The sequence below is a fragment of the Micromonospora sp. C51 genome (assembly GCF_018070435.1).
GTDB classification, from domain to species: Bacteria; Actinomycetota; Actinomycetes; order Mycobacteriales; family Micromonosporaceae; genus Micromonospora; species Micromonospora sediminimaris.
On record NZ_JAGPXQ010000006.1, the window covers coordinates 1 to 55,771 of the forward strand.

The following is a 55,771-nucleotide window of genomic DNA, read 5'->3' on the forward strand; positions in this document are numbered from 1 at the left end:
CGCGGGGGGGGGGGGGGGGGGGGGGCCATGGGGGGGGGGGGGTGGTGGCGGCGGGCGTCGGAGGAGGCGGTGGAGGGGCCGGGGGTCCTGGGGGCCACCCAGGGCAGGTCGGTGGGCGGGGTGATGACGCCGTCCTCCAGGGCGGCGTAGCGGCCGGCGAGGATCCGCTTCGCAGCCGTCACGTCGATCGAGTCGGTGTTCTCCCAGAGGGCGGTGAACAAGGCGTCTACCCGGACCCGGGCCTGCCGGCAGAACAGGTCGGCCAGTTCGACGTTCTCCGGCCGGGTGTCGCGCTCGGCGTGGGCACGCACGCAGACCGCGCTCATCGCGAACAGCTCCGCGCCGATGTCCACCACTCGGCCGAGGAACGCCTGCTTACGTTCCATCTTTCCCTGCCAGCGGGACATCGCGTAGAAGGTGGACCGGGCCAGCTTCCGACTGGCGCGTTCCACCTGACGCAGGTGTCCCGCGAGCGGACCGAACTCGCCGTACCCGGTGGGCTGCTGTCCCTTGCCGACCGCGAGGGTCGGCAGCCATCGCGCGTAGAACGCGCCCGCCCGGGCACCGGCCTTCGCCTTGCGGGCGAGCCCGGCCTCGGGGTCGATGATGTCGCCCGCCACCGACAGGTGCGCGTCCACCGCCTCCCGGGCGATGAGCAGGTGCATGATCTCCGTGGAGCCTTCGAAGATCCGGTTGATCCGCAGGTCGCGGAGCATCTGCTCGACCGCGGCCGGACGTTCGCCCCGGGCGGTGAGCGACTCGGCCGTCTCGTACCCCCGGCCGCCGCGGATCTGGACCAGTTCGTCGGCGACCCGCCACGCCATCTCGCTGGCGTACAGCTTGACCAGCGCCGCATCGATCCGGATGTCGTTGCGGTCGTCGTCGGCGAGCAGGCAGCAGAGGTCCAGCATGGTCTCCATGCCGTACGTGGTCGCGGCGATGAAGGAGAGCTTCTGGGCGACCGCCTCGTGCTCACCCACCGGCCGGCCCCACTGGACCCGCTCCGCCGACCACTCCCGGGCCACGTTCAACGCCCACTTGCCGGCACCGACGCACATCGCCGGCAGCGACAACCGGCCGGTGGTCAGCGTGCTCAGGGCGATCCGCAGCCCCTTGCCCTCGCCACCGATGACGTTCTCCTTCGGTACGAAGACATCGTGGAAGCGGGTGAGGCTGTTCTCCAGTCCACGCAGGCCGAGGAAGGCGTTGCGCCGCTCGACCGTGATGCCGTCGGCGTCGGCGTCGACCACGAAGGCGGTGATGCCGCCGCGACGTCCCTCGGCCTTCGGCACCCGGGCCATCACCACGAGTTGGGTGGCCACGGTGCCGTTGGTGGCCCACAGCTTGACGCCGTTGATCCGGTAGCCGGCTCCGTCGGGTGTCGGCTCGGCGGTGGTCGCCAGACGGGCCGGGTCGGAGCCCACATCCGGCTCGGTCAGCAGAAACGCGGAGACCTCCCCGGCGGCCAGCCGGGGCAGGAAGCGACGCCGCTGCTCCTCACTGCCGAACATCTTCAACGGCTGCGGCACGCCGATCGACTGGTGTGCCGACAGCAGCGCGCCGATCGCCGGGCTGACCGAGCCGGCCAGCATCAACGCCCGGCAGTAGTGCAGGTTGCTCAGGCCGAGCCCGCCGTACTCCCGGCCGATCTTCATCCCGAAGGCACCCAGCCGGGCCAGCCCCTGGAACACCTCGTCGGGGATCCGCGCGTCGCGTTCGATCGCCGCGCCGTCCACCTCGGCGGCGACGTAGTCGCGGAGCCGGCCGAGGAACTCCTCGGCGCGGGCCTGTTCCTCCGGATCCGGTCGCGGCCACGGATCAATCAGGTCGAGCCGCAGCCGGCCCAGGAAGAGCTCCTTGCCGAAGCTGGGCCGGTCCCAGGTGGTCTGGCGGGCCGCCTCGGCGACCTGACGGGCCTCCTTCTCGGACACCTGGCCCGCGGCGTCTGGCGCGGGCACCTGGCCCGCCGCGGCTGGCGCGAGGTCGGCGTTACGGCTGTCGGTGGCTGACGGACGGTGGTTCTCGGCGATGGCCACGGCAAACCCCCGGGGGTCGATCCGGACAGTCGGACTGTTCCGCCTGTTCAGCAGGCTACCCGCGTTTGTTACCCAAAGGTAGCCACGGATACCCGCCGCAGCGGTCGAATCAGCCCTGGTTCAGGCCGCTCGGGTCCTCGTCGTCGTCGATGTCGTCCTCACCCCAATTGCGGCGGGCGAACGGCAGGAACATCCAGAGGGCCAGGAACCACAGGCCGGCGATGCCACTGAGCAGGAAGGCGATCGGTCGGGCGAGCACGAAGTCGGTGATCAGCAGCACCGAACTCACCATCGCGACCAGCATGAAGCCGAGACCGCCGCTGGCCATCCGATGGGCGAAGCGCACCAGCTCCGGTTTGCGTCCCTGCCGGAACAGCGCCCGGTGGAACGCCACCGGCGAGATGATCATCGCGGTGGCGCCGGCTGCGGCCAGCAGCGCGACGATGTAGACGTCCCGCTGAAACTGGGTGGTGTCGTCGAAGCCGGCACTGAACGGCAGGGTCAGCAGGAAGGCAAAGAGGATCTGCACGCCGGTCTGCGCGACCCGCAATTCCTGTAGCAGGTCGGCGAAGTTGCGCTGCCACCGCTGCTTCTCGGTTTCCTTTGACACTGCGGACCTCCGGGGCTCCGCCGGCCCTCGCCGCCGGCGGTCACGCTGATGCCCCACCGGGTGCGACCCGAAACCTGCTCAGAATCCCCCGTGCCCGCTCTCCGCCCGCTCAAACCGCCGGGCGCACCCGGCCCAGAATCGCCTCGGCCAGCGGCGTCGGCGCCTCGTCCGGGATCCAGTGGGTGATCCCGGCCAGTTCGACGAACCGAAAATCCCCGGTCACGTGAGCGGCGCAGGCCTGCGCGGCGACCCGCCCGATGGCGACGTCACCGTCACTCCAGACGAAGGTGGTGGGCACCGTCACCGGGCCGATCGCCGCCAGATCCGCCTTCGACATCGCCCGGTACCAGTTCAACGCGGCGGTCAGCGCACCCGGCTCACGCATCGGATCGGCGTACGCGGCCACCCGGGCGCCGTCGCCGACGCCACGCAGCAGCCGCCGCAGCCCGGCCGCACCGAGCGCCAGCAACGTCTTCTCCGCCACCCCCGGCTTCCGGAACAGCACCATGTACGCCGAGCGCGCTTTCTGCTGCGCGTCGTGTGTCAACGCGTACGCCATGGCCGCCGGATGCGGCACGGAGACCGCGGTCAGGGTCCGTACCCGGTCCGGGTGGGTGGCGGCCAGCGCCCACCCGACGACCGCACCCCAGTCGTGCCCGACCACATGGGCGGTGGGCACCCCGAGAGCGTCCAGCACCGCAGCCGCGTCGGCGACCAGCTCACCGAGCCGGTACGCCTCGACCTGGGTGGGCCGGGCCTGCGGCGAGTAGCCCCGCTGGTTCAGCGCGTAGCTGCGCAGACCAGCGGCGTGCAGGGCCGGCAGTACGTCGTCCCACTCACCCGAGTGCTGCGGGAAACCGTGCAGCAGCAGCACCGGTTCGCCCTGCTCCGGACCACCGGTGGCGACGTCGAACCGCAGACCTCGGGCATCGATACGCATGCCGGCAGCCTACCGACGACCCGACGCCGGCTCAGAAAGGTGATCCAAACCGAAGATCAACAGGACGGCTCGGGCAGCCGCTCCATCCGGTTCCAACCGGTCCAGCCACGCTCACGCAACAACTCCTGCAGTCGTTGCATCCGGGGATCGGCCTCGACGGCGAGCGCGTCCAGCAGGTCATGCGGTAAATCGTGGTAGTCCTCATTGGCGGGGTCGAACGCGCCAGCGGCGTACGCCTGCTCGGCCAGGTAGGCGATGATGTCGGCGGCCTCCGCCAAGCGTGGGTCGTCGTCGGCGTCGCTGTCGAAGATCTCCGACAGCACGCGGTAGAGCCGGACGACCCGCGGGTCGTCGAGCTGCGCGAGTTTGCCGGGCATGAACTCGCGGACGCGGTCGGGCCAGCGGGCGGCGACCAGGATCCATCCGTCCCGTTCACCCGCCACCAGCCGCTCGGACGCACCGATCTCCCGAAGCCGATCGAGGTAGGCGATCACCTCCGGGGGGAGCGTCAGGCCCTCGCCGGCCGCGAGCTGCGCGATCTGCATACGGCTGGTCTGGAGCCGTTCGATCTCATCCCGCAGGTGACTGTCGATCCTGCGGATCGCTTCCGTGAAGGTCGCCGCGTCGGCTTCGAGCAGCTGATTGATCCGGGACAGCGGCACACCGGCGTTGGCGAGAGTGCGGATCTTGATGAGCGACACGGCCGCCGTCGCGCCGTACCGCCGGTAACCCGAGGCGTCCCGCTCCGGCTCGGGCAGCAGCCCGATCTGGTGGTAGTGCCGCACCGTCCGTACCGTGACACCGGCGTACGCGGCCAGTTGACCGATCGTCAGCATGCCCCGATCCTGCCTTCACCGCACCCGATCCGGCCGCTGCCGGCTCACGCGATCTTCCGCTGGTAGGAGATGGCGGCGAGCAGATACGCCACGACGAGGATGCCGAGACACCAGACGAGCGCGATCCAGATGTCGGAACCGATCGGCTGCTGGGCGAACAGGTCCCGGATCGTGTTGACGATGGCGGTCACCGGCTGGTGCTCGGCGAAGGCCCGCACCGGACCGGGCATGGTGTCGGTGGGCACGAAGGCCGAGCTGACGAACGGCAGGAAGATGAGCGGGTACGAGAACGCACTGGCCCCGTCCACCGACTTGGCGGTGAGGCCCGGGAGCACGGCGAGCCAGGTCAACGCCAGGGTGAGCAGTGCCAGGATGCCAGCCACGGCGAGCCAGCCCAGCACGTCCGTCCCGGTGCGGAAGCCCATGATCAGGGCGACGCCGACGACGACCGCGAGCGAGATCAGGTTGGCGACCATCGAGGTCAGCACGTGCGCCCACAACACGGCGGATCGTGCGATCGGCATGGACTGGAACCGCCCGACAATGCCGCCCCGCATGTCCAGGAAGAGCCGGAAGGCGGTGTAGGAGATGCCCGAGGCGATCGTGATGACCAGGATGCCGGGCAGCAGGTAGTTCACGTACGAGTCGGTCCCGGTCTCGATCGCACCACCGAAGACGTAGACGAACAGCAGCATGAAAGCGATCGGCATGATCGCGGTGGTGATGATGGTGTCCGGGCTGCGGAGGACGTGCCGCAGCGAACGCCCCAGGAGCACAGTGGTGTCGCCGAGGAGATGCTTGTTCATCACTGTTCCTTGTCTGTGCCGGCACCGACGAGGGTGAGGAAGATGTCTTCCAGGCTCGGCTGCTTCTCGACGTACTCGACCTCGGCGGGTGGCAGGATCTGCCTCAGCTCGTCGAGGGTGCCGTCCACGATGATCCGGCCCTCGTGGAGGATCGCGATCCGGTCGGCGAGGTTCTCCGCCTCGTCGAGATACTGGGTGGTGAGCAGCACGGTCGTGCCGCCCTGAGCGAGTTCGTTGACGGCGTGCCACACCTCGAGGCGCGCCTGCGGGTCCAGCCCGGTCGTCGGCTCGTCGAGGAAGACGACCGGCGGATTCCCGATCAGACTCATCGCGATGTCCAGCCGGCGGCGCATGCCCCCAGAGTACGTCGCCACCCTCCGGGCGCCCGCCTCGGTCAACGCGAAGCGGTTCAACAGCTCGTCCGCGATCGCGCCGGGTGCCTTGAGGTGCCGCAGCCTGGCGACGAGGACGAGGTTCTCGCGCCCGGTGAGGATCTCGTCGACCGCCGCGAACTGCCCGGTGAGGCTTATCGACTCGCGTACCTCGGCGGCCTGGGCCCTGACATCGAAGCCGTTGACGTGTGCGGTGCCCGCGTCGGCCTTGAGCAGCGTGGAGAGGATCTTCACCACCGTGGTCTTGCCCGCGCCGTTCGAGCCGAGCAGGGCGAAGATGCTCCCCCGGGCGACCTCGAAATCCACGCCACGCAGCACGTGCAGCTTCTGGTACGACTTCTCCAGGCCCCGCACCCGGATCGCAGGCCCCTGAAGCTCACTGGTTGTCGCCGGGATCGTCATGCCGGTCAGCATGGAGGGTTGACGCAGCGTCAGGGTCAAGCCCGCAGCGGCACCGATTCTCGCAGTGGGTGGCGCGACGTCAGTCGTACGGACGCTTGGGGACAGGCACCTGCCGCCAGGACTCGACCTCAAGGTAGGGGATCTCGGCGTCGTTCACCGGATCCCGGCCGAGCCGGTCGCTGTAGCGGCCGGTCACCTCGACCCAACTGTCGTCGGGCAGCCCGGCCGGTACGTCGCCGGTCAACCCGAGCTTGACCGGGCGGCCGTCGGCAGCACAGCAGGACAGCACCATCCGGGCCAGGATCGGCTGGCCGTCCGCGCCGGTGGCAATGAAGCCGGTGAGCTGCACCCGCCGATCGCCGATCGACGTGCCCCGGTCGAACAATGCCCGGGAGGCGTAGTCCAGGACGCTGACCTGCACCGGGTCACCGTCGGGCAGCGGTGGGTAGTCCGACTGCTGTTGGCTGCTCAACGCCGTGCCGGCCTGGCCCGCCGCGTACGACCCGAGGGCCGGCGGGGCGACCAGCAGCAGCCCGAGTACGGGCAGGATCAGCAGCCAACCGACCCGCGGCTCGTGGTGGGCGTGCTCGTGCCCGTCGGGCCCGTCGTGGCCGACGCCGGGACCGTCGGCCGGGGCCAGCGCGCGGTGGGCCGGCGGGCGCAGCTCGTACCAGAGCGTCATGATCGCGGCGGCGATCAGCAGCAGGCCGGCGGCGATCAGGAAGGGACGCAGACCCTCCTTGACGTAGCGCAGGTAGAGGTCGGTGACGCTGGCCCGGATCACCGCGCCGCCGAGCAGCAGCAGGATCACCGCCTGCGCCTGCCGGTTCACAGCAGCACCGCCCCGGCGCCGACGGCGACCAACAGGGCCACCACGAAGGTGGTCGGCGCGAACCGGAAGGCGAAGCGGCGGCCGAACACACCGGCCTGCATCGAGATCAGCTTGAGATCGACCATCGGCCCCACCACCAGGAAGACCAGTCGGGACGTGAGCGAGAACTGGGACAGCGAGGCAGCGACGAAGGCGTCAGCCTCCGAGCAGAGCGAGAGCAGGACGGCGAGCAGCGCCAGCGCCAGGATCGACAGCCACGCGTTGTCGGCGAGGGTCTGCAACCACCGCTCCGGCACCAGCACGTTGATGCTGGCGGCGGCCATCGCACCGAGCACCAGGAAACCACCGGCGTGGGTCACGTCGTGGCGGACGGCGGCCCAGAAGGCCCGGCCCCGGGACGCGTCGTCCAGCTCCGGCCGGCGCGGCATCCTGATCCACTCGGTGCGCCCGAGCCGCAGCCAGAGCCACCCCATGATCATGGCGACGATCAGGCTGGCGACGCCCCGGGCGAGGACCATCTCGGGGTTGTTCGGGAAGGCGACCGCCGTGGCGGTGAGCACGATCGGGTTGACCGCCGGGGCGGCGAGCAGAAACGCCAGCGCGGCGGCCGGGGTCACGCCCCGCCGGATCAGTGACCCGGCGATCGGCACCGAGCCGCACTCGCAGCCCGGCAGCACCACCCCGGCCGCGCTGGCTGCCGGCACCGCCAACGCCGGGTGCCGGGGCAACGCCTTCGCCCAGAAGGATCGGGGCACGAAGACCGCGATCACGGCGGAGAGCAGCACTCCGAAGGCCAGGAACGGCACTGCCTGCACCATGATCGAGACGAAGACGGTGGTCCAGGTCTGGATGCGGGGATCGTCCAGGGCGGCGGCGATCGGCTCCCGAAAGATGATCAGGATGATCAGCAGCGCCGCGAGAACCTCCACCGAGCCGATCCGGTCACCGAGCCAGCGCCGGGGTGGCTCGCCACCGGCAGGCTCCGGTGGGCGCGTGCCGATGTCGACGCCCCCGGCCGAGGATCGGGGCTCAGGTTCGCCCGGCACGGCCCGGTCAGTGTCTGTGGTCACCCGTCACCCTTCGGCCGTGGCGGATCGGCGGACTGAGATTACCGTCCGGCGCGGATGACGTCGATGGATGTCACAGATTCGCCAAACTTCCGGGAGCCCCCCGGCCACCGGACCAATCGGAGGCGAGTAACCGTCGTGACCTGGGGAGATCACATTGCCGGTGGATCTTCCGTGGTGTTAGCGTCGGCGGGACAGACAACACCTCCGACAGGGGAGCGCACAGCGCTGAGAGTGCGGGTCCGCCCGCAGACCCTCCGTACCTGATCTGGGTAATGCCAGCGCAGGGAGTTCGGTCCACCTCCAGCCCGCCACCGTTCGGCGCCGCCGGCCGGGGCGTGCGTCTTGCCTGGTTCGCATCTGGACTGGGAGCAAACATCGTGCAGACCACTGACAGCAACCGCTGGCGCACCATCGACATCGTGGTGGCGTCGGTCATCGCCGTCACCTTCGGCGTCATCTTCTGGGCCTGGGGCGTGGTGTGGAGCGCCACCGAGGGCGCCTTCAGCTTCTTCCCGCCGGCGCAGACCCTCATCTACGGTGTCTGGCTGGTGCCGGCGGTGCTCGGCGGCCTGGTCATCCGCAAGCCCGGCGCCGCGCTGTACTGCGAACTGCTGGCCGCGATCATCTCGGCCCTGCTGGGCAGCCAGTGGGGCACCATCGTGCTGTTGCAGGGCCTGATGCAGGGGCTCGGCGCCGAGTTGGCCTTCGCCGCCTTCCGGTACCGGTCCTACCGGCTGCCGGTCGCCCTGCTGGCCGGCGCGCTGACCGGCCTGAGCGCGGCGATCTTCGACTTCGTCTACTGGAACGCCGAACGCGACATCGCCACCTACCGCCTGCCCTACGCCGCGCTCACCATCGTCAGCGCCACCGTTATCGCCGGCGCCGGCGCGCACGCCCTGACCCGCGCCCTCACCCGCACCGGCGTCCTGGACCGCTTCCCCGCCGCCCGCGAACGCCCCCTGGTCTGACCTCCCCGGAACTCAACGCGTTGATCATGAGGTTGGCGGCATTTTCGATCTCCACAGCAACGGTCAACCTCATGATCAACGGCGAGAAAGGAGGGTGGGATGGGTGAGGGGGTGTGGGTAAGGGGGTTTGGGTGGCGGCACGCGGGGCGGCGTGACTGGGCGGTGCGCGGGGTTGAGCTGCGGGTGGAGCGCGGCGAGAAGGTGCTGCTGCTGGGGGCGTCCGGGGCCGGCAAGAGCACGTTGCTGGCGGCGCTGGCCGGCCTGCTGCCCGAGGACTCCGGGGAGCACGAGGGCAGCATCGAGATCGACGGCCGGCCGGTCGAGGAGGCCCGGGACCGGGTCGGCATCGTCTTCCAGGACCCGCAGTCCCAGCTCGTCATGGCCCGCAGCGGCGACGACGTGGCGTTCGGGCTGGAGAACCGGGGCGTGCCGGCCGGACAGATCTGGCCGCGGGTGGACGAGGCGCTGCACCGGGTGGGCTTCCCGTACCACCGGGACCGGCCCACCGCGGCGCTCTCCGGCGGCGAACAACAGCGACTCGCCCTGGCCGGCGTGCTGGCGCTGCGTCCCGGTCTGCTGCTGCTGGACGAACCCACCGCCAACCTCGACCCGGCGGGCGCCGCCCTGATCCGCGCGGCGCTCGCCGGGGCGGTGAACGCCGACACCACCCTGATCCTGGTCGAGCACCGGGTCGCCGAGGCGCTGCCGCTGGTCGACCGGGTGGTGGTGCTCGAACCCGGCGGCGGGGTCCGCGCCGACGGCCCACCGGAGGCGGTCTTCGCCGCGCACGGCGACGCCCTCGCCGCCGAGGGGGTCTGGGTGCCCGGCCGGGAGATCCCACCACGCCGGGCCGCCGGCCCGGCCGGCGAGGTGCTGCTCACCGCCGAACAGCTCGGCCAGCCACCCCGGCTGGCCGCCACCGACCTGACCGTACGCGCCGGCGAGGCCCTCGCGGTGCTCGGGCCGAACGGCGCCGGGAAGTCCACCCTGGCGCTGCTGCTCGGCGGACTCCTCCGGCCCGGCACCGGGCGGCTGACGGCCAGCTCGGAACTGGCCGGCAAGGACTCGCGCACCGCACCGCACCGCTGGCGGGCACCGGCGCTGACCCGCCGGATCGGCTCGGTGTTCCAGAATCCCGAGCACCAGTTCGTCACCGGCACGGTCTTCGACGAACTGGCCCTGGGACCGAGGCGGACCGGGGTCTCCGAATCGGCGGTGCACGACCGCGTGACGGAACTGTTGAGCCGGCTGCGGCTGGATCGGCTCGCCGCCGCCAACCCGTACACCCTCTCCGGTGGCGAGGCGCGGCGGCTGAGCGTGGCGACCGCCCTGGCCACCGCGCCCCGCCTGCTCATCTGCGACGAACCCACCTTCGGCCAGGACCGGCGCACCTGGCGCGAGCTGGTGGATCTCCTCGCCAACCTGCGCGACGCCGGACACGGCCTGGTCACCGTCACCCATGACGCCGACTTCGTGGCCGCGTTGGCCGACCGTACGCTGGCACTCGCTGCGCCCGACGCGGGACCGGTACGGCGATGATCACTCTGGAGCCGATCGCCCGGCCGGGCGCGCCGCTGGCCCGGCGCAATCCGGTGGCCAAACTGGCAGCGGCGATGTTGTTCGCGTTTCCGCTGATGGCCACGCTGGACCCGGTCACGCCGGCCATCGCGATCGCCGTGGAGCTGGCGGTGCTGCCGCTGTTCGGGGTGCACCCCGGGCTGCTGGCCCGACGGGCCTGGCCACTGCTGGCCGCCGGCGGCGGCATCCTGGTCACGCTGCTGCTCTTCGCCGCCGACCGGTCGGGTCGGGTGCTGCTCGACGCGGGGCCGGTCGTGGTGACTTCGGGGGTGCTGGTCACCGCGCTCGGCCTGGTGCTGCGGCTGTTCGCGGTGGCGCTGCCCGGCGTGATCGTCTTCGCCACCACCGACCCGACGGACCTGGCCGACGCGCTGGTGCAGAACGCCAAGGCACCCGCCCGGTTCGCGATCGGCGCGTTGGCGGCGTTCCGATTGGTGCCGCTGCTCGGCCAGGAGTGGCAGATGATCACCATGACGCGCCGGGCGCGCGGAGTCGAGGCTGGGCGCAACCCGGTGGCCCGGCTACGGCTGTTCGTCTCGACGGCGTTCACGCTGCTGGTCGGGGCGATCCGGCGGGGCACCCGGCTCGCGGTGGCGATGGACGCCCGAGGCTTCGACAGCGCCGGGCCGCGCACCTACGCCCGCCGGCAGCGTTTCGTCGCGGCCGACTGGCTGCTCGTCGGCGGCGCGACGGCGATCGCCGGGGCCGCGCTGGCCGTCAGCGTGCTGCTCGGCACCTTCCGTCCCCTGCTCGGCTGACGCCGCCGCCACCCGCCGCCCCGCGTCGAAGCGAACCGGGTCAGCGACGGACCCGATCGACACCACACATGGTCGGGATCGCATGTTCGCATGTTCGCCGCGAAGGTGACACGCCGCGTTCCCCCGCTGCGACGAGATTGGCCTGCGACGACTCCTCGATCAATTGGAGCAGCAGATGGGCCACGGCCACGCGCACCATCACGACCACGACGCCGCCAGCGGTACCGACGTACCCCCGGCGCTCGACCTGTCCATCCCCGACGGCGACCTGCCGCCGGCCGACCTGAACCGGCGCGGTTTCCTGCGTAACGCCGGCCTGCTCGGTGCCGGCGCGGCCACCACCGTGCTGGCGACCGGCACCCCGGCGGTGGCCGGTGTCCACGACCACGGTCACGGTCACGGGCCCGGCGGGGACCACGGCAGGACCGGCGGCTTCCACTGGCTCGCCGGCGACCACCACATCCACACGCAGTACAGCTCCGACGCCATGTACCGGGTGATCGACCAGGCCCGGCACGCGCGGGCGTACGGCCTGGACTGGATGGTCGTCACCGACCACGGCAGCGCGACGCACGCGAAGATCGGCGTGGAGAAGGTCAACCCGGACATCGTCGCCGCCCGCTCCCGGCTCAAGGATCTGCTGATCTACCAGGGCCTGGAGTGGAACATCCCGGCGGCCGAGCACGCCACCGTCTTCGTGCACCCCGGACGCCACGAGGTCGCCGTGCTCAAGGAGTTCGAGAACTCCTTCGACGGCAGCGTCCGCAGCGCCGGCGACAACACCCCGACGAACGAGGCGCTGGCCGTCGCCGGCATCAAGTTCCTCGGCGAGGCGGTACGCAAGCGCCGCGTCGAGGGTGCGCTCTTCCTGGCCAACCACCCGGCCCGTCGGGGCATCGACTCCCCGCACGAGATCCGGGCCTGGCGCGACGCCGACCCGAGCGTCGCCATCGGGATGGAAGGCGCACCGGGCCACCAGGCCGCCGGCCTGCCCCGGGACAGTGGCGGCCGGGCCCGCGGCTACTACGACAACAACCCGTCGGCCAACTCGTTCCCCGGCTACCCGCTGGAGAGCTACCGCACCTGGGGTGGGTTCGACTGGATGACCTCGACGGTCGGCGGGCTCTGGGACAGCCTGCTCGCCGAGGGTCGGGCCTGGTGGATCAGCGCCAACTCCGACTCGCACGTCAACTACCTGGACACCTCGCAGCGGGGCCCGGGCAGCGACTTCAACCTCAACGGCAGGTACCACGACCCGGTCCACGGACCGGTGATCACCGACGCCGGTGACTACTGGCCGGGGCAGTACAGCCGCACCCATGTCGGGGCGAGCAGCTTCACCTACCGGGCGGTCATGGACGGTCTGCGCGCCGGCCGGGTCTGGGTCGACCACGGCGGTCTGATCAAGGGGCTGGACGTCCGCGCCCGCGTCGCCGGTGACCGGCGGGCCAACGCCGGCACGCCGCTCGGCGGGGTGCTGCGGGTCCGGCGTGGCACCTCCGTCGAGGTGACCATCGACATCGACCTGGCCGACATCCCGAACTGGTCGCAGTTCATGCCCGTGCTCGCCCGCGTCGACGTGATCGCCGGCCGGGTGACCGGCCCGGTCGCCGACCAGGACAGCTTCATCGCCCCGAACACCCGGGTGGTGAAGTCCTTCGAGGTCACCGCCAAGACCGGCCGGGTCTCGTTCAGCTACTCCTTCGGCCGGGTGGACCAGCCGTTCTATCTGCGCATCCGGGGTACCGACGGCAAGCGCAGCCAGCCCGGTCTGATGGGCGCGGGGGTCGACCCGTTCGGTCCCGCGTTGGACGTCGCCGGTGCCGCCAACCCGTGGGAGGACCTGTGGTTCTACGCCAACCCGATCTGGGTCCTGCCGAAGTGATCGTCGGCCTCAGCCTGGGGCACCGCACCCTGCGTGAGGCCGACCACTGGCTCACCGAGCAGGTGACAGGGCTCGGGCCGGATCTGGTCGCCTGCACCCACCTGGTCGCCGGGCCGTACCCGCATGTGGCGCTCAGTGTGGCCGGCACGGCGGCCGAGCGGCTCGCGGAGCTGGCGGTCACCCCACCCGAGCTGCGGACCGCAGCGGCCCGGGCGGCCGGTGAGCACGCCGCCCGCCGCTCCGGGCGCGCGGTGCACTACCCGGGGGTGGACCGGATGACCGGCACTCTCACCGTCGGCGAACTGCTCGCCGCCGGGGCGATCGAGCGGGTGGTGGCGCTGGGTGGGACGCCGGTGACCCCGGACGAGCCGGTACACACCAGGGATTTCGTCCGGCCACAGTGGCAGGACGGCGAGCTGGTCCTGGTCACCATGCCGCACCACGCGGGCGGCCTGGCCCCGTTCGAGGTGCCCGACCCGACGCCCTGCTGCGCCGACCACTGAGGTGATCCTCCGACCGTGGCGCCCGGCACCGGCGCGACGCGGGAGGGCAGGGGGCCGGGTGCGCGTACCGACGGACACCCGGCCCCCGTGGACCGTCAGCTACGCCGGAAGGCGTAGCGGCGGACCTGGCCGGTCCGCTGGCCACGACCGACACCGGAAGTACCGGTGGCCCGTGGCCCCGCCTTGGGTGCTGCCGGCCGCCCGGCCGGCAGGGTGGGCACCGGCGCGATCGCGACGTCCAGGTTCGCCGGTGTGACGGCGGCGAGTTCCGCCGAGTGACGGTCGGGACGGGACTTTCGGGAGCTGCGTTTGGTGGGCATCTGTGCCTCCTCGCTCGGACGGCAACCGGTGGACGGTCGGCCGACCGCGTCGTGAGGACCGCCATCAGGGCGGTCGGGGACGGTACGGACTGCTGCCCGGGACCGGCCACGGAGGACGCCACCGCCGACGGCGGGTGGACACACGCGGACGCCCGGGAGCACACGGGGTCGCGGCACGACGGCGGCGAGCCCGGCTCGGAAAAGGGGGCGTCAGTAGCGCATGCCCGCACGTTATCGCCCCGGCGAGGTAGGCGCAGCCGAATTAAACGCCACCGGTCCGCGCGGGGCGTCGTGGTGCGTTACGCGACCACCTGATGACCAGCGGTGGGGGGACGGCGCGCGCCGAACCGATACCGCGATACCGTCGCAGCACTACAGGTAGACGGTGGAAGGTGGCGACGAGGATGGCGGATCGGGCTACGGCGCAGATCGGTGTGACGGGGCTGGCGGTGATGGGTCGCAACCTGGCCCGGAACCTGGCCCGCAACGGGTTCACCGTGGCGTTGCACAACCGCTCGCCGGAGCGGACCCGGTCGCTGGTGGCGGAGCACGGCGACGAGGGCACCTTCGTCCCGACGGAGTCCCTGGCGGACTTCGTCGCCGCGCTGGAGCGCCCCCGCGCGGTGATCATCATGGTCAAGGCGGGCGGTCCCACCGACGCGGTGATCGACGAGTTGGTGCCGTTGCTGGAAGCGGGCGACATCATCATCGACTGCGGCAACGCACACTTCGCCGACACCCGACGCCGGGAGGAGGCGCTGCGGGCCAAGGGCCTGCACTTCGTCGGCACCGGTGTCTCCGGCGGCGAGGAGGGGGCGCTGTGGGGGCCGAGCATCATGCCGGGCGGCTCGGCCGAGTCGTACCGCAAGCTCGGACCGATCTTCGAGAAGATCGCCGCGCAGGTGGAGGGCGTGCCCTGCTGCCAGCACGTCGGGCCGGACGGTGCCGGGCACTTCGTCAAGATGGTCCACAACGGCATCGAGTACGCCGACATGCAGCTCATCGCCGAGGCGTACGACCTGCTGCGGGCCGGGCTCGGCGCGGAACCGGCGGAGATCGCGCAGATCTTCCGGGAGTGGAACTCCGGCGAGTTGGAGTCCTTCCTGATCGAGATCACCGCCGATGTGCTGGCGCACACCGACGCCGCCACCGGGCGGGCGTTCGTGGACGTGGTGCAGGACCAGGCCGAGCAGAAGGGCACCGGACGGTGGACCGTCCAGATCGCCCTCGATCTGGGCATCCCGATCACCGGCATCGCCGAGGCCACCTTCGCCCGGTCGTTGTCCGGGCACGTCGGTCAGCGCGAGGCCGCGCTGCGGGCCTTCCCCGAGGCCGGCGAGAAGTGGCAGGTCAGTGACCGCGACGCATTCATCGAGGACGTACGCCGGGCGCTGCTGGCCTCGAAGATCGTCGCGTACGCCCAGGGCTTCGACCAGATCCGCGCCGGCAGCGCCGAATACGACTGGGGCATCGACCTGGGTGGTACGGCGACGATCTGGCGCGGTGGCTGCATCATCCGGGCCCGGTTCCTGGACCGCATCAAGCAGGCGTACGACGAGCAGCCGGAGCTGCCCACCCTGCTGGTGGCGCCGTGGTTCGCCGACACCGTGCGGGACGGCGTGCCCAGCTGGCGACGGGTGGTGGCCGAGGCCGCCCGGGCCGGCGTACCGGCGCCCGCCTTCGCCTCGTCGCTGGCGTACTTCGACGCGCTGCGGGCAGACCGGTTGCCGGCCGCACTGATCCAGGGGCTGCGCGACAACTTCGGCGCGCACACCTACCGCCGGGTCGACCGGGACGGCTCGTTCCACACCCTCTGGGCCACTCCCGACCGCGCCGAGGTCGAGGCCTGACCCCGCAGGTCGAGGCCGACACCGGCACCCCCCGACATACGGCATCTCGCGGTATCCCTCAGTGGGGATACCGCGAGATGCCGTATTGCCGAGCTACCGGTCGCGCCGGTCGCGTCAGAAGAAGCGGCGGCGCTTGGCCTGCCGGGGGCGGATCAGGTCGGCGCCCTTGTTGAGCAGTCGAGTGGCCCGGTTGGGGCCACGGCGGGCCTCCAGCGTGTGGCTCAGTTTCCGGGCTCCGGCGGCGGCGACCGGTACCGCGATGGCCATCACCGCCCACTGCCCGATGCGCTTGCGGATCATATGGGTTCACCTCCGTCAGTGGCTGCTGCCGGCGGTGATACCCAGTGTTGCCGCCGGGTATGCGCTCAGGTGTCCGGGACCACCGACGCTCAGGCCGGAACCGCCGACGCTCAGCCGGCCGGCACCACGGATGCCGAGGTGGTCGGGGCCACCGGATTGGGCAGCGCGCCACCGAACCGACGATCGCGCTGGGCGTACAACTCGCAGGCGTACCACAGGTGCCGGCGGTCGAAGTCCGGCCAGAGCGTGTCCAGGAAGATCAACTCGGCGTACGCGCTCTGCCAGAGCAGGAAGTTGGAGGTCCGCTGCTCGCCGGAGGGTCGCAGGAACAGGTCCACCTCGGGCACCTCAGGGTGGTAGAGGTACCGCTGGACCGTCTTCTCGGTGACCTTGGCCGGATCGAGCCGGCCGGCGGCCACGTCCCGGGCGATCGCGGCGGCCGCGTCGGCGATCTCCGCCTGCCCGCCGTAGTTCACGCAGAACTGCAGAGTCAGCGTCGAGTTGCCGCGGGACATCTCCTCGGCGGTCTGCAACTCGCTGATGACGCTCTTCCACAGCCGCCCGGCCCGACCGGACCAGACCACCCGCACCCCCAGGTCGACCAGTTGGTCCCGGCGGCGGCGGATGACGTCCCGGTTGAAGCCCATCAGGAACCGCACCTCATCGGGTGAACGGCGCCAGTTCTCGGTGGAGAAGGCGTACGCCGACAGGTACGGAATGCCCAGCTCGATGGCGCCCTCGACGGTGTCGAAGAGGGAGAACTCCCCCGCCTCGTGGCCCTTGGTGCGGGGCAGACCACGTTCCTTGGCCCACCGGCCGTTGCCGTCCATCACCACGGCGACGTGGCGGGGCACCGCCCCCGGTGGTAGCGCCGGCGGGCGGGCTCCCGACGGATGCGGTGTCGGCGGCACCGGTTCGCGCCGCCCGGCCCTGGACGATCGGATCACTCGGTTCTCTCCCTACTCACGTCCGGTGACGCCCGGTCGGGCGGCAGCGCTGCACCGGCCGAGGCCACGGTGCCGGCGTCGCCGGTCGGCCGCCGCGCGCCGGGTGCCGACGGCATCCCACCCCGGTCGACCAGCGGCAGCGAGCGTAGCGCGCGTTCCAGGTGCCACTGCAGGTGCGCCGCGACCAGGCCGCTGCATTCCCGGCGTACCCCGTTCTCGGTGGCGTCGGCGATCCGCCAGTCACCGACGGTGAGCGCCGACATCAGGTCGATGGTGGCCGGGGCCGGGTGGGCGGCCCCCGGTGGCCGGCAGTCCGGGCAGACCGCGCCCCCGGCCGGCACCGAGAACGCCCGGTGCCGGCCCGGCGTGCCGCAGACCGCGCAGGCGGTCAACGCCGGTGCCCAGCCCGCCAACGCCATCCCGCGCAGCAGATACGCGTCGAGCACCAGCGTGGTGGCATGCCCGCCGTCGGCGAGGGCGCGCAGCGCGCCCAGGGTGAGCTGGAACAGCCGCAACGACGGTTCCCGCTCGACCGGGGTGAGCCGCTCGGCGGTCTCGGCGATCGCGCTGGCGGCGGTGTAGCGGGGATAGTCACCGAGGAACCGCTTGCCGTAGAGGTCGATCCCCTCGACCTGGCTGACGCTGTGCAGCGAGCTGCCGTGCTCTCCCTTGGGGTCGCCGGCCAACTGCACATCGACGTGACCGAACGGCTCCAGCCGGGCACCGAACTTCGACATGGTCCGGCGTACCCCCCGGGCGACCGCGCGGAGCCGGCCGTGCCGCCGGGTGAGCAGGGTGATGATCCGGTCTGACTCGCCGAGTTTCTGCACACGCAGCACCACCGCGTCGTCGCGGTAGAGCTGTCGGCGGTATCCGGCCATCGCGCCATTCTCTCCTCCGGCCGGGAATCAGGTCCGACCCCGGGTCGGAATTCAGGGTCCGCTCGGGGTCGCCGTGCCGGCGAACCCGGATGCGCGCCCGGTCGTGCCGGTCGTAGCGTGCTCAGCATGGCTTCGCACCGGACCAGCACCGTCTCCCGGCCCACCGCCGCAGATCAGCCCGCCGCCGCGCGCCGAACCACCGCGCCGCGGGCGAGCACCACGCGCCGGACCGGCATGGCGGTCGCCGCGACCGCCGCCCTCATCGTCCTGGTCGGGTGCGACAACCTGTCGTACCGGCGGCTGGACTTCGACACCACCGAGTCTGCCCAGATCACCGCGATCCAGGTGCTGCCCGGCGCCGGCGACGTGGTGGTCCGGGCAGACGGCGGGGCGGACGAGGTACGCGTCAAGCGCATGGTGCGCTACCAGGGCGGCCAGCCGGACGCCACGTACGAGATCAAGGGCGCGGAGCTGGTGCTGGACACCTCCTGCGGCCCCCGGTGCAGCGTCTCCTACGAGGTGACCGTCGGCGAGGGGGTGAGCGTGCGGGGCGAGACCGGCTCCGGGAACGTCGACCTCAGCCGCGTCGGCCAGGTGGATCTCAAGGTCGGCTCCGGCGACGTGCGGGTGGCCGCGGCAACCGACGCGGTACGGGTGGAGACCGGCTCAGGCAACATCGAGGTGTACGACGTGACCGCAGCCGTCGTGATGCGGGCCTCCTCCGGCGACGTGACGGGCAGCCGCCTCGGCGGCAGGGTGGACGCGGAGGCCAAGTCCGGCAACGTCACCCTCGAACTGGACAAGCCCGCCTCCGCGCGGGCGCACGCGTCGAGCGGCAACGTCGAGCTGGCCGTGCCGGAGGGCGCGTACCAGGTCCGGTCGAGGGTCGGCTCCGGTGAGATCGAGCTGGGCGTGACGCACGATCCGTCCGCCGCAGCCGTGCTCGACCTGCGCACCGGCAGCGGAGACATCACCGTCACCTCGCGATGACTTCCCCGTCCCGGCCCCGCTGTTGCGGAACCGGTATCGCCGGCCCGGCACTCGGCTCGTGATCGTCGCCGGTGCGGGACTCCGCGTGCCGGCGGACGGGGCGCGACGCCGGACCACGGCCACCGGGCACCAGCTCTGGCCGACGCCTCGCCGCCACATCCTCGACCCAACCGACCATCGCGGTCACCAGGCCCACCAGCAGGAAGACCAGGGCCACCCGGATCGCCAGGCCGAGTAGATCCTGATGCGACCAGCCGACCACGTCGACCAGCGGGGTCAGCGCGACCACGAACGCCATGTGCCACAGGTAGACCGTCAACGCCCGCCGGTTCAGCACGGTGACCGCCCGACCGAACAGCGGACTACGGTCCACCCAGGCGGCGGTCGCCGGCGCCCGCCCCAGTGCCACCAGGATGAAGGCGGCCGACCAGAACGCGTTGCCGAGCGGAATGTCGTTGAGGTCGTAGCCACGCGGGCCCGCGTGAGTCAGCACCCAGGCACCACCCACCGCGGCGAGCGCGACCGCCGTCGGCACCAGAATCCAGGCGCTCAGGCGGCGCAGCATCCCGCTCTGGTGCGCGAAGCCCAGCAGCCACGCCCCGAAGTAGAGCCCGAAATGGCGCAGCACGACCGGCGGGTTCGGATAGATGCCCAACTCGATGACCAGCAGCAGGCAGTACGGGGCGAGCAGGGTGGGCAGTGGGAAGCGACGGAACAACCACAGCGCGGCCGGCGAGGCGAGAACGAACCAGAGGTAGTCGCGCAGGTACCAGATCGGGCTCAGCGCCAGCGCACCCCAGTAGTTGGCCGGCGGGTCGGCCACCGGAAAGAGCCAGAGCAGCACCGTCGGAGACAGCGGCAGCCCGGTGAGCAGCATCGCCGGCACGAAGATCGCGGCGACCACCCACAGCGACGGCAGCAACCGCCGCAGTCGCCGACCCACCGCCACCGGCCCGGACCGCAGCAGGGACGCGGCCATCAGCGAACCGGCCAGCGCGAACATCACCGACATCGCCGGGAACAGCAGCGTAAGCGATCCCCAGCCGGTGACGTGGTACACGACCACCCGCACGATGGCCAGGGCGCGCAGCAGGTCCAGGTATCTGTTTCGCATCAGCCTGCATCTGTGTCAGGGGGGTCGGAGGCTCTTGCCTCCCTACCCTCCGCTGCCCGCCGCCGAACCGGTCAGAGACCCACTGCGTTAGTGAAACTTCCCATATGCCTGACCGGCCCCGATCAGACGATCCGGTGCCGGTCGCCCGATTTCACCGGCCCGCCGGACCGGCTCAGAACCCGAGCTTGCGCAACTGTTTGGGGTCGCGCTGCCAGTCCTTGGCCACCCGTACGTGCAGATCGAGGTAGACCTTCGTGCCCAGCAGCTCCTCGATCTGCCGCCGGGCGGCGGTGCCGACACCCTTGAGCCGAGCGCCCCGATGCCCGATGACGATCGCCTTCTGGCTGGGCCGCTCCACGTACACGTCGGCGTAGATCTTCGTGAGCCGGCCCTCCGGAATCATCTCCTCCACCACCACGGCGATGGAGTGCGGCAACTCGTCCCGCACACCCTCCAGCGCGGCCTCCCGGATCAGCTCCGCCACCAGCACCTGCTCCGGGTCGTCGGTGAGCATGTCGTCCGGGTACAGCTGCGGCGACTCGGGGAGATAACGCGTCATCACCTCGACCAGGGTGTCCACCTGGTGCCCGGAGACCGCGCTGACCGGCACGACCTCCGCGAAATCCCCCAGCTCACTGACGGCGAGCAACTGCTCGGCCAGCCGCTTGCGATCGACCAGGTCGGTCTTGGTGACCACCGCCAGCACGGTCGCCTTCAGCTCGGCCAACTCCCCGGTGATGAACCGGTCGCCACGGCCGATCGGCTCGTCGGCCGGGATGCAGAGACCGATCACGTCGACCTCGCTCCAGGTCTGCCGCACCAGATCGTTGAGCCGCTCACCCAGCAGGGTGCGGGGGCGATGCAGGCCCGGAGTGTCGACCAGCACGAGCTGCGACTCCGGCCGGTGCAGCACCGCCCGGATGACGTGCCGGGTGGTCTGCGGCTTGTTCGACGTGATCGCGATCTTCTGCCCGACGATGGCATTGGTCAACGTGGACTTGCCGGCGTTCGGCCGCCCGACGAAACACGCGAAACCCGCCCGGTAGGAACGCTCGCTCCGTTCGCTCATGACGCCGCTCCGCTACGCCCGCTACGCTCGCTCATTCGGTCACCGTGCCGAGCACCGTGCCATCCGGCCCGGCCAGGTGCACCGGCGCGTCGGCGGCCAGGTCACGCACGGCCGCGTAACCGGCACCGTCCAGCGTGGACGCCTCGGTCACCACCACGGCGGCCTCCAACCGGGTGGCACCCGCGGCAGTCGCCGAGGCGACCGCCAGTTGCAGCGCGGTGATGGTCAGCGAGGGCAGCGACACGCTGGCCGCCGCGTACGTCCGGCCGTCCTGATCCCGCACCGCGGCACCCTCCACGGCACCCACCCGGCCTCGGGCACCCCGGGCGAGGATGACCAGCTTGCCGTCCTCGGCGCTCAATTCGGAGCCGGTGGACCGGACGGCCGGTACGGCGGGTGACTCAGGCATCGGCGGGCTGCCTCTCCTCGGATTGGTCGGTGTCGGAACGGGACGCGGTCGGCGGGCCGCCCGCAGCGTCCTTCGGGTCGGTCGGCTCGACCCGGCGCACCAGCACCGTGTCGATCCGGTTGCGTCGACCGGTGGTGCCCTCGGCGACCAGCCGCAGGCCAGCCACCTCGACCCGCGCGCCCGGAATCGGCACCCGACCCAGGGCCTGGGCGAGCAGACCACCCACGGTCTCCACCTCGTCGTGCGGCAGCTCGGTGTCGAACAGCTCGCCGAGATCCTCGACCGGCAGCCGGGCGGTGACCCGCACCGCGCCGTCGGGCAACTGCTCGACCGGTGGGCGCTCGACGTCGTACTCGTCGGTGATCTCTCCGACGATCTCCTCGAGAATGTCCTCGATGGTGACCAGGCCGCCGGTGCCACCGTACTCGTCCACCACGATGACCAGGTGGTTGCGGGCGGCCTGCATCTCCGACAGCAGATCGTCCACGGGCTTGGACTCGGGCACGAAGGTCGCCGGCCGCATCAGCTCGGCCACCGGTAGCTGACGGTCCTCGACGGCCCCACCCTGGGTACGCCGGATCAGGTCCTTGAGATAGAGGATGCCGAGCACGTCGTCGACGCTCTCACCGATCACCGGAATCCTGGAGAAGCCGGAGCGCAGAAACAGCGCGAGCGCCTGGGAGAGGTTCTTGCCCGACTCGATCCACACCATCTCGGTACGCGGCACCATCACCTCACGGGCGATGGTGTCACCGAGAGCGAAGACCGAATGGATCATCTGCCGCTCGCCGTGCTCAACCACGCCCCGCTGCTCGGCGAGGTCGACCAGCTCACGCAACTCGACCTGAGTGGCGAACGGCCCCTCCCGGAACCCACGACCCGGGGTCACCGCGTTACCGATCAGAATCAGCAGGGACGCCAACGGGTTGAGCACCCGGCCCAGCCAGCGCACCAGCGGCGCGGCCGAGCGGCCCACCGCGTACGCGTGCTGCCGGCCGAGGGTGCGCGGGCCCACGCCGACCACGACGAAACTGACCACGGTCATCGCCCCGGCGGTGACCAGCGCCGCCCGCCAGCCCGCGCCGAAGGTGTCCACCGCCACCAGCGCCACCAGCGTGGTGGCGGTCAGCTCGGCGAGCAGCCGGAGCAACAGCAGAAGATTGAGGTGCCGGACCACGTCACCGGCGACCGTCTGAAGGGTACGGGCACCTCGGATCCCCTCGCGGGCCAACTCGGCCGCGCGGGCCGGAGAGACCGCGGCAAGGGCCGCCTCGGTCATCGCGATCAGGCCGGCAAGCACCACCAGCCCGGCAGCGAACACGAGTAGTTGCAGGTCGGGTAGGCCGGTGGCGGCCGCGGCCAGCGGAGTGTCCATCACCGGGAGCGGGCCGACCGCCAGCTCGCCAGCAACCGGGCCTGGAGCCCGAACATCTCCCGCTCCTCCTCCGGCTCCGCGTGGTCGTAACCGAGCAGGTGCAGGACACCGTGCACGGTGAGCAGGTGCAACTCGTCGGCGGTGCGGTGCCCGGCGGTGGCCGCCTGCTTCGCCGCCACCTCCGGGCAGAGCACGATGTCGCCGAGCAGTGCGGGCTCACCACCGGCGGCGGCGGTCTCACCCGGCCCGTGGTCGACGCTGCCCTCGTCCATGGGAAAAGCCAGCACGTCGGTCGGACCGTCGCCGCCCATCCACCGATGGTTCAGCTCGGTCATGTAGTCGACGTCGACAAGCAACACGGACAGCTCGGCGAGTGGATTGACTCCCATCTCGTCGAGCGCGTGCCGGGCGACGGCGAGCACGGCGTCGGTGTCGACCTCGGCACCGGACTCGTTCGCGATCTCGATGGACAACTGTCTTCCCTCGGTCTAGCGGCGCCGGCCGCCGCGGTTGCCCTGGGCGCTGCGCCCGGACACCGCGTGCACGCCCTGCGCCTGCTGGTTCTCGGCGTCCCACCGCGCGTACGCGTCGACGATCTCTCCCACCAACCGGTGACGTACCACGTCGGCGCTGGACAACTGCGCGAAGTGCACGTCCTCGACCCCGGCCAGGATGTCCCGGACGACCCGCAGCCCGCTGGTCGTCCCACCGGGCAGGTCGACCTGGGTGACGTCGCCGGTCACCACGATCTTGGAGCCGAAGCCGAGCCGGGTGAGGAACATCTTCATCTGCTCGGGCGTGGTGTTCTGCGCCTCGTCGAGAATGATGAACGCGTCATTGAGCGTGTTGTGCGTGACCAGGAAGTCATCGGTGACATACAGCGAATCCTCCGCCGCCACCTGGATGCACATCGTCTCCTGGACACCGGCGGGGACGATCGAGTCGATGAAACGCATCGGCCGGCCGCCACCGCACTCCTCGTACCGCTGGCGCTTAGGCGCAAGCCGAAACGGCGGTACGCCCTCCGGCAGCCGGATCTCCACGACGTAGGCGTCCGACCGGTAGCCGACCGGACGACCGTTCGCCAGGCCAGGCGTACGGCCCTCAGCCACTCGAACGCGCCACGTTGCGACGCCGCCGAGCGACTGGACCAGGTACACGACATCGTCGCGGAGACGGGGAGAGGTCGTCGAGTACTGCACCCGGCAGGTACGTCCCGCCTCGACGACCGGTCCGCCGTCGGTGTCGAGCAGCCCCTGCAGGACGGCCAGTCGGACATCGACGCTGTTCTGGAGATATCCGGAAGGCACGAACCTGGTGCCCGACTTCGTCCCGGCCAGCCCCAACTCGCGGAGCGCGACCGTCACCGGGTTCGCGACGATCACCCCGCCGCGGTGACCCTTGGTGTGCCGGAGCACATAGTCGTATTCGCTCTTGCGGTGCAGCTCAACGTCGACCAGGTTGTCCTCGATCGCCCGGGCGAGCTCGGGGTCCGCGGTGGTGAATCCCGGCGTCGTCCGGCACGAGATCGACCCGTCACCGAGCAGCAGGCCGAGGACGTACGGATCGAGCGGAACGTCCTGCGGCTCCAACTGCACCGGAGCCACAACCGGCAGTTCGTAACGGCGGATGTAACCCCGCCGCTCCTGCCCGATCATCTCCTGGGTCTCCAGCGTGCGTCGGCGACCACGCCGCTTGTCCTCGGGGGTGGCCACGGTCCAGAGGTGCTCACCGCAGCACAGGGTGGAGGCCCCGTCCTGCGTGGTCACCCGGTAGACCTGCTTGGGCCCTTGCGGGTAGATCCCGATCACCGGGGTCGGCATGCCGTTCGAGCCGATCACCAGGTCGCCAACCTGGAGTGAGCCGAACCGCTTGAAGCCTTCCGGCGTCAGTACGCGGGCGTCGTACGGCTGCGCCCGACCCCTCATGTATGCCAGGGGGGCGACCTCGATCGTGCCGGCGGCCATCAGCTTCGGGATGGTCTCCGGGTCGAGCATGTCGTGCAGCGCGTCGTAGAGCGGGCGCAGGTAGGGGTCGATCTTCTCGTTGAGCGTGCCGGGCAGGAAACCGAGCCGCTCCCCCGCCTCGACCGCCGGCCGGGTCAGGATGATCCGGTTGATCTGCTTGGCCTGCAACGACTGCACCGCCTTGGCCATGGCGAGGTAGGTCTTGCCGGTACCCGCCGGGCCGATGCCGAAGACGATCGTGTGCCCGTCGATCGCGTCGACGTAGCGCTTCTGTCCCAGTGTCTTGGGACGGATGGTGCGCCCGCGCCGGGAGAGGATGTTGAGGGTCAGGACCTCGGCGGGCCGTTCCGTGCCACCCTGTTCGAGCATGCCGACGGTACGCCGGACGGCATCTGTGGTCAGGGTCTCGCCTTTCTCGATGAGTTCGAGCAGCTCGCTGAAGAGCCGCTCGGCGAGGGCGTTGTCGGCGGGAGCGCCGGTGATGGTGATCTCGTTGCCACGCACGTGCACGTCACTGTTCACCGAGCGCTCGACCAGTCGCAGGATCTCGTCGCCCGCGCCGAGCAGGTTGACCATGATCTTCGAGTCGGGGACCGTGATCCTGGTCTGGACCCGGGGCGGGCCGGGAGGTGGGGTGCCGGTCATAGGTCGGGCCCGAGGGCCCTGCGCCACCTGCTCTCGATCTCGGTGCCGGGCCCGTGGCACGGCGTGCGGACGTTACCACCATCGTATCGGTTCAACGGCGGGGACACGCTGCCCATTTCCGCCGCTGTGACGCTCCGGCACGACCGGACAGAGCAGGGCATTCCACCCCGATGAACCGCCCGGTCAGACACGGAAGTCGAAACCGTCGAAGGTCTCCTGGCGGCGGGTGAACCGGTAGGTCGCCCAGTGCATCCGGACCACCACGCCGGCGGAGTCCCGGGTCAGCCGGAGCAGCTCACCGTTCTCCCGGCCGGAGACGGTACGGAACACGTCCGGCTGCTCCGGTGCCGGAGCGAACACCGCCGGCGGCTTCCCCGGCGGGTCACCGGCGCCACGGGCCCGCAGGGCCCCCTCGTGCCACGAGAAGACGTACTCGAAGCCCTCGCCCCACCAGCGGCCGAGCAGTCCGCGCACGTCCGGCGGCGCCGGCTCACCGGGACGCCACGGGTCGATGTCTGCCGGATCGTGCTCGACCGCGGCGGCGAGCAGCCGGTGCGGCAACTCCAGCAGCTCGACGGCGGTGCCGGAGGAGCCCAGCACGGCGGCGCCGAACGCCCCCGGGGTGTCCTCGCCGCCCCGGCGGCCGTACGCCCCGGCGAGGAAGCCCGGCATCGCCCCGTCGTGCCCGACGTGCACCACCCGCTCCCCCTGAGGTACCAGGATCAGACCGAGACCGAAGCCGCCGGCCCAGACCGCCTCATCGGTGACCGTCACCGGCCAGCGCATCTCGTCCAGGGTGGCCGGGGCGAGCACCCGACCCGCCGCGTCCAACGCCGCCGGGTCGGCCAGGAAGGCGGCCCACCGGGCCATGTCGGTGGCCGTGCTCCACAGCTGCGCGGCGGGGCTCACCGCGCCGAAGTCGGTGGGCGGCTCCGGATGCGCCTCGTCGGAGTACGCGTCGACCAGGAACCCGGTCGCGGCGCGCGGGCCCGGGGTGGTTGTGGTGGCGGTCAGCCCGAGCGGGGTCAGCACCCGCTCGGTCAGCACCTCCGCCCAGGTGCCGCCGCGTACCTTCCCGACCAGGTGACCGAGCAGCGCCATGCCGAGATTCGAGTAGTGGTAGCGGCGGCCGGCCGGCAGCACCCGCTCGGCCCGGTCCAGCTCGGTGATCAGCTGGTCGGTGTCCGGTGCGCGCAGGGTGTCCCAGACGTCGCCGTACGGTTCCCGTTGCAGGCCGGCGGTGTGCGACAGCAGCCGGCGTACGGTCAGCTCACCGTGCGCCGGCAGGTCGAGGTGCCGCCGCAGCGGGTCGTCGAGGTCGAGCAGCCCGTCGTCGCGGCACTGCATGACCAGCACGGCGGTGAACGTCTTGGTCACCGAGCCGATCCGGAACCGGGTCTGCTCGTCCAGGGCCGTGTCGTTTCCGGTGCCGCCGGCGGTGCACGTCCACAGCGGCCGGTCGGCGCGGTGCACCGCTGCCGAGACCGCCGGCACCCGGGCCTGCGCCTGGACCTGGCGCACCATCCGGTCCAGGCGACCGGCGGCGGAGGTGGGGCCGGCGGCGGAGGTCATCCGAGTCTCCGTGCCAGCATCGGGCCGAGCGGGGCGCCGCCGAGCACGTGGGCGTGCACGTGGAAGACCTCCTGGCCGCCGTACGCCCCGGTGTTGAACATCAGCCGGAACCCGTCGCCGAGCAGGCCCTCGTCCTCGGCCACCGCGGCGGCGGTGGCCAGCACCTCGCCGGCCAGCGCCGGGTCACCCTGGCCGAGCGTGGCCACGTCGGCGTAGTGCTCCTTCGGTACGACCAGCACGTGCACCGGTGCCTTCGGGTCGATGTCGCGGAAGGCGAGCGTGGTGGGCGTCTCGCGGACCACGGTGGCCGGAATTTCTCCGGCGACGATGCGGCAGAACAGACAGTCGCTTCCCATCCGGGCAGTGTAAGGAAGGGTTCCTCGGCGACGCCCGCGCGACGCTCACCAGCGCAGCAGGCGGGTGGCGAGGACCGCCAGGGCGGCCACGCCCGCGGTGGAGGTGCGCAGCACCGAGGTACCGAGCCGTACCGGTCGGGCGCCGGCTTCCTGGAAGGCCGACAACTCGTCCGGGGTGATGCCGCCCTCCGGCCCCACCACCAGCACGATCTCGCCGTGTTCGGGCAGCTCGACGGTGGTCAGCCGGTCGGTCGCCGCCTCGTGCAGCACGTACCCGGCCGCCGCCCCGGCGATCCGGCGGGTCACCGATGCGGTGCTCTCGTCGGGCGCTCCCGCCACCACCGGCAGCCACGCCCGCCGGGCCTGCTTCGTCGCCTCCCGGGCGGTGGCGACCCACCGGCTGCGGGCCCGTACGCCCCGGTCGCCGCGCCACTGCACCACCGAGCGGCCCGCCGCCCACGGGACCAGCTCGTCCACGCCCGCCTCGGTCATCGCCTGCACGGCAAGCTCACCCCGGTCGCCCTTGGCGATGCCCTGGACCACCACCAGCCGCGGGTTCGCCGCGTCGACGTACCCCCGGTCGGTCACGTCGAGGTCGAGGGTGCCCCGGCCGACGGCGGTGACCACGGCGGTGGCTGTGCCGCCCCGCCCGTCGGCGAGCAGCACCTGCTCGCCGACGCGTAGCCGTTGCACGGTGGCCGCGTGGTGGCCCTCGGGCCCGTCCAGCACCATCGAGGCGGCGGTCGGCAGCGACTCGACGAGGAACAGCGGGGCGGACACGTCAGGCGTGGCCGTTGAAGGCGTCGCGCATCCGGGAGAAGAAGCCACCCTGCTTGGTCAGCTCGGCGACCTCCTCGCCGCGGGTCTTGGCGAAGTCGCGCAGCATCCGTTCCTGGTCGGCGTCGAGCTTGGTCGGGGTACGCACGTCCAGGTGGACGTAGAGGTCGCCCCGCCCGGCGCCGCGCAGGTGCGGTACGCCGCGGGCCCGCAGCCGCAGGGTGCTGCCCGGCTGGGTACCCGGCTTGACGTCGACCGGTTCCTCGCTGTCGAGCGCCTTGATGGTCAGCCGGGTGCCGAGTGCGGCGGCGGTCATCGGCACGGTGACCCGGCAGTGCAGGTCGTCGCCCTTACGGGAGAAGACGTCGTGTGGCCGTTCGTGGATCTCCACGTAGAGGTCCCCGGCGGTGCCGCCGCCCGGGCCGACCTCGCCCTGCTGGGCGAGGCGGATCCGCATACCGTCCTCCACCCCGGCGGGGATCTTGACGGTCAGCGATCGGCGGGTGCGTACCCGGCCGTCGCCGGCGCAGGTCGGGCAGGGGCTCGGGATGGTGGTGCCGTAGCCCTGGCAGACCGTGCACGGCCGAGCGGAGACCACCTGCCCGAGGAAGGTGCGCTGCACCGACTGCACCTCGCCCCGGCCACCGCACGCCTCGCAGGTGGCCAGGTGGGTGCCGGCGGCGGTGCCGGCACCGGAGCAGGTGGTGCAGAGCACGGCGGTGTCGACGGTGATCGGCGCCTCGACGCCGAAGGCGGTCTCCTGGAGGTCCAGCTCCAGGCGCAGGATCGCGTCGGCGCCGGGGCGGGTACGCGGACGCGGGCCTCGCCCGGCGCCCGTGGCGCCGCCGAAGAAGGCGTCCATGATGTCCTGGAAGCCGACGAAGGGGCCGGCCCCGCCGGGGCCACCCGGACCGCCGGGCCCGCCTCCGCCGGGTGCCAGCGGGTCCCCGCCCAGGTCGACGATCTGCCGTTTCCGATCGTCCGAGAGGACCTCGTACGCGGCGTTGATGTCCTTGAACTTCTCCTGTGCCTCCGGATCCGGATTCACGTCCGGATGGAATTGGCGCGCCAGCTTGCGGTAGGCGCGCTTGATCTCGTCATCGGAGGCACCCTTGCTCACGCCGAGAATGCCGTAGTAGTCCCTGGCCACTGCGTTCCGTGTCCTCGTGTTCGTCTCGAGTTACGCCGTTCGGCGGCGGCAGCCTGCCGTCGGCCCTGACTGGTCAGTTCTGGGCCAGCAGCTCGCCCACGTAGCGTGCCACGGCCCTCACCGTGGCGATGGTTCCGGGGTAGTCCATCCGGGTCGGTCCCAGCACGCCCATCCCCCCGACGATGGTCGCGCCCGGGCCGTACCCGGTGCTGACCACGGAAGCCGCCCGTAGGTTGTCGATCTCGTTCTCGTCGCCGATACGTACCCGCAGCGTGCTCGGCTCCACCTCGCCGATGAGCTTGAGTAGCACGACCTCCTCCTCAAGTGCTTCGAGGATGGGACGCAACGAGCCCTGGAAGTCGAGCAGACCGCCCCGGGCGAGGTTGGCGGTGCCGGCCAGGGCGAGCCGCTCCTCGTGCCGTTCGACGAGCGTCTCCAGCAGCACCGTGGACAGCGTGGTCATCGCCGGGCGCAGGTGCGGCACGGAGTCGTCGATGAGGGCCTGCACCAGCGGCGGGGTCTCCGACAGGCGGACACCTACCAGCTTCTCGTTGACCAGCCGGCGCAGATCCAGCACGTCGTCGGCGGGGACCGGTGCGGGCAGTTCGACCAGCCGCTGCTCGACCCGACCGGTGTCGGCGATCATCACCAGCATCAGCCGGGTGGTGGAGATCGGCACCAGTTCCAGGTGACGCACCCGGGACCGGGCCAGGCTCGGGTACTGCACGACGGCGACCTGCCGGGTCAGCTGTGCCAGCAGCCGAACCGTGCGGTGCACCACATCGTCGAGATCGACGGCGCCGGCCAGGAAGCGCTCGATCGCCCGGCGTTCGGCCGGGCTGAGCGGCTTGACCCGGCTCAATCGATCGACGAAGAGTCGGTAGCCACGGTCGGTGGGCACCCGCCCCGCGCTGGTGTGCGGTTGACGGATGTAGCCCTCGTCCTCAAGCACGGCCATGTCGTTGCGGACCGTGGCCGGCGAGACACCGAGTTGGTGCCGCTCGACAAGCGACTTGCTGCCGACCGGCTCCTGGGTGGCGACGTAGTCCTCGACGATCGCCCGGAGCACGGCGAGCTTCCGGTCGTCCAGACCCATCCTTGCCACCTCCTGTCGCAGGTCAGCCCCCAGCGTCACGGCCACCAGAGGAACACTCTGGCACTCGACTGTAGCGAGTGCCAGTCTACGTCGGCGTCCCCCTCGGCGCGATGATCAAGTCGGCCGGCCCGTCATCGAACCGATCGGCGGGTTGACACTCGCCGGTGTCGCTCTGGTGCGCCGTTGCCGCTGGCACCTACCGTGACCTCCATGACTGAACCACCTCGTCCCCCGGACTCCGGCGACGAACCCACGACACCACTGTCCGGTTCGCCAGGCCAGGGCGGCTATCCCCCGCCCGGCGGTTATCCCCCGCCCGGCGGCTATCCACCTCCCACCGGCGACCAGCCGCCCGGCGGTTACCCTCCCCCACCCGGAGCCCCCGGTGTCGGCTACCCGACCGGCGGTTACGGCGCTCCCGGCGGTGGCTACGCCAACAACGAGGACAAGACCTGGGTCCTGATCGCCCACTTCGGCGGCCCGCTCGGCGTGGTCGTCGGTGGCGGGCTCTTCGGCTGGGTGGCGCCGCTGATCGCGATGATGACCCGCGGGCAGCAGTCCCCGATCGCCCGGGCCCACTCCGTGGCCGCGCTGAACTTCCAGCTCACCTGGGCCATCGTCGGCGTGCTGAGCTGGGTGCTCGCCACGATCACCTGCGGCATCCTGTTCTTCGCGCCGATCATCGCCGGGATCGTGCCGGTGATCTTCGGCATCATCGGCGGGGTCAAGGCCAACGACGGGGTGCTCTACCAGTATCCGATGAGCTACGCGTTCGTGAAGCGCTGACCGCGCGGGCCGGCCGGATGACGGGGGTCAGGGCAACAGGTCGCGGACCACGGCGTCGGCGAGCAACCGGCCGCGCAGGGTGAGCACGGCGCGGCCGGCGGCGTGGGCCGGCTCGGCGAGCAGCCCCTCGGCCAGCGCCCGCGCCGCGCCCGCCCGTCCCGCGTCGGTCAGCACGTCCAGCGGCAGGCCGGAGGCCAGCCGCAACCGGAGCATGACGTCCTCCATGTGCGCCTCGTCGCCGGTGAGCACCTCCCGGGCCTGCCCGGGTGACGCCCCGGCGGCGAGGCGTTGCGCGTACGCGGCGGGATGCTTGACGTTCCACCAGCGCACCCCGCCGACGTGGCTGTGCGCCCCCGGCCCGAGGCCCCACCAGTTCCCGCCGGTCCAGTAGAGCAGGTTGTGCCGGCAGCGCGCGGCTGGCGTGCGGGCCCAGTTGGAGACCTCGTACCAGGAGAAACCGGCCGCGCCGAGGGCGGACTCCGCGGCCAGGTAACGGTCCGCGGCGACGTCCTCGTCCGGGTACGGCAGCTCGCCACGGCGCATCCGGGAGGCCAGCCGGGTGCCGTCCTCGACGATCAGGGCGTACGCGCTGACATGGTCCACGCCGGCGGCGACCACCTGGTCCAGCGAGGCGGCGAAGTCCTCGGCCCGCTCCCCCGGCGTTCCGTAGATCAGGTCGAGATTGACGTGGTCGAAGCCGGCGTCGCGCGCTTCCATCGCGGCGGCGGTGGCCCGGCCGGCGTGGTGCCGGCGGTCGAGCACGGCGAGCACCCCGGGCGCGGCCGACTGCATGCCCAGCGAGATCCGGGTGTACCCGGCCGCGCGCAACTCCTTCAGCGAGGTGGGCGTGACCGACTCGGGGTTGGCCTCGGTGGTCACCTCCGCGTCGGTGGCCAGCCCCCAGGTCCGGTCGATGGCGTCCAGGATGCGGGCCAGGTCGTCGGCGGGCAGCAGGGTGGGGGTGCCGCCGCCGACGAAGACCGTCTCCACCCGGGCCGGTGGGGTGTCGTCCAGCACCCGGGCGGCGAGCGCCAGTTCCGCCAGCACGGCGTCGGCGTAGCCCTCCCGGCTCGCGCCGCCGCCCAGTTCGTCGGCGGTGTACGTGTTGAAGTCGCAGTAACCGCAGCGACTCGCACAGAAAGGCACGTGCACGTAGACCCCGAAACCCCGGACGCCTACGGACGCACGGGCGGACGCGGGCAGCGACCCGTCGGCGGGGACGGGCTCGCCTGCTGGAAGGACGCCGGGCATGGCCACTAGTGTGCCCTGGCATGACCTCTCCCGACGCGTTCGTGCGGGTCGCCACGGCCCACGGGGTGACCACGCTCACCCTGGACAGTCCGCACAACCGCAACGCGCTCTCCACGCCGCTGATGACCGAACTGCTGGCCGGGCTGGCCGCCGCGGTCGCCGACGACGCGGTCCGGGTGATCGTGCTCGACCACACCGGGCCGGTCTTCTGCTCCGGCGCCGACCTGAAGGAGACCGCGGCGGCGTACGCCAGCGGCACGGTGCCCGCCGGGATGCTGAGTGACGTGCTCGCGGCGGTCTGGGAGTGCCCGAAGCCGGTGCTGGCGAGAGTCGCCGGCCCCGCCCGGGCCGGCGGCCTGGGCCTGATCGCGGCAGCCGACCTGGCGGTCTGCGCGGCCGAGGCCACGTTCGCCTTCACCGAGGTGCGGATCGGGGTGATCCCCGCGGTGATCTCCGCGACGGTGCTGCCCCGCCTGACCACCCGGGCGGCAGCCGAGCTGTACCTGACCGGCGACCCCTTCGACGGCCGGCGGGCCGCCGAGATCGGCCTGGTCACCGCCGCGGTGCCGGCCGCGGAGCTGGATGCCGTGGTGCGGCGGTACTGCGACTCGCTGGTACGCGGCGCCCCGGCGGCGTTGGCCGGCGCGAAGCGACTGCTGCGCCGCCCGGCCGCCGTCGACCTGCGCGCCGACCTGGCCGAGCTGGCCGAGCTGTCCACCGGCTACTTCCTGTCGGCCGACGGGGTCGAGGGGGTCACCGCGTTCCGGGAGAAGCGGCCGCCGCGCTGGGTGGCGGAACTCGGTGGGTGAGGTACGGCCGGGACGGGGAACCTCGCGTTGCGCGTAGGTGCCGCAGGAGGTGGGAACCGGTCGGACGACCCGAACAGGTCGATGAGGGACGTACGCTTGGCGGACCTTGACACAGGAGGTGCGGGTGCGGACTCGGGCTTTCGCGACGGGATTCGTGGTCCTCGTCCTGATCGCCGCGATCGGGACGATCGTGGTGCTGAGGCAGGCCGGTGAGGGGCTACGGCTGCCGCTGGCCGGCCGGGCCTGCACGGTGCAGGCCGACGGCGAGGTGACGCTCGACTCGCAGCAGATGGCGAACGCGGCGACCATCGCGGCGATCGGCGTGCAACGCGAGATGCCGGAGCGGGCGGTGGTGGTGGCGCTGGCCACCGCGTACCAGGAGTCCGGGTTGCGCAACCTGACCGGTGGCGACCGCGACTCCGTGGGGCTGTTCCAGCAGCGACCGAGCCAGGGTTGGGGCACACCGAAACAGATCCGCGACCCCCGGTACGCGGCGGGGAAGTTCTACGCGGCGTTGAAGAAGGTGCGCGGCTGGGAGGACATGCGGGTCACCGACGCCGCACAGAAGGTCCAGCGCTCGGCCTTCCCCGAGGCGTACGAGAAGTGGGCCGACGAGTCGCAGGTGCTCACCCGGGCGCTGCTCGGTCACGCCACCACGGCGGTCACCTGCGCGGTGGGCGGCGATCCGGTGATGCGCGGCGCCGCCGCCATCGCCGCGCTGACCGAGGGGCTGGCGCTCGACTGGGGCCTGCGGGCCTTCACCGGCAACGACGACCGGCAGGTGGGCAGGAGTTACTTCACCTCTGCCGTCGACAGCTCCGGCAACCCGACCCTGCTGAAGGTGGGGATCAACGAATCGCCCTCCGCCGAGGGCGTGCGGGCGGGCTGGCGGTACACGCACTGGCTGGTCTCCCACGCGAAGGAGCACGGGGTGAAGCGGGTGACCTACGACGGCCGGGAGTGGACCGCCAAGCGCGGCGACTGGAAGCGCCTGCCGGACAGCGACCGGGGTGACACGGAGGTCCTCGCCGAGGTCCACGCCGACGTCTGATCGGCCCCGATCTCCTTAGAGCGACCGCCCTTACCCGCAGTCACCGCAAGATCCGGCATTTCGGTATGTAAGGCCGCGTCTCGCCACGTTGCGTGACATGGGGTAGTCGTCCAACCGCCTTCAGTCGCCGTACCTGTGGAAAGGTCGCAGGGTGCCCCCCGAGTCGCCTGGACGCGCGTTACGATCGGCGGCCTGTGCCAGAAATGGTTTCACCTCTTGGGGAGGGGTACTACGTGGCGTTCGACTACGGCGACCGGACCGGCTACGAACCGATCAGTGACGTCGACCGCAAGGAGTTCCACGAGCAGGGCTTTCTCCTGCTGCGCAACGTCCTGACCGAGGATCACCGGGCCGCTCTCGAGGCCGCGGTCGACCGGGTGTACGAGGAGGAGAAGGCCAAGGGCAACACCACCAAGGACGGCACCCTGCACCTGCTGGGCTTCCTTGAGCGTGACGAGCTCTTCGGCGAGCTGCTCACCCACCCGATCGCGTTCCCCTACATGTGGGGCCTGGCCGGCTGGAACATCTACACCCACCACAACCACCTCGACGTCACGCCGCCGGCGTTGGAGCCCGAGAAGCCGTACTGGGGTTGGCACCAGGACGGGTACCGGCAGAACTCCGACCCGGAGACGATGGACCCGAACCTGCCCCGGCCGATGTTCTCGCTGAAGGTCGCCTACGTGCTCTCCGACCTGTCGGAGAAGGGACGGGGCGCGACGAAGGTGATCCCCGGCAGCCACCTGTGGAACTCGCTGCCGCGCCCGGCGGATCTGAGCGTGCACAACCCGGATCCCGAGGGCACCGTCGAGATCACCGCCAAGCCGGGTGACGCCTTCATCTTCGACCGCCGCCAGTGGCACTCCCGGTCGACGAACCTGTCGAACATCACCCGCAAGATGCTGTTCGTCGGTTACACCTACCGGTGGATCCGCCCGCTCGACGAGCTGCACCCCGACAAGGACGGCGAGTGGTACCGCAACCGCACGCCGGTGCAGCGTCAGCTGCTCGGGGAGGGCACCCACACGGCCAACTACTGGGGCATCAACTGGGACGGCTACATCGACGACGAGATCCCGCTGCGCAAGGAGCTCAAGCAGCGCGGTCTGCTCAACCGCAGCATCCCCTGGCTCCGCTGACCAAAGCGTGACGACAGGCCCCGTGGCCACGCCTGGACGTGGCCCACGGGGCCTGTTCGCGTCTGCTTGAGAGGACCTGCCGGCCCGTCAGCCGGCCGGCTCGCCCAGCCGGCGACGCGCCTTCTCGCGAATCGGCTCGGGCAGGTCGTCGGCGGCCAACAACCGGGGCAGCAGCGCCGGTTCCAGGGTGAGCGCCCGGAACACCTCGCCGAGGGTCACCCCGTGGGCCGGCCGGTGCACGATCTCGATCGGGTCGCCGACGCCCACCGCGCCCTCCCGCATCACCCGCAGGTACGCGCCGGGCGTCGCACGGGCGGTGAACCGCTTGATCAGATCCGGTACGCCCCAGAAGCCGGCAAAGGTGGTGCACGGGCTACGCGGCGTGGTCACCTGGAGCAACACCTCGCCGACGGCCCACTGCTCGCCGATCACGGCGCCGGTGACGTCGACCGCGTGCGTGGTGAGGTTCTCGCCGAAGCCGCCCGGGCGGATGGCGCGCCCGAGGTCCGCCTCCCACCAGGCCGCGTCCTCCCCCGCATACGCGTAGACGGCCTTGTCCGGACCACCGTGGTGGGACCGTTCGCCGATGAAGTCGCCAGCCACCCCGTCGATGCGGAAGAACACCGGAGCCTCCGCCGGCCGCTTGTCGATGCCGCTGCGCCCGCTCGCGTCACCGGCCCACTCCGCCTCGGTCACGATGCCGACGTTCACCGATGCCACCCTGCCCGTCATGATCACATCCTACGGGAGCGGCTACGGCCACCACCGCCCGCGCTGGTCAGGTCGGTCCCGGCCCGGGCACCACGTTGGGCGTACGCATGCGAAAGGCGCCCGACCTCGACGGTCGGGCGCCTTTCGACGGTTCAGCTGTTACCGATGGGTGACACCCCGGCGGTTGCGGCCCACACCGGCGACCAGCGCCACCGCCACGGCGGCCAGCAGCACCTGGAGCAGCAGCTCCCGCCAGTCGATACCGGCGGTCTCGGCGAAGCCGGACGCACGGGCGATCACGGTGCCGAGCAGCGCCGCACCGACACCGATGAGCATGTGCAGCCAGATCGGCATGTTCTGACGGCCCGGCACCACCAGTCGGCCAAGCGCACCGACGATCAGACCAACGATCAGGGCGGTGATGATGCCCCAGACGGTGAGCTCCATGGTCGCTCTCCTTCACAAAGACGTTCAACGTTTGTGGTGTTCCTGTCGTGACCGCCTAATGCCCGACGAGCGAAGATCCCAAACCGGCTTTTCTGGCCGAGAGGTCGCGACCATCCCGAAAGACCGCGTCACGCGGACGGGCGCCCGGCCGGGTGGCCGAGCGCCCGTCGGGACGGATGCGCTTACTTCTTTCCGCTTACTTCTTTCCGCTCGCCTTGCCGTCGGAGTCGGAGGAGAGCGCGGCGATGAACGCCTCCTGCGGGACCTCCACCCGGCCCACCATCTTCATCCGCTTCTTGCCCTCCTTCTGCTTCTCCAGCAGCTTGCGCTTACGGCTGATGTCACCGCCGTAGCACTTGGCGAGCACGTCCTTACGGATGGCGCGGATCGTCTCCCGGGCGATCACCCGGCTGCCGATGGCTGCCTGGATCGGCACCTCGAACTGCTGGCGCGGGATGAGGTTGCGCAGCTTCGCCGCGATGGTGGTGCCGTAGGCGTACGCCTTGTCCTTGTGCACGATGGCGCTGAACGCGTCCACCGGCTCGCCATGCAGCAGGATGTCGACCTTCACCAGATCGGACGCCTGCTCGTCGGTGGGCTCGTAGTCCAGCGAGGCGTAGCCCTTGGTACGGCTCTTGAGCTGGTCGAAGAAGTCGAAGATGATCTCAGCCAGGGGCAGCGTGTAGCGCAGTTCCACCCGGTCGGCGGAGAGGTAGTCCATGCCGAGCAGATTGCCCCGCCGGCCCTGGCACAGCTCCATCACCGCACCGACGTAGTCGTTGGGGGTCAGCACGGTGGCCCGCACCGTCGGCTCGTACACCTCGGCGATCTTGCCGGTCGGGTACTCGCTGGGGTTGGTGACCACGACCTCCTGGCCGTCCTCCTGGATGGCCCGGTAGACCACGTTCGGCGCGGTCGAGATCAGGTCCAGGTTGAACTCCCGCTCCAGCCGCTCCCCGATGATCTCCAGGTGCAGCAGGCCGAGGAAGCCGCAGCGGAACCCGAAGCCGAGGGCACCCGAGGTCTCCGGCTCGTAGGTCAGCGCCGCGTCGTTGAGCTTGAGCTTGTCCAGCGCGTCGCGCAGCGCCGGGTAGTCCGACCCGTCGATCGGGTAGAGGCCCGAGTACACCATCGGCTTCGGGTCCTTGTAGCCACCGAGAGCTTCGGTGGCCGGGCGGTTGTTGATGGTGACGGTGTCACCGACCCGGGACTGGCGGACATCCTTGACCCCGGTGATCAGATAGCCGACCTCGCCGACGCCGAGCGCCTCGGCCTTCACCATCTCCGGCGAGATGACCCCGATCTCCAGCAGCTCGTGCACCGCCCCGGTGGACATCATCTTGATCCGGTCCCGGGCGCTGATGTGGCCGTCGATCACCCGGACGTAGGTGACCACGCCCCGGTAGACGTCGTACACCGAGTCGAAGATCATGGCGCGCGCCGGGGCGTCGGCGTCGCCGACCGGCGGGGTGAACTGCCGGACGATCTCGTCGAGCAGGTACGGCACACCCTCACCGGTCTTGCCGGAGACCCTGATGCAGTCCGCCGGGTCGCCCCCGATCAGGTGAGCCAGTTCCTCGGCGTACTTCTCCGGCTGGGCCGCCGGCAGGTCGATCTTGTTGAGCACCGGGATGATGTGCAGGTCGTTCTCAAGCGCGAGGTAGAGGTTGGCCAGCGTCTGCGCCTCGATGCCCTGGGCCGCGTCGACCAGCAGGATCGCGCCCTCGCAGGCCGCCAACGACCGCGACACCTCGTAGGTGAAGTCGACGTGGCCAGGCGTGTCGATCATGTTGAGCACGGCCTGCTCACCGGCCCGCTCGCCCTCGGCGATGGTCCACGGCATCCGGACCGCCTGGCTCTTGATGGTGATGCCACGCTCGCGCTCGATGTCCATCCGGTCGAGGTACTGCGCGCGCATCTGCCGCGGGTCGACCACGCCGGTGAGCTGCAACATCCGGTCGGCCAGGGTCGACTTTCCGTGGTCGATGTGGGCGATGATGCAGAAGTTCCTGATCCGCCCCGGGTCGGTGGCACCAGGAGCGTTCGCGCCGGGATCGAGCGTCGGTGGCACAGCGGTCCGTTCTGGTCGGCTGACGTGAGCGGGCCGGCACGTGCCGGCCCCCTCTATGCTCCCATGTCCCCGGCGGGCATCGGCCGGGCGTCCGTCACTCCTGCGGCGGCTCGACGAAGAGGGTGGCGAGCCGGGGCAGTCGGCGACGGGCCTCCTCCTCGTCGTCGAAGTCCCAGAAGTCGTTCAGGTCGGGCTGCGGTGTCGCCGTACGCTCCCCCGGCAGGTCGGTCGCGGTGGCCCTGCGGTACGCGTCCCACGGCACCGCGAGCATGTCCGCGCACTCGAACTCCTCGCCGCTCAACGAGGCGGACCGGATCTGCGGCAGCTCGGCCAGCGAGTCCGGATCAGCGACCGCCCGGGCGAACACCTCCCGTCCCTGGGTCATCAGCCAACCCCGGAAGTACTCGAACCCGTCGTCAGAGGCGCCACCGTTGATCAGGTACGCGGCACCCCACAGGTCGACCCGGTAGGACGCGCCGAGGACCCGTTGCTGATGGTGGGCGTACCCGACGATCTCCTCGGGGGCGCGGGCGGCGAGCAGCGCGACGGCCCGGGCGGCGATGGCGTCCGGCTCTCCCCCGCCGGTGCGGGCGCGGTCGATCAACTGCCAGAAGTCGTCGGTCCTCATGGTCCGGCAGTCTGGCAGACGCCACCCCGGGTGCCCGGATCCGCGCCGGAGGTCGCCGCCCGACCGGCCACCGGGCAGCATGGTCGGGTGAGTTCCGCCTCCCCGCCCGAGTACCACGCGACCGCGCAGCGGCCCGAGTGGTCGGTCCTGCCGGCGCGGCTGCGGGCCGCAGTGGCCACCCGGCTGGGCGCCCCGGTGGTCCAGGCCACGACCGCCGGTGCCGGCTTCACCCGGGGTTTCGCCGCGCTGCTGCGCACCGCCGACGGGCATCGCGCGTTCGTCAAGGCCGCGCCCCAGGCCGAGCAGCCACACCTGGTCGACTGGTACGCCCGGGAGGCCGCGATCCTCAACCGGCTGCCGGCCGGATTGCCGGTGCCCCGCCCGCACTGGACGCTGTGGGAGGCGGGCTGGTATGTCCTGGGCCTCGACGCCATCGACGGTCACACCCCTCGGCTGCCCTGGGCGCAGGTCGAACTGAGCGCCACCCTCACCGCCTTCGCCGACGTCGCCGAGGCGCTCGCCGATCCACCGGCCGAGTTGACCGCCCTCGGCCTGCCCCGCCTCAGCGACCTGGCCCGCGACGACATCCTCTGGTGGGGCGAGGTCGCCGCCGGCCGGGAGCCGGTGCCACCGTTGCCCGCCCCGGCGCGGGGACGGCTGGCCGAACTGGTCGCGCTGGAGTCACGCCTGCCCGGGTACGCCGCCGCTTCGACCGGGCTGACCCACGGCGACCTGCGGGTCGACAACGTGCTGATCGACACCGCCGGTGCGGCCTGGTTCTGCGACTGGTCGTGGCTGTGCCAGGGGCCGGCCTGGTTCGACCTGGTCACCCTGCTGATCACCGGGTACGCCGACGGGCTGGACGTCGATTCCCTCTTCGCCGCCCACCCGGCTGCGGCCGGCGCGCCCGAGGACGCGTTGGACGTCACGCTGGCCGCCCTGGCCGGCTACCACCTCACCGCCTCGACGTCGGCGCCACCGACCGCCTCCACCCACCTGCCGACGCACCAACGGTGGACCGGCGAGCAGGCTCTCGCCTGGCTCTCCCACCGCCGCGCCTGGACCTGACCACGCCCCACCCGCCGCCCGCACCCACACCGTTGATCATGAGGTTGGCGGCAGTTTGAAGATCAACGATTGCCGCTAACCTCATGATCAACCAGGGCGGATGGCGGGTGGGGCGGGTGCCGTTTTGGCCCGCCCGAACCGGACCTGGTAACCTGGCTCTTCGCGCAGCGATGACGCATGCTCGTCGCGCGCACAAGCTGACCAACCCGAGCTATCAAGACGAGGCTGTCGCGTGGCGAACATCAAGTCCCAGATCAAGCGCAACCGGCAGAACGAGAAGCGCCGGCTGCGTAACAAGTCGGTCAAGTCGTCGCTGAAGACCGCCATCCGCAAGTTCCACGAGGCCGCTGAGGCCGGTGACGTCGAGAAGGCCGCCGCCCTCATGCAGGACGCCTCGCGCAAGCTGGACAAGGCGGTCAGCAAGGGCGTCATCCACGGCAACCAGGCCGCGAACCGCAAGTCCGCGATCGCCAAGCGCGTCGCGTCGCTCGCTTCCTGAGCCAGCGCCCAGACCTGACGGAAGCCCCGAGGCGGTGCCTCGGGGCTTCCGCACGTCCATCCGCCCGGCGTTGATCCATCCGGTCCGGCCGCGCGCCCTGATCAGGACCCGGGTTCGGTGGTTTCCGGCCGAGACCCGACATCCCGCTCCGCCGCCTCCCCGCCGCGCCCCGCCGCCGGGGCACCCGAGCCCGTACCGTCCAGGCCTCGGTCGGGCCGGCCGTCGGCGGCGAGCGGTGTCGGCCGCGCCGCGCCGGGGCCGGCCACCTCAGCCGGCTCGGACTGCACCACGACGCCGGGCACGCTGTGCCGCAGCCAGTCGACCCGGGCCCGCCCGACCACCGGCTCCATCTGCTGGCGGAACCGGTCACGCTCCTGCTCGGGTACGGCCGCGGCGGAGCGCACCACCGCGGCGGCCACCAGGTCGTTGAGCTTGACCATCACGGCCACCGTGGCGGGCAGCACGAGCACCGCCCACCAGGTCACCAACTCGGCGAGCGCGAGCAGCGCCGCCAGCGCGATCGCCCCCTCGAAGAAGATGAAGCAGAGCACCCCACCCGGATTGACGAACCGCAGGCCGAGCACCCGCGCGTAGAACGGCCGGTACCGCTCCTCGTCGGCCGGGATCGTGGCCCACGAGCCACGGAGGGCTCCGCTCACCTGGCGCCGCCCTGCCGGGCGGCCGCCACCGAGAAGACCGCCTTCTCCAGCGCGTACGCCCGGTCGTCGGAGCCGCCCTTGACCGCCGCGTTGCACTCGGCCGCCGCTCGCATCGCCAGGACCAGCCCGTCGGGGGTCCAGCCCCGGGCCTGCCGTTGGGCCCGTTCGACCTTCCACGGCGGCATGCCGAGGCTGCTGGCGAGTTGGTACGGGCTGCCCCGGCCGGCCGAGGCGACCCGGGCGACCGTACGGATGCCGTCGGCGAGGGCGTCGGCGATCGGCACCGGATCCACCCCCACGTGCAAGGCCCAGCGCAATGCTTCCAGGGCACCCGGGAGATCACCGACCATCGTGGCGTCAGCCACCGTGAACCCGCTGACCTCCACCCGGCCCCGGTAGTAGCGCGCCACCGTGTCGGCGCCGATCCGGCCGTCGGTGTCGGCGATCAGTTGGGAGCAGGCTGCCGCGAGTTCGCGCAGGTCGTTGCCGACCGCGGCGATCAGCGCCTCGGCGGCGTCGTCCGTGCACCGTCCGCCGGCCCGGCGGATCTCGTCGCGGACGAAGGACACCCGGTCGCGGTGCCCCTTGAGCTTCGCGGCGGTCACGACCCGGGCACCGGCCGACTTCAGGCCGTCGGCGAACGCCTTGCCCTTGGCGCCCCCGAGGTGCGCCACCACGAGCTGCACCTCCGGGTCGGGGTTCTTCGCGTACGCCAACAGGGCGGCGACCAGGTCCTTGCGGGCGTCCTGACCGGACCGGAGCACCAGCACGCGACGCCCGCCGAACAGCGACGGGCTGAGCATCTCGTCGATCTCACCGACGGTGAGCTGACTGGCCTGGTATTCGCGCACGTCAACGGCGGGGTCGACGGCGCGGGCGGCGGCAACGGTTTCGGACACCGCGCGCGTGGCGAGCAGCTCCTCGTCGCCGAGGACGAGCACAATAGGAGCGGCACTGGCGGCGGTCACGCCGCCCATATTCGCACGCGTGGCCGGTCGGTCCAGCCTGCTCGTCATTACTCTGCCGGCAGACCCCGCACTCAGCGCAAATCCAGACATACCCCTTATCTTTCGCTTTTGGCGCTAAATTGCCGTCGATTCATCACCGTGGACTGACCCGGTCGACGCCAGCGCTCACCACCGCCAGTCCCCGCGGCGACCGCACCACCGCCACGTCACCCCCGACGTCGGTACGCAGCACCCGCGCCCCACCCCGAGCCAGCCGGGCCAGCACCGCCGCGTTGGGATGGCCGTAGCTGTTCTCCGCGCCGACCGGCACCAGCGCCACCGCCGGCCGCACCGCGTCCAGAAAGGCCGGATCCTGGTACGCGCTGCCGTGGTGGGCGACCTTCAGCACATCCGCCCGCAGCCCGTCCGGTGGCAGCCGCTCCCGCAGCGCACGCTGCTCCTCGACCTCGGCGTCGCCGGTCAGCAGGATCCGCACCCGGTCGACCATGGCGAGCAGCACCAGGGAGTTGTTGTTCGGATCCGAGCGGGTGCCGCGCATCGGGTACGGCGGGCCGAGCACGGTCAGATCGACCGCGCCGGCCCGATAGCGCCAACCCGCCGGTGCGGCGACCACCGGCGTGCCATGCGCCGCAGCGGTGCTGCGCACCAGATCCCGGCCGGTCACTGGCTCCGGCCACTGCGGAACCAGGACCGTGTCCACAGACCTTCCCCGGAAGATCCCGGCCACCCCGCCGGTGTGGTCCACGTGGAAGTGGCTGACCACCAGCAGCGACACCCGACGTACGCCGAGCCGGCGCAGGCAGGCGTCCGCCGCCGCCGGATCCGGACCGGCGTCCACCACGACCGCCCGGCCCACCGCCACCGGCAGCAGCATCGTGTCGCCCTGACCTACCGCACAGGCGGTGACGACCCAGCCGTCCGGTGGCCATCCCGGCGCGATCACCCGCACCGGCAGGGCACCCAGCACGACCGCGACGGCGCAGACCGCCACCAGGCGACGTACCACCGGGCGGCGGGCAGCGACCAGCAACGCCACGGTCAGCGCCGTCAGCAGCAGCGCCCCGGAGATCCCGCCGGGCCAGGGCAGGTTGCCCGCCGGCAGCCGGGCGCCGTACCGGGCCACCAGCACCAGCCACCACGCCGGCCAGTGCGCCAGCCAGGCCACCGCCTCGGCACCGGCCGGCCAGATCGGCGAGACGACCGCCGCCGCCACGCCGAGCACCGTCGCCGGTGCTATCGCCGGCACCGCGAGCAGGTTCGCCGGCACCGCGACCAGGCTGACCGTGCCCGTCAGTCCGGCGATCACCGGCGAACAGGCCAGTTGTGCGGCGGCCGGCACCGCCAGCGCCTCGGCCGCCCCCGGCGGTACGCCCCGCCGACGCAGGCCGTCCCGCCAACTCGGTGCGAGTAGCAGCAACCCGCCGGTGGCCAGCACGGACAGCGCGAAGCCGGGGTCGCCGGCCAGGCCCGGATCGACAAGCACCAGCGCCGCCACGGCGGCGGCGAGCGCGGGCACTGCCGCCCGGGGCCGGCCGGCGGCCAGCGCGGCGAGCCCGATCGCGCCCATGGTGGCCGCGCGTACCACGCTCGGGGACGGCCGGACCAGGATGACGAAGCCCACCAGGGCAAGGCCGCAGAGGCACCCGGCCAGCGCGGGACCGGCACGGGCCCAGCGGGCCAGCAACAGCACGGCACCCACCACAATTGCCACATTCGACCCGGAAACAGCATTCAAGTGAGTCATTCCGGTGGCCTGGAAATCCTCCTCCACCCGGTCAGGCAGCCGGCTGGTGTCTCCGACGACCAGGCCGGGCAGCAGGCCACCGGGATCGTCCGGCAAAGGTGCGCACGCCTGCTGGAGGCCGGCGCGCAGCCGACCGGCCGCGCGTTGCAACGCCGAGGGAGAACCGAGCCGAATCGGTGCGCCGACGGCCATCAGGACCGCCCCGGTCAGGTCGCCGCCGCGTGGCTCGGCCAGGCGCCCGTCCGCAGTGAGCCGTTGCCCGGGCAGCAGACCCCGCCACGCCGGGTCGTCGGCGAGCACCAGCACCCGCGCCGGGAGGGCGATCCGTTGGCCCTGCGGCCCGGTCAGCGTCACCAGCCTGGCCGGCACCAGCAGGGTCGGTGGACGGCCCACGATGCCGCCGCGTACCGGCCGGGGATCGGCCCGGATCACCAGTTCGGCGGTGACCCGGGCCCGTTCGTCCACCAGGACGCGCAGTGGGCCCGCGTCCCGTACGGTCAGCCGCGCCGAGGTGGCCGCCCCGCCGCAGACCACGCCGATCAGGATCGCCACCGCGACCCAGCCGTGGCGGCGTACGGTCGGGCCGGGCCGCCCGACGAAGCCGAGCAGGTGCAGCGCCGCCACCCCGGCGAGACCGGCCGCGACCGCGGCCAGCAGCAACGTCCGTCGGGCATCGAGATGCAGCCCCGCCAACGCGGTGAGCCAGGCCGCCACCGCCAGCCCGGCCAGGCGGAGGTCGGGTGCGGGCCCGCCGGTCGCGACAACGGGGATTCCGGCCGACGGTGCGACCGGAGCGGCCGACGCCCTCACACCGTCACCAGGTCCTTGAGCTGCTCGTACCGGGCGTCGCCGATTCCGGTCACCTGACGCAGGTCGCCGATGGACCGGAAGCCGCCGCGCTGATCGCGATACTCGATGATCCGCTGGGCGAGCACCGGCCCCACCCCGGGCAGGGTTTCGAGCTGTGCCGACGTCGCGGTGTTCAGGTTGACCCGCCCGCCGGCGCCCGGTCCGCCGCCCGGCACCGGGCCGGCTCCGGAGACGGGATCCGCCGCCGCGCCCGGAGGTGCCGGCACGCCGACCAGGATCAGCTCGCCGTCGCTGATTCGGCGGGCCGGATTCAACATCGCCACGTCCACCCCTGGCAACGCCCCTCCGGCGGCGTGCAGGGCGTCGGCCACCCGCGCGCCGGCCGCCAGCCGCACCAAGCCGGGCCGTCGGACCTTGCCGGCGACGGCGACCACCAGCTCACCGGTCGCCTCCGTCTCGGGCTTCGCCGGCTCGCCACCGGCCTCGACGGACGGGTCCGGTGTCACGACGGTTCCGCTCTCGGCGACGACCGGTTCCACCTCAGGACGGGACTGCCAGGCCCAGGTGGCCGCAACCAGCACCACGAGGGTGGCGACGGCGGCGAGCGCCCGCACTCCCCGCCGGCCCGGATCGAAAGCGCTCGGCCCCGCAAGGGGCTTCGGCGACTCCTCGTCGACCGTCCGCCCTCGCTCGTCGTAGAGCGGTCCTTCGTCGCTGACCCGAACCGGACCACCCGGGCGGGCCGGCCCGCCGCTGCTGACCGGGCCACCGGCCCGGATCGGTCCGCCGCCCCGAACGGGACCGGTGCCACCGAGCCGGTCGGCAGTCTGGACCGGCAGCAACACGGTCGGCCACTCCGCGACCGACGTCGGTGGTACGGCAGCGCCGGCCGGCAGGTCCAGCGCGCTGGGCATCAGGTGCCACAGACGCCGCCGGACCACCATCTCCTCGTCCTCGTCCTTCGACACGGCGCGAGGTTAGGGCGGCGAGGCCCTGTCGAGCGCTCCGCGCCGGTCCGCCTGTGGACACCGCAAGGCTCTGTGGACAGCACCCTGATCATGCACCCGATCTGCTATGGCCTCCGCGCGTTGCCGGGCCGCCGCCGCCCGTCGTCACCGAGATTTCGCGCGGGCCGGACCGGGACCGACACGTACGATGCGGGTCCCCGAACCACCGGTTCAGTCGGTGCGCGCCTGCGGGTCCAGACCGAGGACGGCACGTCCGCCGTCGACCGGCAGGGTCACCCCGTTGACGAAGCCGGCCGCCGGCGAGAGCAGGTACGCCACCGCCTCCGCCACGTCCTGCGGCTGCCCGATCCGGCCCACCGGGTGCAGCCGGGCAAGCTCCGCCTCGATCCGCTGCGCCTGGTCCGGCTCGGTTTCGGCGAGGAACGCCTGGTGTCGTTCGGTGGCCACCGAGCCGAGGGCGATCGCGTTGGCGCGGATGCCGTGCCGGCCGTACTCGACGGCCAACGCCCGGGTCAGCCCCTCCACCGCCGCCTTGGCCGTGGCGTACGGCAGGCAGCCCGGCACCGGCCGGCTCGCCTGGTGCGACGAGACGTTGACCACGACGCCAGCGGTGCCGGCGGCGAGGAAGCGGCGTACCGCGGTCGCGGCGCCGACCACGGCGGGCCGCAGGTTACGGTTGATCAGATCGACGACCTCGCCGACCGGCGCGTCGTGCACCGAGGCGTCGCGGAACACGGCGGCGTTGTTCACCCATCCGGTCAGCGGGCCGAAGCGCTCCGCCAGGTCGGCGGCCCGCCCGGCGACGCCCTCGTCACCGGCGTCACCGACCACCGCCGCGAGCCGGTCGGCTCGGGCATGGTCCTCCAGCCAGGACAGTGCACCCGGATCGCGTTCGACCACCACGACCGTCCGGCCGTCGGCGAGCAACCGCTCCACGATGCCCCGCCCGACCCCGCGTCCCCCACCGGTCACCACACAGGACATCCGTCCCACCTCCCCAGGCCCGGCCACGCGATCAATCCTCGCCCACCCACGCCACCGGCGGCGAGCAGGTCAGCTGGCGGTGTCCGGCCTGCGGTGGATCACCACGCAGGCGAGGCCGGGCCCGACGTGCACCGCGACGGCGGCACCGGCCTCGGAGACGTACGCCGCACGCAGCCGGTCACCGAGCCGAACGGTCAGCGTGTCGAGGAGTTCCTCGGCCCGCTGCGGTGCGTCGAGATGGTGTACGGCCAGGTCCACCGGCCCGTCGCCGGCCGCCTCGACGGCCAGGTCCACCAGCCGCGCCATGCCCCGACTGGCGGTGCGGACCTTGTCCCGCAGCACGATGCGTCCCTCGGGCATGTGCAGGATGGGTTTGACCGACAGCGCGGTGCCGAGCAACGCCTCCGCCGCGTTGATCCGCCCGCCACGACGAAGGAACTCCAGCGTGTCCACGTAGAAGTGGATGCTGGTACGACCGACGGCGGCTTCTGCCGCAGCCCGTACGCCGGCCAGGTCCGCACCACGCGCGGCGGCCCGGGCCGCCGCGATCGCCGGGAAACCGAGACCCATCCCGCAGGAACGGCTGTCGACCACGCTGACCCGGTCGCCCAACTCGGCGGCGGCCAGCTCGGCGGCCTCGACCGTGCCGGAGAGTCCGGCCGACAGGTGCACCGAGACGATGCCCTCCGCCCCGGCCGCCAGTAGTTCCCGGTACGTCCGGCCGAACTGCTCGGGCGACGGGCGGGAGGTGCTCACCGACACCCGCCGCGCGCGCAGCGCCCGGGTGGCGTCCGCCGGGAAGGTCTCGACGCCCTCCAGCCCTTCGACACCGGCCAGCACGACGGTCAGCGGTACCACGGTCAGCGCGTGCTCCCGCAGCAGCTCGGGTGGAAGGTAGGCGGTGGAGTCGGTGACGACCGCGACTGGCATGCGGGCACCGTAGCGGATCAAGCTGGGCGGTTGCCTGACCGCGTCCGCTCAGACCGGCTCGGCGGAGACCGGAATGCCGGTCGCGGCGGTGCCGGTCGCGGCGGCGGGAATCTCCATCGGGCCGACGTTGTGGGCGCGCAGGTGCCACCCACGCTCGACGTCGTGGCGCAGTTCCGTCCAGTGGCAGTTGCGCAGCGACCCGACGGCACGCAGCACGGCGTGCTCCCAGCCGAGCAGGTGGCCGCAGCCCTGACGGGCGGCGCCGCCGTGGGTGGCGATCACCACAGTGCCACCGGGCAGTTGGTCGGCGGCCTCCTGCAACGCGGTGCCGATGCGTTTGCCCAACTCGTCAAGCGGTTCGATGTCCGCTCCCGGGTCGGGATCCCCGGCCCGCCAGCGGGCGTACTCCCCGGGGAACCGCTCCGCCACCTCGGTCAGCAGCAGCCCCTGCCAGCTGCCGAAATGCCGCTCCCGCAGGCGGGCGTCGGAGCGTACCGGCAGGCCGGTCAGCGCGGAGAGCGCAGCGGCGGTGTCCGCGGCGCGGCTCAGGTCGCTGGCGACCAGGGCGTCCGGGCGCAGCGCGGCCAGCAGCGGCGCGGCCCTACGTGCCTGTTCCCGGCCGACATCGTTCAGCGGTACGTCGGTCTGTCCCTGCACCCTGCTGGCGGCGTTCCAGTCGGTGTTGCCGTGCCGCCAGATGATCAGCCTGGTCACTCGCCCGATCCGGCGGCGGCCTCTGCGGTGGCGAGGTCCCGGTCGACGAACGGAATGGTCGGGCAGTCCTTCCAGAGCCGGTCGAGGGCGTAGAACTCGCGTTCCTCGGTGTGCTGCACGTGCACCACGACGTCGACGTAGTCGAGCAGCACCCAACGGCCGCCGCGTTCGCCCTCCCGCCGCACCGGCTTCGCCTTCTCCGGCAGGTCGAGCAGGGCCTCCTCGATGGCGTCGACGATAGCCAGCACCTGGCGCTCGTTCGGGGCCGCGGCGAGCAGGAACGCGTCGGTGATGGCGAGTTGGTCACCCACGTCGATGATGACGATGTCCTGAGCCTTCTTGTCGGCCGCGGCCTGGGCGGCGACGATCGCCAGCTCGTGAGCGCGTTCGGAAACTGTCACCGTTCTCCTTCGATCAACCGTGCGATGCTTCCAGCCTCTCACACGGCCCGGATTCTCGACTCGCCAGTTTCAGCCGGAAAACGGCATGAAACGGTCGAATCACTCCCGATACAGGCACCGTTTCGCGATGTACTGCACCACACCGTCCGGCACCAGATACCAGACCGGCTCGCCCCGGGCGACCCGCGCCCGGCAGTCGGTGGACGAGATCGCCATCGCCGGCACCTGCACCAGGCTGACCGCGTCGGCAGGCAGGTGCGCGGCGGTCAGCGCGAAACCCGGCCGGGTGACCCCGATGAAGTGAGCCAGCTCGAAGATCTCGTCGAGGTCCTTCCAGCTCAGGATCTTCTCCAGGGCGTCCGCGCCGGTGATGAAGAACAGCTGCGTCTTCGCACCGTACTGGGCACGCAGGTCGCGCAGTGTGTCGACGGTGTAAGTGGGGCCGCCCCGGTCGATGTCGACGCGGCTGACCTGGAAACGGGGGTTGGACGCGGTGGCGATCACGGTCATCAGGTAACGATCCTCCGCCGAGCTGACCGGGACGTCGGCCTTCTGCCACGGCTGCCCGGTCGGCACGAAGATCACTTCGTCGAGGCCGAACCGGTCCGCCACCTCGCTCGCGGCCACGAGGTGACCGTGATGGATCGGGTCGAACGTTCCGCCCATGATGCCGATCCGCCGGATGTCTTCCTCCACCCCATGATCCTAGGGCGTGCACGACCGGAGGCGGGCCGGGCCGTCACCCTTCCGGCCCGGCCCGACCACGGTCGTCACGCGGCGGTGGCGGCCACCGCCGTGCGCGCCACCAGGGCCCGACGCAGGTCGTCGTCGGCGTCGGTGACCACCCGACGTAGCCCCGGTGTCAGGTCGTCGCGGGCCAGCAGCGCCGCGGCCGCCTCCCGGGTGGGCTGCGACACCGCGTGGCGGGGGAAGGCCAGCTTCGCGACCTCATCGGCCACCCAGGGCGTACGCAGCCGCGCGGCGGCCGGCATGTCGGCGAAGTAGCTGGCCACGTAGGCGCTGGTCAGGTCGGTCTGCTCGGGCTGCCAGAAGCCCTCCGCCGTCGCCTCGACCAGCCGATTCGACAGGTCCGTGTTCGACGCGATGATCTCCCAGGCGGCCTGCTTGGCAGCGGGATCGGGCAGGGCGGCCCGGCACCGGGCGGCCCGCTCGGCACCGGTGGCGCTCGGGTCGGCTGCCGCCTCGGCCTCGATCTCGGCCACACCGGCGGCACCGAGAACCACCAACCGGCCGAGCAGCGCCCACCGCAGTTCGGTGTCCACGGCCAACCCGGTGGGCACGGCCCGGCCGGCCAGCCACCCGGTGAGCAACTCGGCGTCGGTGCTCGCAGCGATCAGCCCCCGGGCGGCGGCCAGTTGCAGCGACTCCCCCGGCGCGGCGCCATCGAGCAGTCGCCGGCAGGATTCGGCGACCCGGGCCAGGGCGGACTGTCGGGCCAGCGGGTCGAGATAGCGGTCGACAAGCGCGCGACTCATCGTCAGGACGTCCTCGACGATGATCACTTCCGTCTCGGCGGGCAGTGCCGCGACGATGAGGTCGACCAGACCGGTGACCGGCCGTTCTCCGTCAGTCGCCGCGTCCAGCGCCTCGCCCCAGAGCAGGGCGCGGGCCAGCGGGTCGGTCAGGCGGGGCAGCAGCAGTGGCACCGCATCTGCCGACGCGGCGTCGAGGCGGATCTTGGCGAAGGTGAGGTCGCCGTCGTTGGGCAGCAGAACCGCTGCCGCCGGCTCCCCGGCCAACCCGACGAGCCGGGTACGGCCGTCGTCGGTCTTGGGATCGAGGTCGACCTCGAACCGCTCGGCGGTGCCGTCCACGGCGTACCGGCCCACGCCGATGCGGTGCGGGCGCAGCACCGGATGCGTCGGCGGGGCGGTCTGGGCGATCACGACCTCGTCGTACCGGCCGTCGGCGTCCACCGCCACCTCGGCCCGCAGCGTGTTGACCTGCGCGGTCCGCAGCCAGGCCGCCGCCCAGTCGGTCAGCTCCCGCCCACTGCTGGCGGCCAGGCTCTGGAGCAGGTCGGCGAGGGTGGCGTTGCCGAAGCGGTGCCGGGCGAAGTGGTCGTTGAGACCGGCCAGGAACGCCTCGTCACCGAGCCACGCCACCAGCTGCCGCAGCACGCTGGCCCCCTTGGCGTACGAGATGCCGTCGAAGTTGAGCAGCCCCTCGGCGGCGTCGGTGACCCGGTCCGGCGCCACCGGATGGGTGGAGGGGCGCTGGTCGGCGGCGTATCCCCACGCCTTGCGGCGCAGCGCGAACGTCGTCCACGCCCGGTCGAACCGGGTCGCTTCGGCGGTGACCCGGGTGCCCAGGTATTCCGCGAACGACTCGTTCAACCACAGATCGTCCCACCAACGCATGGTGACCAGGTCACCGAACCACATGTGCGCCATCTCGTGGGCGATCGTGGTGGCACGCAGCTCGCGCTGGCTGTCGGTGACCGCCGAGCGGAACACGTAGTCGTCGCGGAAGGTGACCAGGCCCGGATTCTCCATGGCACCGGCGTTGAACTCGGGCACGAACGCCTGGTCGTACTTGCCGAACGGGTAGCGCTCGTCGAACAGCTGGTGGAACCGGTCGAGACACTGCTTCGTGACGGTGAAAATCTCCGCCGCGTCGGTGTCGAGGTGCTCGGCGAGTGAACGTCGGCAGTACACACCCAGCGGAATCCCGTCGTGGGTGTCCCGGCGTACGTGCCAGGGGCCGGCGATGAGGGTGAAGAAGTACGTCGCGATCGGCAGGGTGGGAGCGAACTCCCAGCGACCCGGCGTCGGGTTGGCCGCCACTGCCGCGTTGGCCGCCACCGTCCAGTGCTCCGGCGCGGTCACCGACAGCGTGACCGGCGCCTTCAGATCCGGTTGGTCGAAGGCGGCGAAGACCCGCTGCACATCGTCCAGGAACGACATGACGTACAGGTAGGTCTCACCGTCCGCGGGGTCGACGAAGCGGTGCATCCCCTCGCCGGTGTTCGTGTACGCCATCTCGGCGGCGACGGTCAGCGTGTTCTGCGCCGCCAGGCCGGTCAGCGGCAGCCGGTTGTCATCGAGCGTGGCGGGATCGAGATCGGTGTCGTTGAGGCGTACGGCCAGCAGTTCCGCCGGCTTGACCTCGGCGAAGGTCTCGGTGCCGGTGGCCCGGAACCGGATCGTGACGTGGGATCGGAACCGTTCACCGCCCCCGGTCAGGTCGAGGTCCACCTGGTAGGACTCGACGGTGATCGACGCGCCACGCGCGGTCGCCTCTGCACGGCTCAGGCTCGGCATCCGCTTATCCTGCCCGATGAGGGAACGAACCGGCTTCCCCATTTCCCCTGGTACTGGAGGACGGGATCATGACAGCGCACCCCAAGGGTGACTTCGACCTCTCCCGGGCAGTCTGGCAACGGGCCGAGGGCGACACCTCGGAGGCCGCGGTGGAGGTCGCCTTCGTCGACGATCTCATCGGCATGCGCAACTCCGCCGAGCCGGACGGCCCGGTGCTGGTGTTCACCCAGGCCGAGTGGGACGCCTTCGTCGCGGGCGCCCAGGACGGCGAGTTCGATCTGGACTGAGCGGGGATGCGGCGTCCCTGGCCTAGTCACCGTCGCCCCAGCCGAGGCCACCGGGACCGGACGCGTGATGGAAACCGGCGTGGCCGGCGACATCGACACAACGTTCGGCGTCCGGCCCGAGGGCACCGCAGAACAGCCGCTCCGCACGGTGCCAGGCGTCGGCCGGCGACAAGGCGGAGGCACCGATCGCCAGCTCGGGCCGGAGCACGCTCAACGCCTCGGCGTACCCGACGGCCACCTCACGGGCGGCGACAAGATCGGCAGCGGTGAAGCCGAGATGCGCGGTGAAATGACGGTCGGTCCGGGACGGCCGGCGCGGAGGCCCCACCAGCGGTAGCCGATCCCCGCCGGCCGTCCCGGCCCTCCACCAGCGCCAGTACGCCGCGCGGTTGTCCCACATCCGTCCTCCCCGTGGCACGCCGAACCTCTGTCCGGCGGCGTACCCACCAGGCCGGCGGCCGGTTCACCGCCGGGCAGGTCAACGCCGCCGGATTCAGCAAACCAGGCTTCCCCGGTCCTGGGAGGGGCCAGCAGCTCACCTACCTGACCGGCTCGGCTGCACTGCCACCCGTTGGCGCGGTTGCGCCGCCCTGACCTGGGTAGATACCACCCGCGACGGTTGAGTGGCCGGTCGGTGACGACCGCGCCCCGGCAGCAGGGAACCCGATGGCGACCATCCCGACGGACCGCAGCCCAGACAGCACCCTGGCCTTCCTGCGGGCCGGCTACCGGTTCGTCGGTCAACGGTGCGAGCGGTACGGCACCGACATCTTCCAGACCCGCCTGCTGCTGGAACCGACGATCTGCCTGCGCGGCCGGGCCGCCGCCGAACTCTTCTACGACGCCGACCGGTTCGTGCGGGAAGGTGCCATGCCGGCTCGTGGTCAACGGACGCTTACCGGCCGGGGCGGCGTCCAGGGTCTCGACGGCGACGCCCACCACTACCGCAAGGCCATCTTCATGTCGCTGATGACCCCGACGGCGGTGCAGCGGCTCGGGCAGCTCTTCGCCGACGAGTGGCAGGCCCGGCTACCCGCCTGGGAACTGGCCGGGACGGTGACCCTGCACACCGAGGTCGCATCGATGCTGACCCGAGCGGTCTGCGCCTGGGCAGGGGTGCCGCTTGGCGAAGGCGAACTGGACCGGCGTACCGCCGACCTACAGGCCATGATCGACAGTGCCGCCGCGCTCGGTCCCCGGCACTGGCGTGGTCGGCTGGGCCGGCTACGGGGCGAGCGCTGGGCCGGCGACCTCGTCGAGCGGGTACGCGGCGGATCCCTGTCCCCGCCCGACGGCACCGCCCTACGCGTGATCGCCCAGCACCGCGACGGCGCGGGGCATCGGCTGCCCCGCCGCGTCGCCGCGGTGGAGCTGCTCAACGTGCTCCGCCCGACCGTCGCGGTGGCCCGCTTCGTGGTCTTCGCCGCGCTGGCCCTGCACGACCATCCCGCCTGGCGGCAACGGGTACGCCACGACGAGGAGGCCGCCGGGCAGTTCGTGCAGGAGGTGCGCCGCTACTACCCGTTCTTCCCGGTGACCGTGGCCCGGGTCCGGCGGGACTTCGACTGGCAGGGTTACCACTTTCCGCAGGGCCGCCGGGTGCTGTTGGATCTCTACGGCACCGATCATCACCCTGAGGTGTGGCCGGAGCCGGAGCGGTTCCGGCCGGAGCGCTTCGCCGGCTGGCCGGGCGACCCGTTCACGTTCATACCGCAGGGCGGCGGAGGCCATCTCACCGGACATCGCTGCGCCGGAGAGTGGATCACCATCGAGTTGATGAAGCGGGCGGTGGCGCTGCTGACCGAGGTCATCCGCTACGACGTACCGCCGCAGGATCTCGCGGTGGATCTGAGCCGGATGCCGGCGCTGCCGGGCAGCGGCTTCGTGGTCACCGCCGTGCGGCGCGTCGGCTGAACCCGGCGGCCGGGCCCGCCGCTGTCGCCCGATTGGCCTACCCTGCGATCGGCCACCCATGCTCGATCGGGAATTTCCCTGCGGATCGGCCGGGACGAGCGACAGGATGAAGGATCGGCGGGACGACCTCACTCACGAAGCGTGACGTCCAGCTGTCAGGAGTTCCGGTCTCGCGGATCCACGGAGGTGACATCGATGGCGCGTCGGGCAGTGGGCGGCGGGGCCACGCGCACCCGGGTCCAACTCGCCGCCCTGGTCGTGGCGGCAGTGTTCCTGCTCCTCGGGGTGCTCGGGTTCGTGCCCGGCATCACCACCGGCTACGGCGACATGACCTTCGCCGGACACCACTCCGGTGCCCGGCTCCTCGGTCTGTTCCAGGTCTCGGTCCTGCACAACCTGCTGCATCTCGGCTTCGCCGTGGCCGGGCTCGCGCTGGCCCGCAGGGTGGCCGGTGCCCGTCTCTATCTCGTCGCGGGCGGTGCGCTCTACCTCGGATTGTGGATCTACGGGCTGGCCGTCGGCGAGGAGAGCGGCGCGAACTTCATCCCGCTCAACGACGCGGACAACTGGCTGCACCTGGGACTCGGCCTCGGGATGCTCTTGCTCGGGCTGCTGCTGTCGGCGAGGGCCGGCGGCAGCGACGGCCGCCTCGACCGCCCGTTCGACCGCCCCTGATCGGGCTCAGGCCGGTACCGGCAGCCGCTTGGCGAAGCACCTCCGATACAGCCCGCCCCCGGGCCCACCGTCTCCGGCAACCGGCTCGTACCCGCAGGCCCGGAAGAACGTCACCGCCACCGACAGGTACGGCCCGGTCTCCACCCGGACGAGCGAGTGCCCCCGCTGGTACGCCAACTCCTCCAACGCGGCAAGCAGTTGCCGGCCGACACCGCGACGCCGGTAGGCGGGACGCACGTACAGATGCTCCAACTCGCCGGTGTCGTCGTCGCGGACCTGGATCCCGCCGTACGCCACCGCCCGGCCGGCGAGTACGACCGTCAGCCAGCAGGTGTCACGGTGCGTACCGATGTCCCGCCCGGCGGCGCCGCCCGTGAACTCACGCAGCTCGCGCTGCTCGGCCGCGGCGAGGGCGGCGACCTCCGGATCCGCCAGCGGGCGGGACTGGATCAGCATCACTCCACGCTAGGGCGACGAAATTTCGCGAGGGTTTCCAACAGTCGTCCCCATTTCGGAGCGCATCAAGCTATTCGGCGTCA

At 71.6% G+C, this 55,771-nt stretch carries 56 protein-coding genes, 3 pseudogenes and 1 riboswitch (1 of these 60 cut by a window edge); of the genes and pseudogenes, 16 read left to right on the forward strand and 43 right to left on the reverse strand.

Annotation, left to right across the window (positions count from 1 at the left end; translation table 11 throughout):
• From KBX50_RS09495 to KBX50_RS09530, 8 genes are all read right to left on the reverse strand, one after another.
• The coding region (locus tag KBX50_RS09495) for an acyl-CoA dehydrogenase family protein (protein WP_374224591.1) at positions 1 to 2,036 on the reverse strand (2,036 nt) is incomplete at its 3' end.
• 109 nt (positions 2,037 to 2,145) lie between these two features.
• A complete protein-coding gene (locus KBX50_RS09500; RefSeq protein ID WP_210936381.1) occupies positions 2,146 to 2,646 on the reverse strand; it encodes a DUF6328 family protein in 501 nt (166 codons plus the stop codon).
• A gap of 109 nt (positions 2,647 to 2,755) precedes the next feature.
• On the reverse strand, positions 2,756 to 3,586 hold the full coding sequence (locus KBX50_RS09505) for an alpha/beta fold hydrolase (protein WP_210936383.1): 831 nt from the start codon (positions 3,584 to 3,586) through the stop codon (positions 2,756 to 2,758).
• Between the two features lie 56 nt (positions 3,587 to 3,642).
• Entirely contained in the window at positions 3,643 to 4,422 is a 780-nt protein-coding gene (locus KBX50_RS09510) for a MerR family transcriptional regulator (protein WP_210936385.1), read from the reverse strand.
• A 44-nt stretch (positions 4,423 to 4,466) separates the two neighbouring features.
• A complete protein-coding gene (locus KBX50_RS09515) occupies positions 4,467 to 5,228 on the reverse strand; it encodes an ABC transporter permease (RefSeq protein ID WP_210936387.1) in 762 nt (253 codons plus the stop codon).
• Positions 5,228 to 6,022, reverse strand: coding sequence for an ABC transporter ATP-binding protein (locus KBX50_RS09520; RefSeq protein WP_210936389.1), 795 nt, complete (start codon positions 6,020 to 6,022; stop codon positions 5,228 to 5,230). The genes KBX50_RS09515 and KBX50_RS09520 overlap by 1 nt, the downstream gene beginning before the upstream one ends.
• A 79-nt stretch (positions 6,023 to 6,101) precedes the next feature.
• The gene (locus KBX50_RS09525; protein WP_210936392.1) at positions 6,102 to 6,854 is read right to left on the reverse strand and encodes a TIGR03943 family protein; all 753 of its coding nucleotides are present in this window, start codon (positions 6,852 to 6,854) and stop codon (positions 6,102 to 6,104) included.
• Entirely contained in the window at positions 6,851 to 7,855 is a 1,005-nt protein-coding gene (locus tag KBX50_RS09530; protein ID WP_374224598.1) for a permease, read from the reverse strand. The genes KBX50_RS09525 and KBX50_RS09530 overlap by 4 nt, the downstream gene beginning before the upstream one ends.
• Before the next feature lie 268 nt (positions 7,856 to 8,123).
• Positions 8,124 to 8,229, forward strand: a riboswitch (TPP riboswitch).
• A gap of 72 nt (positions 8,230 to 8,301) precedes the next feature.
• On the opposite strand from KBX50_RS09530, the gene KBX50_RS09535 reads away from it, so the two are divergent.
• The 5 genes from KBX50_RS09535 to KBX50_RS09555 all read left to right on the forward strand — a co-directional run bounded on the left by KBX50_RS09535 (position 8,302) and on the right by KBX50_RS09555 (position 13,616).
• Positions 8,302 to 8,892 (forward strand): ECF transporter S component, encoded by a 591-nt coding sequence (locus KBX50_RS09535; RefSeq protein ID WP_210936396.1) that lies wholly within the window; start codon positions 8,302 to 8,304, stop codon positions 8,890 to 8,892.
• 99 nt (positions 8,893 to 8,991) lie between these two features.
• Positions 8,992 to 10,431 carry an ABC transporter ATP-binding protein gene (locus KBX50_RS09540; protein ID WP_210936398.1) on the forward strand — a complete coding sequence of 480 codons (1,440 nt, stop codon included), beginning with the start codon at positions 8,992 to 8,994 and terminating at the stop codon, positions 10,429 to 10,431.
• On the forward strand, positions 10,428 to 11,228 hold the full coding sequence (locus KBX50_RS09545; RefSeq protein ID WP_210936401.1) for an energy-coupling factor transporter transmembrane protein EcfT: 801 nt from the start codon (positions 10,428 to 10,430) through the stop codon (positions 11,226 to 11,228). Before KBX50_RS09540 ends, KBX50_RS09545 begins: the two co-directional genes overlap by 4 nt.
• Before the next feature lie 175 nt (positions 11,229 to 11,403).
• A complete protein-coding gene (locus KBX50_RS09550) occupies positions 11,404 to 13,113 on the forward strand; it encodes a PHP domain-containing protein (RefSeq protein ID WP_210936403.1) in 1,710 nt (569 codons plus the stop codon).
• The gene (locus KBX50_RS09555; RefSeq protein WP_307870898.1) at positions 13,110 to 13,616 is read left to right on the forward strand and encodes a hypothetical protein; all 507 of its coding nucleotides are present in this window, start codon (positions 13,110 to 13,112) and stop codon (positions 13,614 to 13,616) included. Before KBX50_RS09550 ends, KBX50_RS09555 begins: the two co-directional genes overlap by 4 nt.
• A gap of 95 nt (positions 13,617 to 13,711) precedes the next feature.
• Here KBX50_RS09555 and KBX50_RS09560 read toward each other — a convergent pair whose 3' ends face one another.
• Positions 13,712 to 13,936, reverse strand: a complete 225-nt coding sequence (locus KBX50_RS09560) for a hypothetical protein (RefSeq protein WP_210936407.1) — start codon at positions 13,934 to 13,936, stop codon at positions 13,712 to 13,714.
• A 404-nt stretch (positions 13,937 to 14,340) separates the two neighbouring features.
• On the opposite strand from KBX50_RS09560, the gene gndA reads away from it, so the two are divergent.
• The gene (gene gndA, locus KBX50_RS09565) at positions 14,341 to 15,786 is read left to right on the forward strand and encodes an NADP-dependent phosphogluconate dehydrogenase (RefSeq protein ID WP_210936409.1); all 1,446 of its coding nucleotides are present in this window, start codon (positions 14,341 to 14,343) and stop codon (positions 15,784 to 15,786) included.
• 114 nt (positions 15,787 to 15,900) lie between these two features.
• Here the strand turns inward: gndA and KBX50_RS09570 are convergent, their stop codons facing one another.
• From KBX50_RS09570 to recO, 3 genes are all read right to left on the reverse strand, one after another.
• Positions 15,901 to 16,086: a hypothetical protein gene (locus tag KBX50_RS09570; RefSeq protein WP_210936411.1), complete on the reverse strand. Its 186-nt coding sequence runs from the start codon at positions 16,084 to 16,086 to the stop codon at positions 15,901 to 15,903.
• A gap of 110 nt (positions 16,087 to 16,196) precedes the next feature.
• A complete protein-coding gene (locus tag KBX50_RS09575) occupies positions 16,197 to 16,997 on the reverse strand; it encodes an isoprenyl transferase (RefSeq protein WP_170863518.1) in 801 nt (266 codons plus the stop codon).
• A 32-nt stretch (positions 16,998 to 17,029) separates the two neighbouring features.
• Positions 17,030 to 17,914 carry a DNA repair protein RecO gene (gene recO, locus KBX50_RS09580; protein ID WP_247673420.1) on the reverse strand — a complete coding sequence of 295 codons (885 nt, stop codon included), beginning with the start codon at positions 17,912 to 17,914 and terminating at the stop codon, positions 17,030 to 17,032.
• Between the two features lie 126 nt (positions 17,915 to 18,040).
• Here recO and KBX50_RS09585 point away from each other — a divergent pair, with 126 nt between their 5' ends.
• Complete coding sequence (locus tag KBX50_RS09585; protein ID WP_247673421.1) at positions 18,041 to 18,904, forward strand: DUF4097 family beta strand repeat-containing protein; 864 nt, start codon at positions 18,041 to 18,043, stop codon at positions 18,902 to 18,904.
• Here KBX50_RS09585 and KBX50_RS09590 read toward each other — a convergent pair.
• The 13 genes and pseudogenes from KBX50_RS09590 to hrcA all read right to left on the reverse strand — a co-directional run bounded on the left by KBX50_RS09590 (position 18,891) and on the right by hrcA (position 30,434).
• Positions 18,891 to 20,018 (reverse strand): acyltransferase, encoded by a 1,128-nt coding sequence (locus tag KBX50_RS09590; RefSeq protein ID WP_210936413.1) that lies wholly within the window; start codon positions 20,016 to 20,018, stop codon positions 18,891 to 18,893. The two genes, KBX50_RS09585 and KBX50_RS09590, sit on opposite strands and share 14 nt — an antisense overlap.
• 172 nt (positions 20,019 to 20,190) lie before the next feature.
• On the reverse strand, positions 20,191 to 21,087 hold the full coding sequence (gene era, locus KBX50_RS09595) for a GTPase Era (protein WP_210936415.1): 897 nt from the start codon (positions 21,085 to 21,087) through the stop codon (positions 20,191 to 20,193).
• 31 nt (positions 21,088 to 21,118) lie between these two features.
• Complete coding sequence (locus KBX50_RS09600) at positions 21,119 to 21,496, reverse strand: cytidine deaminase (protein ID WP_210936418.1); 378 nt, start codon at positions 21,494 to 21,496, stop codon at positions 21,119 to 21,121.
• Entirely contained in the window at positions 21,489 to 22,871 is a 1,383-nt protein-coding gene (locus KBX50_RS09605) for a hemolysin family protein (protein WP_374224592.1), read from the reverse strand. Before KBX50_RS09605 ends, KBX50_RS09600 begins: the two co-directional genes overlap by 8 nt.
• Positions 22,871 to 23,344 (reverse strand): rRNA maturation RNase YbeY, encoded by a 474-nt coding sequence (ybeY, locus tag KBX50_RS09610; RefSeq protein ID WP_210936420.1) that lies wholly within the window; start codon positions 23,342 to 23,344, stop codon positions 22,871 to 22,873. The genes KBX50_RS09605 and ybeY overlap by 1 nt, the downstream gene beginning before the upstream one ends.
• Before the next feature lie 15 nt (positions 23,345 to 23,359).
• Positions 23,360 to 23,716 (reverse strand): annotated as a pseudogene (locus KBX50_RS32720) (PhoH family protein); the annotation flags it as partial.
• A gap of 270 nt (positions 23,717 to 23,986) precedes the next feature.
• Positions 23,987 to 24,694 (reverse strand): annotated as a pseudogene (locus tag KBX50_RS32725) (LAGLIDADG family homing endonuclease); the annotation flags it as partial.
• Positions 24,695 to 24,736: 42 nt separating this feature from the next.
• A pseudogene (locus KBX50_RS32730) lies at positions 24,737 to 25,483 on the reverse strand (PhoH family protein); the annotation flags it as partial.
• Between the two features lie 183 nt (positions 25,484 to 25,666).
• Entirely contained in the window at positions 25,667 to 27,055 is a 1,389-nt protein-coding gene (locus KBX50_RS09620; RefSeq protein ID WP_210936424.1) for a serine hydrolase, read from the reverse strand.
• On the reverse strand, positions 27,052 to 27,411 hold the full coding sequence (locus KBX50_RS09625) for a histidine triad nucleotide-binding protein (RefSeq protein ID WP_210936426.1): 360 nt from the start codon (positions 27,409 to 27,411) through the stop codon (positions 27,052 to 27,054). The genes KBX50_RS09620 and KBX50_RS09625 overlap by 4 nt, the downstream gene beginning before the upstream one ends.
• A 45-nt stretch (positions 27,412 to 27,456) precedes the next feature.
• Positions 27,457 to 28,191: a 16S rRNA (uracil(1498)-N(3))-methyltransferase gene (locus KBX50_RS09630; protein ID WP_210936428.1), complete on the reverse strand. Its 735-nt coding sequence runs from the start codon at positions 28,189 to 28,191 to the stop codon at positions 27,457 to 27,459.
• 1 nt (position 28,192) lies between these two features.
• Positions 28,193 to 29,338 carry a molecular chaperone DnaJ gene (dnaJ, locus tag KBX50_RS09635; protein ID WP_093407519.1) on the reverse strand — a complete coding sequence of 382 codons (1,146 nt, stop codon included), beginning with the start codon at positions 29,336 to 29,338 and terminating at the stop codon, positions 28,193 to 28,195.
• Between the two features lie 73 nt (positions 29,339 to 29,411).
• On the reverse strand, positions 29,412 to 30,434 hold the full coding sequence (gene hrcA / locus KBX50_RS09640; RefSeq protein WP_210936430.1) for a heat-inducible transcriptional repressor HrcA: 1,023 nt from the start codon (positions 30,432 to 30,434) through the stop codon (positions 29,412 to 29,414).
• A 210-nt stretch (positions 30,435 to 30,644) separates the two neighbouring features.
• Here hrcA and KBX50_RS09645 point away from each other — a divergent pair, with 210 nt between their 5' ends.
• Entirely contained in the window at positions 30,645 to 31,220 is a 576-nt protein-coding gene (locus KBX50_RS09645; protein WP_210936432.1) for a DUF4870 domain-containing protein, read from the forward strand.
• A 27-nt stretch (positions 31,221 to 31,247) separates the two neighbouring features.
• Here KBX50_RS09645 and hemW read toward each other — a convergent pair whose 3' ends face one another.
• Positions 31,248 to 32,471, reverse strand: coding sequence for a radical SAM family heme chaperone HemW (gene hemW / locus KBX50_RS09650; RefSeq protein WP_210936433.1), 1,224 nt, complete (start codon positions 32,469 to 32,471; stop codon positions 31,248 to 31,250).
• Between the two features lie 20 nt (positions 32,472 to 32,491).
• On the opposite strand from hemW, the gene KBX50_RS09655 reads away from it, so the two are divergent.
• The 3 genes from KBX50_RS09655 to KBX50_RS09665 all read left to right on the forward strand — a co-directional run bounded on the left by KBX50_RS09655 (position 32,492) and on the right by KBX50_RS09665 (position 35,470).
• A complete protein-coding gene (locus tag KBX50_RS09655) occupies positions 32,492 to 33,280 on the forward strand; it encodes an enoyl-CoA hydratase-related protein (protein ID WP_210936434.1) in 789 nt (262 codons plus the stop codon).
• Positions 33,281 to 33,398: 118 nt separating this feature from the next.
• A complete protein-coding gene (locus KBX50_RS09660; RefSeq protein ID WP_210936645.1) occupies positions 33,399 to 34,331 on the forward strand; it encodes a hypothetical protein in 933 nt (310 codons plus the stop codon).
• Positions 34,332 to 34,564: 233 nt separating this feature from the next.
• Positions 34,565 to 35,470: a phytanoyl-CoA dioxygenase family protein gene (locus KBX50_RS09665; protein ID WP_307870899.1), complete on the forward strand. Its 906-nt coding sequence runs from the start codon at positions 34,565 to 34,567 to the stop codon at positions 35,468 to 35,470.
• An 87-nt stretch (positions 35,471 to 35,557) separates the two neighbouring features.
• Here the strand turns inward: KBX50_RS09665 and KBX50_RS09670 are convergent, their stop codons facing one another.
• From KBX50_RS09670 to KBX50_RS09685, 4 genes are all read right to left on the reverse strand, one after another.
• Complete coding sequence (locus KBX50_RS09670; protein WP_210936436.1) at positions 35,558 to 36,202, reverse strand: MOSC domain-containing protein; 645 nt, start codon at positions 36,200 to 36,202, stop codon at positions 35,558 to 35,560.
• Positions 36,203 to 36,340: 138 nt separating this feature from the next.
• Positions 36,341 to 36,628: a GlsB/YeaQ/YmgE family stress response membrane protein gene (locus tag KBX50_RS09675; RefSeq protein WP_164449407.1), complete on the reverse strand. Its 288-nt coding sequence runs from the start codon at positions 36,626 to 36,628 to the stop codon at positions 36,341 to 36,343.
• A gap of 196 nt (positions 36,629 to 36,824) precedes the next feature.
• Entirely contained in the window at positions 36,825 to 38,699 is a 1,875-nt protein-coding gene (lepA, locus tag KBX50_RS09680; RefSeq protein ID WP_210936437.1) for a translation elongation factor 4, read from the reverse strand.
• Between the two features lie 94 nt (positions 38,700 to 38,793).
• Positions 38,794 to 39,327, reverse strand: a complete 534-nt coding sequence (locus tag KBX50_RS09685; protein WP_210936438.1) for a DUF4240 domain-containing protein — start codon at positions 39,325 to 39,327, stop codon at positions 38,794 to 38,796.
• A gap of 87 nt (positions 39,328 to 39,414) precedes the next feature.
• Here KBX50_RS09685 and KBX50_RS09690 point away from each other — a divergent pair, with 87 nt between their 5' ends.
• Entirely contained in the window at positions 39,415 to 40,395 is a 981-nt protein-coding gene (locus KBX50_RS09690) for a phosphotransferase (protein WP_307870900.1), read from the forward strand.
• Between the two features lie 232 nt (positions 40,396 to 40,627).
• Positions 40,628 to 40,894: a 30S ribosomal protein S20 gene (rpsT, locus tag KBX50_RS09695; RefSeq protein WP_093407538.1), complete on the forward strand. Its 267-nt coding sequence runs from the start codon at positions 40,628 to 40,630 to the stop codon at positions 40,892 to 40,894.
• Positions 40,895 to 40,995: 101 nt separating this feature from the next.
• Here the strand turns inward: rpsT and KBX50_RS09700 are convergent, their stop codons facing one another.
• The 10 genes from KBX50_RS09700 to pepN form a co-directional block, all read right to left on the reverse strand.
• On the reverse strand, positions 40,996 to 41,553 hold the full coding sequence (locus tag KBX50_RS09700) for a hypothetical protein (RefSeq protein ID WP_307870901.1): 558 nt from the start codon (positions 41,551 to 41,553) through the stop codon (positions 40,996 to 40,998).
• The gene (gene holA / locus KBX50_RS09705) at positions 41,550 to 42,530 is read right to left on the reverse strand and encodes a DNA polymerase III subunit delta (protein WP_210936442.1); all 981 of its coding nucleotides are present in this window, start codon (positions 42,528 to 42,530) and stop codon (positions 41,550 to 41,552) included. Before holA ends, KBX50_RS09700 begins: the two co-directional genes overlap by 4 nt.
• A gap of 124 nt (positions 42,531 to 42,654) precedes the next feature.
• A complete protein-coding gene (locus KBX50_RS09710) occupies positions 42,655 to 45,075 on the reverse strand; it encodes a ComEC/Rec2 family competence protein (protein ID WP_210936444.1) in 2,421 nt (806 codons plus the stop codon).
• Entirely contained in the window at positions 45,072 to 46,019 is a 948-nt protein-coding gene (locus KBX50_RS09715; protein WP_247673438.1) for a ComEA family DNA-binding protein, read from the reverse strand. The genes KBX50_RS09710 and KBX50_RS09715 overlap by 4 nt, the downstream gene beginning before the upstream one ends.
• Positions 46,020 to 46,253: 234 nt before the next feature.
• Positions 46,254 to 47,027, reverse strand: a complete 774-nt coding sequence (locus KBX50_RS09720) for an SDR family NAD(P)-dependent oxidoreductase (RefSeq protein WP_210936445.1) — start codon at positions 47,025 to 47,027, stop codon at positions 46,254 to 46,256.
• Between the two features lie 69 nt (positions 47,028 to 47,096).
• A complete protein-coding gene (locus tag KBX50_RS09725; RefSeq protein WP_210936446.1) occupies positions 47,097 to 47,957 on the reverse strand; it encodes a DegV family protein in 861 nt (286 codons plus the stop codon).
• A gap of 48 nt (positions 47,958 to 48,005) precedes the next feature.
• The gene (locus KBX50_RS09730) at positions 48,006 to 48,671 is read right to left on the reverse strand and encodes a histidine phosphatase family protein (RefSeq protein ID WP_210936447.1); all 666 of its coding nucleotides are present in this window, start codon (positions 48,669 to 48,671) and stop codon (positions 48,006 to 48,008) included.
• On the reverse strand, positions 48,668 to 49,072 hold the full coding sequence (gene rsfS / locus KBX50_RS09735) for a ribosome silencing factor (protein ID WP_210936448.1): 405 nt from the start codon (positions 49,070 to 49,072) through the stop codon (positions 48,668 to 48,670). The genes KBX50_RS09730 and rsfS overlap by 4 nt, the downstream gene beginning before the upstream one ends.
• Before the next feature lie 99 nt (positions 49,073 to 49,171).
• Entirely contained in the window at positions 49,172 to 49,768 is a 597-nt protein-coding gene (gene nadD / locus KBX50_RS09740) for a nicotinate-nucleotide adenylyltransferase (RefSeq protein ID WP_210936449.1), read from the reverse strand.
• 74 nt (positions 49,769 to 49,842) lie between these two features.
• Positions 49,843 to 52,356 carry an aminopeptidase N gene (gene pepN, locus KBX50_RS09745; protein ID WP_210936450.1) on the reverse strand — a complete coding sequence of 838 codons (2,514 nt, stop codon included), beginning with the start codon at positions 52,354 to 52,356 and terminating at the stop codon, positions 49,843 to 49,845.
• 68 nt (positions 52,357 to 52,424) lie between these two features.
• On the opposite strand from pepN, the gene KBX50_RS09750 reads away from it, so the two are divergent.
• On the forward strand, positions 52,425 to 52,643 hold the full coding sequence (locus tag KBX50_RS09750) for a DUF397 domain-containing protein (RefSeq protein ID WP_093407559.1): 219 nt from the start codon (positions 52,425 to 52,427) through the stop codon (positions 52,641 to 52,643).
• A gap of 22 nt (positions 52,644 to 52,665) precedes the next feature.
• On the opposite strand, the gene KBX50_RS09755 is transcribed toward KBX50_RS09750, so the two are convergent.
• Complete coding sequence (locus KBX50_RS09755; protein WP_210936452.1) at positions 52,666 to 53,043, reverse strand: hypothetical protein; 378 nt, start codon at positions 53,041 to 53,043, stop codon at positions 52,666 to 52,668.
• A gap of 266 nt (positions 53,044 to 53,309) precedes the next feature.
• Between KBX50_RS09755 and KBX50_RS09760 the strand changes: the two genes are divergently transcribed.
• Together KBX50_RS09760 and KBX50_RS09765 are read left to right on the forward strand one after the other, a co-directional pair.
• Positions 53,310 to 54,557 carry a cytochrome P450 gene (locus tag KBX50_RS09760; RefSeq protein WP_210936454.1) on the forward strand — a complete coding sequence of 416 codons (1,248 nt, stop codon included), beginning with the start codon at positions 53,310 to 53,312 and terminating at the stop codon, positions 54,555 to 54,557.
• Positions 54,558 to 54,752: 195 nt separating this feature from the next.
• Positions 54,753 to 55,232: a DUF4383 domain-containing protein gene (locus tag KBX50_RS09765; protein ID WP_210936456.1), complete on the forward strand. Its 480-nt coding sequence runs from the start codon at positions 54,753 to 54,755 to the stop codon at positions 55,230 to 55,232.
• A 6-nt stretch (positions 55,233 to 55,238) separates the two neighbouring features.
• Here the strand turns inward: KBX50_RS09765 and KBX50_RS09770 are convergent, their stop codons facing one another.
• The gene (locus KBX50_RS09770) at positions 55,239 to 55,688 is read right to left on the reverse strand and encodes a GNAT family N-acetyltransferase (RefSeq protein WP_210936458.1); all 450 of its coding nucleotides are present in this window, start codon (positions 55,686 to 55,688) and stop codon (positions 55,239 to 55,241) included.
• Between the two features lie 70 nt (positions 55,689 to 55,758).
• Positions 55,759 to 55,771 carry the end of a GTPase ObgE gene (obgE, locus tag KBX50_RS09775; RefSeq protein ID WP_210936460.1) on the reverse strand. 1,439 nt of this gene lie beyond the right edge of the window, so the window shows 13 of its 1,452 coding nt (coding positions 1,440–1,452); the start codon falls outside the window, past its right edge; its stop codon occupies positions 55,759 to 55,761.

What these genes read in the sequence shown, in the direction of transcription:
- KBX50_RS09545 (WP_210936401.1), top strand. Translation starts at nt 10,428, where the DNA reads ATGATCACTCTGGAGCCGATCGCCCGGCCGGGCGCGCCGCTGGCCCGG.
- KBX50_RS09670 (WP_210936436.1), bottom strand. Translation starts at nt 36,202, where the DNA reads ATGACGGGCAGGGTGGCATCGGTGAACGTCGGCATCGTGACCGAGGCG.
- KBX50_RS09620 (WP_210936424.1), bottom strand. Translation starts at nt 27,055, where the DNA reads ATGACCTCCGCCGCCGGCCCCACCTCCGCCGCCGGTCGCCTGGACCGG.
- KBX50_RS09645 (WP_210936432.1), top strand. Translation starts at nt 30,645, where the DNA reads ATGACTGAACCACCTCGTCCCCCGGACTCCGGCGACGAACCCACGACA.
- KBX50_RS09625 (WP_210936426.1), bottom strand. Translation starts at nt 27,411, where the DNA reads ATGGGAAGCGACTGTCTGTTCTGCCGCATCGTCGCCGGAGAAATTCCG.
- KBX50_RS09520 (WP_210936389.1), bottom strand. Translation starts at nt 6,022, where the DNA reads ATGACGATCCCGGCGACAACCAGTGAGCTTCAGGGGCCTGCGATCCGG.
- gndA (WP_210936409.1), top strand. Translation starts at nt 14,341, where the DNA reads ATGGCGGATCGGGCTACGGCGCAGATCGGTGTGACGGGGCTGGCGGTG.
- KBX50_RS09720 (WP_210936445.1), bottom strand. Translation starts at nt 47,027, where the DNA reads ATGTCCTGTGTGGTGACCGGTGGGGGACGCGGGGTCGGGCGGGGCATC.
- KBX50_RS09550 (WP_210936403.1), top strand. Translation starts at nt 11,404, where the DNA reads ATGGGCCACGGCCACGCGCACCATCACGACCACGACGCCGCCAGCGGT.
- KBX50_RS09685 (WP_210936438.1), bottom strand. Translation starts at nt 39,327, where the DNA reads ATGAGGACCGACGACTTCTGGCAGTTGATCGACCGCGCCCGCACCGGC.
- era (WP_210936415.1), bottom strand. Translation starts at nt 21,087, where the DNA reads ATGAGCGAACGGAGCGAGCGTTCCTACCGGGCGGGTTTCGCGTGTTTC.
- KBX50_RS09570 (WP_210936411.1), bottom strand. Translation starts at nt 16,086, where the DNA reads ATGATCCGCAAGCGCATCGGGCAGTGGGCGGTGATGGCCATCGCGGTA.
- KBX50_RS09675 (WP_164449407.1), bottom strand. Translation starts at nt 36,628, where the DNA reads ATGGAGCTCACCGTCTGGGGCATCATCACCGCCCTGATCGTTGGTCTG.
- KBX50_RS09760 (WP_210936454.1), top strand. Translation starts at nt 53,310, where the DNA reads ATGGCGACCATCCCGACGGACCGCAGCCCAGACAGCACCCTGGCCTTC.
- hrcA (WP_210936430.1), bottom strand. Translation starts at nt 30,434, where the DNA reads ATGGGTCTGGACGACCGGAAGCTCGCCGTGCTCCGGGCGATCGTCGAG.
- pepN (WP_210936450.1), bottom strand. Translation starts at nt 52,356, where the DNA reads ATGCCGAGCCTGAGCCGTGCAGAGGCGACCGCGCGTGGCGCGTCGATC.
- KBX50_RS09540 (WP_210936398.1), top strand. Translation starts at nt 8,992, where the DNA reads ATGGGTGAGGGGGTGTGGGTAAGGGGGTTTGGGTGGCGGCACGCGGGG.
- KBX50_RS09505 (WP_210936383.1), bottom strand. Translation starts at nt 3,586, where the DNA reads ATGCGTATCGATGCCCGAGGTCTGCGGTTCGACGTCGCCACCGGTGGT.
- KBX50_RS09590 (WP_210936413.1), bottom strand. Translation starts at nt 20,018, where the DNA reads ATGCGAAACAGATACCTGGACCTGCTGCGCGCCCTGGCCATCGTGCGG.
- KBX50_RS09725 (WP_210936446.1), bottom strand. Translation starts at nt 47,957, where the DNA reads ATGCCAGTCGCGGTCGTCACCGACTCCACCGCCTACCTTCCACCCGAG.
- KBX50_RS09755 (WP_210936452.1), bottom strand. Translation starts at nt 53,043, where the DNA reads ATGTGGGACAACCGCGCGGCGTACTGGCGCTGGTGGAGGGCCGGGACG.
- KBX50_RS09765 (WP_210936456.1), top strand. Translation starts at nt 54,753, where the DNA reads ATGGCGCGTCGGGCAGTGGGCGGCGGGGCCACGCGCACCCGGGTCCAA.
- KBX50_RS09605 (WP_374224592.1), bottom strand. Translation starts at nt 22,871, where the DNA reads ATGGACACTCCGCTGGCCGCGGCCGCCACCGGCCTACCCGACCTGCAA.
- KBX50_RS09655 (WP_210936434.1), top strand. Translation starts at nt 32,492, where the DNA reads ATGACCTCTCCCGACGCGTTCGTGCGGGTCGCCACGGCCCACGGGGTG.
- KBX50_RS09770 (WP_210936458.1), bottom strand. Translation starts at nt 55,688, where the DNA reads ATGCTGATCCAGTCCCGCCCGCTGGCGGATCCGGAGGTCGCCGCCCTC.
- KBX50_RS09585 (WP_247673421.1), top strand. Translation starts at nt 18,041, where the DNA reads ATGGCTTCGCACCGGACCAGCACCGTCTCCCGGCCCACCGCCGCAGAT.
- KBX50_RS09510 (WP_210936385.1), bottom strand. Translation starts at nt 4,422, where the DNA reads ATGCTGACGATCGGTCAACTGGCCGCGTACGCCGGTGTCACGGTACGG.
- KBX50_RS09750 (WP_093407559.1), top strand. Translation starts at nt 52,425, where the DNA reads ATGACAGCGCACCCCAAGGGTGACTTCGACCTCTCCCGGGCAGTCTGG.
- hemW (WP_210936433.1), bottom strand. Translation starts at nt 32,471, where the DNA reads ATGCCCGGCGTCCTTCCAGCAGGCGAGCCCGTCCCCGCCGACGGGTCG.
- KBX50_RS09560 (WP_210936407.1), bottom strand. Translation starts at nt 13,936, where the DNA reads ATGCCCACCAAACGCAGCTCCCGAAAGTCCCGTCCCGACCGTCACTCG.
- KBX50_RS09515 (WP_210936387.1), bottom strand. Translation starts at nt 5,228, where the DNA reads ATGAACAAGCATCTCCTCGGCGACACCACTGTGCTCCTGGGGCGTTCG.
- KBX50_RS09600 (WP_210936418.1), bottom strand. Translation starts at nt 21,496, where the DNA reads ATGCCTGAGTCACCCGCCGTACCGGCCGTCCGGTCCACCGGCTCCGAA.
- holA (WP_210936442.1), bottom strand. Translation starts at nt 42,530, where the DNA reads ATGGGCGGCGTGACCGCCGCCAGTGCCGCTCCTATTGTGCTCGTCCTC.
- recO (WP_247673420.1), bottom strand. Translation starts at nt 17,914, where the DNA reads ATGGCCGGATACCGCCGACAGCTCTACCGCGACGACGCGGTGGTGCTG.
- KBX50_RS09715 (WP_247673438.1), bottom strand. Translation starts at nt 46,019, where the DNA reads ATGGTGGTCCGGCGGCGTCTGTGGCACCTGATGCCCAGCGCGCTGGAC.